The organism is Asaia bogorensis (assembly GCF_900465345.1).
GTDB lineage: Bacteria > Pseudomonadota > Alphaproteobacteria > Acetobacterales > Acetobacteraceae > Asaia > Asaia bogorensis_A.
In genome coordinates, this window is sequence record NZ_UEGO01000004.1 from 1 (window position 1) to 57671 (window position 57671).

Annotated in this window: 52 protein-coding genes and 1 tRNA gene (1 of these 53 running past the window's edge); 19 read left to right on the plus strand and 34 right to left on the minus strand. The window is 60.0% G+C overall.

Features of this window, described 5'->3' with window-relative positions; translation table 11 throughout:
* The 5 genes from ED655_RS15430 to miaA all read right to left on the minus strand — a co-directional run.
* Positions 1–394 (minus strand): hypothetical protein (locus tag ED655_RS15430; RefSeq protein ID WP_162993347.1); only part of this gene is annotated, 394 nt, incomplete at its 3' end.
* A gap of 535 nt (positions 395–929) precedes the next feature.
* Complete coding sequence (gene ilvC / locus ED655_RS02045) at positions 930–1949, minus strand: ketol-acid reductoisomerase (RefSeq protein ID WP_122048778.1); 1020 nt, start codon at positions 1947–1949, stop codon at positions 930–932.
* Positions 1949–2476, minus strand: a complete 528-nt coding sequence (gene ilvN / locus ED655_RS02050; protein WP_023979706.1) for an acetolactate synthase small subunit — start codon at positions 2474–2476, stop codon at positions 1949–1951. The genes ilvC and ilvN overlap by 1 nt, the downstream gene beginning before the upstream one ends.
* Positions 2476–4272: a biosynthetic-type acetolactate synthase large subunit gene (gene ilvB / locus ED655_RS02055; RefSeq protein WP_122048779.1), complete on the minus strand. Its 1797-nt coding sequence runs from the start codon at positions 4270–4272 to the stop codon at positions 2476–2478. Before ilvB ends, ilvN begins: the two co-directional genes overlap by 1 nt.
* A 32-nt stretch (positions 4273–4304) precedes the next feature.
* Entirely contained in the window at positions 4305–5303 is a 999-nt protein-coding gene (gene miaA, locus ED655_RS02060; protein ID WP_122048780.1) for a tRNA (adenosine(37)-N6)-dimethylallyltransferase MiaA, read from the minus strand.
* A gap of 41 nt (positions 5304–5344) precedes the next feature.
* Between miaA and serB the strand changes: the two genes are divergently transcribed.
* Positions 5345–6235 carry a phosphoserine phosphatase SerB gene (gene serB / locus ED655_RS02065; RefSeq protein ID WP_122048781.1) on the plus strand — a complete coding sequence of 297 codons (891 nt, stop codon included), beginning with the start codon at positions 5345–5347 and terminating at the stop codon, positions 6233–6235.
* Between the two features lie 61 nt (positions 6236–6296).
* Here serB and ED655_RS02070 read toward each other — a convergent pair whose 3' ends face one another.
* Both ED655_RS02070 and ED655_RS02075 read right to left on the minus strand, forming a co-directional pair.
* Complete coding sequence (locus tag ED655_RS02070; RefSeq protein WP_023979703.1) at positions 6297–6485, minus strand: helix-turn-helix transcriptional regulator; 189 nt, start codon at positions 6483–6485, stop codon at positions 6297–6299.
* Positions 6482–6862 carry a hypothetical protein gene (locus ED655_RS02075; RefSeq protein ID WP_122048951.1) on the minus strand — a complete coding sequence of 127 codons (381 nt, stop codon included), beginning with the start codon at positions 6860–6862 and terminating at the stop codon, positions 6482–6484. Before ED655_RS02075 ends, ED655_RS02070 begins: the two co-directional genes overlap by 4 nt.
* 198 nt (positions 6863–7060) lie before the next feature.
* Here ED655_RS02075 and ED655_RS02080 point away from each other — a divergent pair, with 198 nt between their 5' ends.
* Entirely contained in the window at positions 7061–7681 is a 621-nt protein-coding gene (locus ED655_RS02080; RefSeq protein WP_122048782.1) for a hypothetical protein, read from the plus strand.
* A gap of 82 nt (positions 7682–7763) precedes the next feature.
* On the opposite strand, the gene ED655_RS02085 is transcribed toward ED655_RS02080, so the two are convergent.
* Positions 7764–8915, minus strand: a complete 1152-nt coding sequence (locus ED655_RS02085; RefSeq protein WP_122048783.1) for an alpha/beta fold hydrolase — start codon at positions 8913–8915, stop codon at positions 7764–7766.
* 689 nt (positions 8916–9604) lie between these two features.
* Between ED655_RS02085 and ED655_RS02090 the strand changes: the two genes are divergently transcribed.
* The 3 genes from ED655_RS02090 (at position 9605) to ED655_RS02100 (ending at position 12491) form a co-directional block, all read left to right on the plus strand.
* Complete coding sequence (locus ED655_RS02090; protein ID WP_122048784.1) at positions 9605–11101, plus strand: CoA-acylating methylmalonate-semialdehyde dehydrogenase; 1497 nt, start codon at positions 9605–9607, stop codon at positions 11099–11101.
* Between the two features lie 177 nt (positions 11102–11278).
* Entirely contained in the window at positions 11279–11542 is a 264-nt protein-coding gene (locus ED655_RS02095; RefSeq protein WP_023979699.1) for a DUF3297 family protein, read from the plus strand.
* 4 nt (positions 11543–11546) lie between these two features.
* Positions 11547–12491, plus strand: coding sequence for a nucleoside hydrolase (locus tag ED655_RS02100; protein ID WP_122048785.1), 945 nt, complete (start codon positions 11547–11549; stop codon positions 12489–12491).
* Between the two features lie 118 nt (positions 12492–12609).
* Here ED655_RS02100 and ED655_RS02105 read toward each other — a convergent pair whose 3' ends face one another.
* Together ED655_RS02105 and ED655_RS02110 are read right to left on the minus strand one after the other, a co-directional pair.
* Positions 12610–14883: a TonB-dependent siderophore receptor gene (locus ED655_RS02105; RefSeq protein ID WP_240993450.1), complete on the minus strand. Its 2274-nt coding sequence runs from the start codon at positions 14881–14883 to the stop codon at positions 12610–12612.
* Positions 14884–15031: 148 nt separating this feature from the next.
* Positions 15032–15694 carry an SGNH/GDSL hydrolase family protein gene (locus ED655_RS02110; protein WP_122048786.1) on the minus strand — a complete coding sequence of 221 codons (663 nt, stop codon included), beginning with the start codon at positions 15692–15694 and terminating at the stop codon, positions 15032–15034.
* A 464-nt stretch (positions 15695–16158) separates the two neighbouring features.
* On the opposite strand from ED655_RS02110, the gene ED655_RS02115 reads away from it, so the two are divergent.
* Positions 16159–17427 carry an outer membrane beta-barrel protein gene (locus tag ED655_RS02115; RefSeq protein ID WP_122048787.1) on the plus strand — a complete coding sequence of 423 codons (1269 nt, stop codon included), beginning with the start codon at positions 16159–16161 and terminating at the stop codon, positions 17425–17427.
* Between the two features lie 81 nt (positions 17428–17508).
* On the opposite strand, the gene ED655_RS02120 is transcribed toward ED655_RS02115, so the two are convergent.
* Positions 17509–18555 carry a threonine aldolase family protein gene (locus ED655_RS02120; protein WP_122048788.1) on the minus strand — a complete coding sequence of 349 codons (1047 nt, stop codon included), beginning with the start codon at positions 18553–18555 and terminating at the stop codon, positions 17509–17511.
* A gap of 77 nt (positions 18556–18632) precedes the next feature.
* On the opposite strand from ED655_RS02120, the gene folD reads away from it, so the two are divergent.
* Together folD and ED655_RS02130 are read left to right on the plus strand one after the other, a co-directional pair.
* Complete coding sequence (folD, locus tag ED655_RS02125) at positions 18633–19556, plus strand: bifunctional methylenetetrahydrofolate dehydrogenase/methenyltetrahydrofolate cyclohydrolase FolD (protein WP_122038546.1); 924 nt, start codon at positions 18633–18635, stop codon at positions 19554–19556.
* Complete coding sequence (locus tag ED655_RS02130; RefSeq protein ID WP_122048789.1) at positions 19553–20299, plus strand: methylenetetrahydrofolate reductase; 747 nt, start codon at positions 19553–19555, stop codon at positions 20297–20299. Before folD ends, ED655_RS02130 begins: the two co-directional genes overlap by 4 nt.
* Here ED655_RS02130 and ED655_RS02135 read toward each other — a convergent pair.
* Both ED655_RS02135 and ED655_RS02140 read right to left on the minus strand, forming a co-directional pair.
* Positions 20268–21419 carry a zinc-binding metallopeptidase family protein gene (locus ED655_RS02135; RefSeq protein ID WP_122048790.1) on the minus strand — a complete coding sequence of 384 codons (1152 nt, stop codon included), beginning with the start codon at positions 21417–21419 and terminating at the stop codon, positions 20268–20270. The two genes, ED655_RS02130 and ED655_RS02135, sit on opposite strands and share 32 nt — an antisense overlap.
* Positions 21420–21495: 76 nt before the next feature.
* Positions 21496–22338 carry a transglutaminase family protein gene (locus ED655_RS02140; protein WP_122048791.1) on the minus strand — a complete coding sequence of 281 codons (843 nt, stop codon included), beginning with the start codon at positions 22336–22338 and terminating at the stop codon, positions 21496–21498.
* Between the two features lie 317 nt (positions 22339–22655).
* Between ED655_RS02140 and ED655_RS02145 the strand changes: the two genes are divergently transcribed.
* Together ED655_RS02145 and ED655_RS02150 are read left to right on the plus strand one after the other, a co-directional pair.
* Positions 22656–24122: a circularly permuted type 2 ATP-grasp protein gene (locus ED655_RS02145; protein ID WP_122048792.1), complete on the plus strand. Its 1467-nt coding sequence runs from the start codon at positions 22656–22658 to the stop codon at positions 24120–24122.
* Positions 24119–25159 carry an alpha-E domain-containing protein gene (locus tag ED655_RS02150; protein WP_162993348.1) on the plus strand — a complete coding sequence of 347 codons (1041 nt, stop codon included), beginning with the start codon at positions 24119–24121 and terminating at the stop codon, positions 25157–25159. Before ED655_RS02145 ends, ED655_RS02150 begins: the two co-directional genes overlap by 4 nt.
* Before the next feature lie 165 nt (positions 25160–25324).
* On the opposite strand, the gene recA is transcribed toward ED655_RS02150, so the two are convergent.
* The gene (recA, locus tag ED655_RS02155; protein ID WP_122038551.1) at positions 25325–26365 is read right to left on the minus strand and encodes a recombinase RecA; all 1041 of its coding nucleotides are present in this window, start codon (positions 26363–26365) and stop codon (positions 25325–25327) included.
* A gap of 241 nt (positions 26366–26606) precedes the next feature.
* On the minus strand, positions 26607–28040 hold the full coding sequence (locus tag ED655_RS02160; protein ID WP_122048793.1) for a gamma-glutamyltransferase: 1434 nt from the start codon (positions 28038–28040) through the stop codon (positions 26607–26609).
* A gap of 221 nt (positions 28041–28261) precedes the next feature.
* Between ED655_RS02160 and ED655_RS02165 the strand changes: the two genes are divergently transcribed.
* A complete protein-coding gene (locus ED655_RS02165; RefSeq protein ID WP_122048954.1) occupies positions 28262–29053 on the plus strand; it encodes a DsbA family protein in 792 nt (263 codons plus the stop codon).
* Between the two features lie 62 nt (positions 29054–29115).
* Here ED655_RS02165 and ED655_RS02170 read toward each other — a convergent pair whose 3' ends face one another.
* Together ED655_RS02170 and ED655_RS02175 are read right to left on the minus strand one after the other, a co-directional pair.
* On the minus strand, positions 29116–30018 hold the full coding sequence (locus ED655_RS02170; protein ID WP_122048955.1) for a PPK2 family polyphosphate kinase: 903 nt from the start codon (positions 30016–30018) through the stop codon (positions 29116–29118).
* The gene (locus tag ED655_RS02175) at positions 30011–30763 is read right to left on the minus strand and encodes an SDR family NAD(P)-dependent oxidoreductase (RefSeq protein WP_205835964.1); all 753 of its coding nucleotides are present in this window, start codon (positions 30761–30763) and stop codon (positions 30011–30013) included. The genes ED655_RS02170 and ED655_RS02175 overlap by 8 nt, the downstream gene beginning before the upstream one ends.
* Positions 30764–30906: 143 nt before the next feature.
* Here ED655_RS02175 and ED655_RS02180 point away from each other — a divergent pair, with 143 nt between their 5' ends.
* Positions 30907–31503, plus strand: coding sequence for a YqgE/AlgH family protein (locus tag ED655_RS02180; RefSeq protein WP_023979686.1), 597 nt, complete (start codon positions 30907–30909; stop codon positions 31501–31503).
* 7 nt (positions 31504–31510) lie between these two features.
* Here ED655_RS02180 and ED655_RS02185 read toward each other — a convergent pair whose 3' ends face one another.
* The 12 genes from ED655_RS02185 to ED655_RS02235 all read right to left on the minus strand — a co-directional run bounded on the left by ED655_RS02185 (position 31511) and on the right by ED655_RS02235 (position 41300).
* Positions 31511–32506, minus strand: a complete 996-nt coding sequence (locus ED655_RS02185) for an ABC transporter substrate-binding protein (protein ID WP_122048795.1) — start codon at positions 32504–32506, stop codon at positions 31511–31513.
* Positions 32503–33279 carry an ABC transporter ATP-binding protein gene (locus ED655_RS02190; RefSeq protein WP_122048796.1) on the minus strand — a complete coding sequence of 259 codons (777 nt, stop codon included), beginning with the start codon at positions 33277–33279 and terminating at the stop codon, positions 32503–32505. Before ED655_RS02190 ends, ED655_RS02185 begins: the two co-directional genes overlap by 4 nt.
* Complete coding sequence (locus tag ED655_RS02195; RefSeq protein ID WP_122048797.1) at positions 33280–34242, minus strand: FecCD family ABC transporter permease; 963 nt, start codon at positions 34240–34242, stop codon at positions 33280–33282.
* Between the two features lie 248 nt (positions 34243–34490).
* Positions 34491–34567: transfer RNA gene (locus ED655_RS02200), tRNA-Pro, on the minus strand.
* 56 nt (positions 34568–34623) lie between these two features.
* A complete protein-coding gene (locus tag ED655_RS02205) occupies positions 34624–35205 on the minus strand; it encodes an LOG family protein (RefSeq protein WP_122048798.1) in 582 nt (193 codons plus the stop codon).
* Between the two features lie 27 nt (positions 35206–35232).
* Positions 35233–36432 carry an MFS transporter gene (locus tag ED655_RS02210; RefSeq protein ID WP_205835965.1) on the minus strand — a complete coding sequence of 400 codons (1200 nt, stop codon included), beginning with the start codon at positions 36430–36432 and terminating at the stop codon, positions 35233–35235.
* A gap of 245 nt (positions 36433–36677) precedes the next feature.
* Entirely contained in the window at positions 36678–37796 is a 1119-nt protein-coding gene (dinB, locus tag ED655_RS02215; protein WP_122048800.1) for a DNA polymerase IV, read from the minus strand.
* 87 nt (positions 37797–37883) lie between these two features.
* Entirely contained in the window at positions 37884–38930 is a 1047-nt protein-coding gene (gene hemH, locus ED655_RS02220; protein ID WP_122048801.1) for a ferrochelatase, read from the minus strand.
* 42 nt (positions 38931–38972) lie between these two features.
* Positions 38973–39095 (minus strand): hypothetical protein, encoded by a 123-nt coding sequence (locus tag ED655_RS15955; protein ID WP_255493486.1) that lies wholly within the window; start codon positions 39093–39095, stop codon positions 38973–38975.
* Between the two features lie 127 nt (positions 39096–39222).
* Positions 39223–40248 carry an aspartate-semialdehyde dehydrogenase gene (locus tag ED655_RS02225; RefSeq protein ID WP_062163899.1) on the minus strand — a complete coding sequence of 342 codons (1026 nt, stop codon included), beginning with the start codon at positions 40246–40248 and terminating at the stop codon, positions 39223–39225.
* 56 nt (positions 40249–40304) lie between these two features.
* Complete coding sequence (locus ED655_RS02230; protein ID WP_122048802.1) at positions 40305–40943, minus strand: 2OG-Fe(II) oxygenase family protein; 639 nt, start codon at positions 40941–40943, stop codon at positions 40305–40307.
* A 45-nt stretch (positions 40944–40988) separates the two neighbouring features.
* Positions 40989–41300: a hypothetical protein gene (locus ED655_RS02235; protein ID WP_122038562.1), complete on the minus strand. Its 312-nt coding sequence runs from the start codon at positions 41298–41300 to the stop codon at positions 40989–40991.
* A 272-nt stretch (positions 41301–41572) separates the two neighbouring features.
* Here ED655_RS02235 and ED655_RS02240 point away from each other — a divergent pair, with 272 nt between their 5' ends.
* A complete protein-coding gene (locus ED655_RS02240) occupies positions 41573–44461 on the plus strand; it encodes a 2-oxoglutarate dehydrogenase E1 component (RefSeq protein WP_122048803.1) in 2889 nt (962 codons plus the stop codon).
* 216 nt (positions 44462–44677) lie between these two features.
* Here the strand turns inward: ED655_RS02240 and ED655_RS02245 are convergent, their stop codons facing one another.
* From ED655_RS02245 to odhB, 3 genes are all read right to left on the minus strand, one after another.
* A complete protein-coding gene (locus ED655_RS02245) occupies positions 44678–45229 on the minus strand; it encodes a hypothetical protein (protein WP_122048804.1) in 552 nt (183 codons plus the stop codon).
* 166 nt (positions 45230–45395) lie between these two features.
* Positions 45396–46793, minus strand: a complete 1398-nt coding sequence (gene lpdA / locus ED655_RS02250) for a dihydrolipoyl dehydrogenase (RefSeq protein ID WP_122048956.1) — start codon at positions 46791–46793, stop codon at positions 45396–45398.
* 64 nt (positions 46794–46857) lie between these two features.
* Entirely contained in the window at positions 46858–48210 is a 1353-nt protein-coding gene (gene odhB / locus ED655_RS02255) for a 2-oxoglutarate dehydrogenase complex dihydrolipoyllysine-residue succinyltransferase (RefSeq protein ID WP_122048957.1), read from the minus strand.
* Positions 48211–48702: 492 nt separating this feature from the next.
* On the opposite strand from odhB, the gene xylB reads away from it, so the two are divergent.
* Complete coding sequence (gene xylB, locus ED655_RS02260; protein ID WP_122048958.1) at positions 48703–50193, plus strand: xylulokinase; 1491 nt, start codon at positions 48703–48705, stop codon at positions 50191–50193.
* Between the two features lie 50 nt (positions 50194–50243).
* Here xylB and ED655_RS02265 read toward each other — a convergent pair whose 3' ends face one another.
* A complete protein-coding gene (locus ED655_RS02265) occupies positions 50244–51062 on the minus strand; it encodes an alpha/beta hydrolase (RefSeq protein ID WP_162993349.1) in 819 nt (272 codons plus the stop codon).
* Positions 51063–51203: 141 nt separating this feature from the next.
* Between ED655_RS02265 and ED655_RS02270 the strand changes: the two genes are divergently transcribed.
* The 4 genes from ED655_RS02270 to ED655_RS02285 all read left to right on the plus strand — a co-directional run bounded on the left by ED655_RS02270 (position 51204) and on the right by ED655_RS02285 (position 55312).
* A complete protein-coding gene (locus ED655_RS02270) occupies positions 51204–51683 on the plus strand; it encodes a cupin domain-containing protein (protein ID WP_240993466.1) in 480 nt (159 codons plus the stop codon).
* A gap of 94 nt (positions 51684–51777) precedes the next feature.
* A complete protein-coding gene (locus ED655_RS02275; protein WP_122048806.1) occupies positions 51778–52782 on the plus strand; it encodes a LacI family DNA-binding transcriptional regulator in 1005 nt (334 codons plus the stop codon).
* Positions 52783–52907: 125 nt separating this feature from the next.
* Positions 52908–53765, plus strand: a complete 858-nt coding sequence (aroE, locus tag ED655_RS02280; RefSeq protein ID WP_122048807.1) for a shikimate dehydrogenase — start codon at positions 52908–52910, stop codon at positions 53763–53765.
* Between the two features lie 98 nt (positions 53766–53863).
* Positions 53864–55312 carry a sugar porter family MFS transporter gene (locus ED655_RS02285; RefSeq protein ID WP_122048808.1) on the plus strand — a complete coding sequence of 483 codons (1449 nt, stop codon included), beginning with the start codon at positions 53864–53866 and terminating at the stop codon, positions 55310–55312.
* Between the two features lie 34 nt (positions 55313–55346).
* On the opposite strand, the gene ED655_RS02290 is transcribed toward ED655_RS02285, so the two are convergent.
* Positions 55347–56636 carry a multidrug effflux MFS transporter gene (locus ED655_RS02290; protein WP_122048809.1) on the minus strand — a complete coding sequence of 430 codons (1290 nt, stop codon included), beginning with the start codon at positions 56634–56636 and terminating at the stop codon, positions 55347–55349.
* 465 nt (positions 56637–57101) lie between these two features.
* Between ED655_RS02290 and ED655_RS02295 the strand changes: the two genes are divergently transcribed.
* Positions 57102–57671, plus strand: partial view of a hypothetical protein gene (locus ED655_RS02295; RefSeq protein WP_162993350.1) — the 5' portion only. The gene runs 3 nt beyond the window's last position; 570 of the gene's 573 nt are visible here — the first part of the coding sequence; the start codon lies at positions 57102–57104; the stop codon falls past the right edge of the window.

Consider the following 57671-nt stretch of genomic DNA (forward strand, 5'->3'; position numbering starts at 1 on the left):
CTGAAAGAGCCTGCGCTCCTGTTACCATCGCGCCAGAAGCGAAGGTCGCCCAGTTATAGTCAAACCCGCTATTGAACCATGTATCATCTCTGGATGTCGCCCCTGAGTAATAATTGGTTATAGTAGAGTTCAGAGTATTACCATGAGTTGATGCACCAGCAGCAACATCAACAAGACCGTTTTCTATTTTGGAGTCTTTCAATACTCCACCACTCAGCACATAGATAGTGTTGTTCAATCCTGTGAGCTCAGAAGCCGTGGCACCGCTGGTGATATAAACAACAGCCCCCGCACCCAGCGATACGTCTTCTCGTACAACCGTACCATTACTTTGATAAACCGTCATGCCGTCATCATTGACTGCAGACCATACGCCAACAAGAACGTAAGCCATACTAACCCCGCGAATACTTGTGCAGTTGTTATATTGTTTTCACACTCACGGCACATATGCTCATGAAAAAACCAGTTTTATTTGGCCTTTGATTGGTTAGTAAAAACATACAAAATATTAGTCAATAATACACGCTTCTGGAATCTGGCTATACGATGCTGTTTCGTATCTTTCCTTAAGAAAAAAGATATGAATATCAATGGGTAGCGATTTTTTAGAATATAACTCTTATTTTTTATGTCTATGCTTTGCTTTTACGAAACTTACCTGTTTTTTCCTGAACTTATTCAAATATAGTTGCATCTACATTTGAATTGATTCGTCCGCCCCCTGATGTGGACATCTCTCTGCGATGCGCCTGTCATGTCGGCAATAGCGTGAGGCGTCAGGGCTGTTCCAGTCCGTCATTCATCCTGAATGCGAGCCGCAGCAAAAACCTGGGATCTGCTGGAAATAAAAAAAGCCCCGCATCGAGCGGGGCTTTTTCAGACCGGGATGAGACCCCGGTATGGATTGATGCGGATTGCTCCGGATCTTAGTTCTTGGCCTTGTCGACCAGCTTGCCCTTGGCGATCCAGGGCATCATGCCGCGCAGCTTCTCGCCGGTCTTTTCGATCTGGTGAGCATCGTTGCGAGCGCGGATGGCCTTGAAGCCGACGCCGCCGGACTGGTTTTCCAGAATGAAGTTGCGCACGAAGGTGCCGTCCTGGATATCGGTCAGAACGCGCTTCATCTCGGCCTTGGTTTCAGCCGTCACGATGCGCGGGCCGGTGACATATTCACCATACTCGGCCGTGTTCGAGATCGAGTAGTTCATGTTGGCAATGCCGCCTTCGTAGATCAGATCCACGATCAGCTTCATTTCGTGCAGGCACTCGAAATAGGCCATTTCGGGAGCGTAGCCGCCCTCGACCAGTGTTTCGAAACCGGCGCGGATCAGCTCGACCAGACCACCGCAAAGCACGGCCTGCTCACCGAACAGATCGGTTTCGACCTCCTCCTTGAAGCTGGTCTCGATGATTCCAGCGCGGCCGCCACCATTGGCCGAAGCGTAGGACAGGGCGATCTCGAGCGCCTGGCCTGTTGCGTTCTGGGCAACAGCCACGAGCGACGGTACGCCGCCACCCTTCTGGTACTCGGAGCGAACCGTGTGGCCGGGGCCCTTCGGTGCCACGAGGAACACGTCCAGATCGGGGCGAGCTTCGATGATGCGGAAATGGATCGACAGACCATGCGCGAACACGAGCGCTGCGCCGTGCTTCAGGTTCTTTTCGAGCGACTCCTTGTAAAGTGCGCCCTGGCCTTCGTCAGGCGTCAGAACCATCACGACATCGGCCCAGGCCGCAGCGTCGGCAGGGGTCATGACCTTGAAGCCAGCGCCTTCGGCCTTGGCAACAGCCGACGACTCAGGACGCAGGCCGATGACCATATCGGTCACGCCGCTGTCCTTCAGGTTGTTGGCATGGGCATGGCCCTGGCTGCCGTAACCGATGATGGCAACCTTCTTGCCCTTGATCAGGCCCAGATCACAGTCACGATCATAATAGACGCGCATCAGAAAGACTCCTCGATGGATTGAAAGACTTCGGTACCACGGCCTATAGCGGCGATTCCGGTCCGGGACACTTCCGCAAGACCAAGCGGTTGCATCAATTCGACGAAAGCATCGATTTTCTCGGCACTTCCCGTCAGTTCAAAAACGAAAGACCCTGCCGTCGTATCGACAGCGTGGGCGCGAAACGCCTGGGCAATACGCATGCCCTCGGTGCGCATCTCGCCCTTGCTGACCACCTTGATCAGGGCCAGCTCGCGCGCCACATGCGGCCCGCTCTCGGTCAGGTCACGCACACCGTGCACCGGGATCAGGCGCGCAAGCTGCGCCTTGATCTGGGCAATCACCATTTCGGTGCCCGAGGTCACGATGGTGATACGCGAGAGATTGCGCGTGGCATCAATGGCAGAAACGGTCAGGCTCTCAATGTTGTAGCCACGTCCTGAAAACAGACCGACGACGCGGGCCAGGGCGCCGCTCTCGTTTTCGATCAGAACCGCAATGACGGCTCTCTGGATATCCTGTGCCATCAGACCAGCATCATGCCTTCTTGAGTAATCCGGGCCGCATTGGCTTCCTGATCGGGGCCAAGCAGCATCTCGTTATGCGGGGCGCCCGACGGAATCATCGGGAAGCAGTTTTCGTCCTGCGCCACACAGATATCCGCCACCACCGGGCCGTCATGGCGCAGCATCTCGTCAATCACACCATCCAGCTCGCCCACGCAGGTGGCGCGCAGCCCCTTGCCGTGGAAGGCTTCGGCCAGACGGATGAAGTCGGGCAGCGCCTCGCTATAGGATTGTGAGTAGCGCGAGCCATGCAGCAATTCCTGCCACTGGCGCACCATGCCCATATAGCGGTTGTTCAGGATGAACAGCTTCACCGGCAGGCGATACTGCGCCATGGTGCCGAGCTCCTGAATATTCATGAGCGTCGAGGCCTCACCGGCAATATCGATCACCAGCGCATCGGGATGCGCTACCTGCGCACCTACAGCGGCAGGCAGGCCATAACCCATTGTGCCGAGGCCACCAGAAGTCAGCCAGCGATTGGGCTTGTCGAACTGGAAGTGCTGCGCCGCCCACATCTGGTGCTGGCCAACTTCCGTGCTCACAAATGTATCGCGCCCAAGCGCCTGCGTGGCTTCATAAAGACGGCGAATGGCATATTGCGGGCGGATGATGGCGCTCGGGGCCTGATCCTGAACGAAACCGAAGGAGTCCAGCGCGCGCCAGCCCTCGATCTGCGCCCACCAGGGGCTCAGATCCTGACCATCGCCATCCCAGGCCGCCAGCAGCGCCTCGATGGTGCGACCGACATCGCCAACCAGCGGCACATCCACGCGAATGATCTTGTTGATCTGCGAGGGGTCGATATCGGCGTGAACCTTGAACGAATTGGGCGAGAACGCATCGACGCGCCCCGTCACACGGTCATCGAAGCGCGAGCCGAGCGCGATCAGCAGGTCGCAGCCATGTGTGGCCAGATTGGCCTCGTAGCTGCCGTGCATACCCAGCATGCCCAGAAACTGACGGTCGGTCGTCGGGAAGGCGCCAAGCCCCATCAATGTGGACGTGACCGGGAAATTGGTGCGACGGGCAAGCTCGCGCAGCCCTTCCGACGCCTTGGGACCCGCATTGATCACACCGCCACCTGTATAGAGAAGCGGGCGCTTGGCGCGCTTCATGGCAGCGATGGTCTGGCGGATTGCCTCGCCGTCAGCATCGATATTCGGACGATAGGGGCGATGCAGACGCCCTTCGCCCGGGGCCGGCAGAGGCGCATTGCCGACCGAGATATCCTTGGGCAGGTCAATCAGCACCGGGCCGGGGCGGCCACCAGCCGCCACCTCGAACGCCTCGCGCACGATCGGTGCCAGATCCTGACCACGACGCACCAGATAATTGTGCTTGGTGGCCGGACGCGTGATGCCAGTCGTATCGGCTTCCTGAAACGCGTCATTGCCGATCAGCGCTGTGGGCACCTGGCCGCACAGGCAGATCAGCGGGATGGAATCCATCAGCGCATCGACCAGGCCCGTCACAGCATTGGTGGCACCGGGGCCGCTGGTGACCAGCACAACGCCGACCTTGCCGGTCGAGCGCGCATAGGCTTCAGCCGCATGAACGGCAGCCTGCTCATGGCGCACCAGAACATGGCGGATATGATCCTGCTTGAACAGCGCATCATAGATGGGCAGCACCGCGCCGCCGGGATAGCCGAAAATGACCTCGACGCCCTGCTCCACAAGCACGCGCAGGAGCACCTCGGCACCATTGAGCGGCGCTGTCGAAGTTTTTCCGGTCTGCTGTGTTGACGCGTTCATGTGAGCGCACCCCTTTCATTGAGCGGGCGGGTTTATGACGGGATTGAGGATTCGTCAATGGTCGATTGTATGAAAGTTGCTATTTTTTCGAATTCTCTTTCCGAAAATTGCGTACTCTCGTCATATCTTTGCAAGGAAATCATGCAATCCTGCTCTGCGCCCAGCGCATGGTGATTGAACCACGTGGCCTGACGTCGCGTGTACTGCCCCGTGGCGATCACTGCACGGGATATCGCTTCCTTCAGCCCCAGGGTTCCGGCAAGAGCGGCGCTCAGCTCCGGCACGCCATGCGCCCGCATGGCGGGCAAAGCGGGCGAAAGCCCCCGTGCCACAAGGCGTTGCACTTCCTCCATCGCCCCCCGTTCCATCATGCGTGAGAACCGTTCCGCAATGGCCGCACGCAGCGCCTCACGGGGCGGATGAAGCCTTACGGAGACAAAGCGAAACGGGGCGGGCGGCAGGCCGGGCTGGTTGCGCCAGTACGAAAGCCCATGCCCTGTGCCACGCAACACCTCCAGCGCACGGGCCACACGCTGCCCATCACCAGGCCTCAGAGTCTGGGCTGTATCAGGATCATCCTGCATCAGCAGGGCATGAGCGGCCTCGCTCCCCTCTTCCTCTACAAGGGTGCGCGCCCAGTTGCGCGCCGCATCGCCGGGTTCGGGCACCTCGACCAGACCATCGAGCAAGGCCCGCAGATACATGCCTGTGCCGCCACAAAGGATTGGCAGCCGGCCCTGCGCCCGTGCAGCCTGCATTTCCGCCAGGGCGGCCTCGCGCCACCACGCCACACTGCCCGGTCGTGCCGCATCCAGCACGCCGTAGAGACGATGCGGCGCGCGCGCTTCATCCTGTGCATCGGGGCGGGCGGTCAGCACATGCAGATCCGTATAGACCTGCATGGAATCGGCATTGATGACGCTGCCTCCGAAGCGCTCCGCCAGCCCAAGCGCCAGCGCCGACTTGCCGGAACAGGTCGGTCCCGCCACAATAAGGGCCACCGGGGCCAGGGCAATCGACGCGTCAGCCATTCTGTCTTGCTGTCCCAAGCGTTTCTACCAGATGGGCCAAGATGACCTTACCTTACGTTCTCGTTCTCGTTGCCGACCCTGCACAGGGCACCCTGTCCAAAGATGCCATCGACATTGCGCGGAACATGGTCAAGGGCAAGAACCCCATCGTGCTTTCGCCGGGCGAAGCCGTCGAAATCCCCTGCCCCACCCCGGCACCGGGCGCACCGACCATTGCGACCATCCGCGCAACACTGGCCCGTCATAAGGTGGATGCCCTGCTGGTCAAGACACGCGGCCGCCGCAAGGCTGTGCTCGTGGCTGATATGGACAGCACCATTCTGGAGGGTGAAACCCTCGATGAAGTGGCCATCACACTCGGCATCGGTGATGAGGTGGTCAAACTGACCGAAGCCTCGATGAACGGCCGGTTGGACTTTGAAGAATCTTTGCGCGCGCGCGTGGCCCTGCTCGAAGGCAAATCCGCCGCCTGCCTCGAAGAGGTCTGGCAAAATTCAAGGCTCAATACGGGTGCCCGCACACTGGTGCAGACCATGCACGCCCATAACGCCCGCACGGCACTCGTCTCGGGTGGCTTCACCTATTTCACCAGCCGCGTGGCAGAGGCCTGTGGCTTTGACGAGCATTACGGCAATGAATTCGACATCGTGGATGGCGTCTTCACCGGCAAGCTCGCTGCCCCCGTGCTGGGACCGAACAGCAAGGAAGAGCATCTGACCCACCTCCTCGAAGAGCGCGGCGTGAAGGCTTCGGCAGCCCTGACGACAGGAGATGGTACCAACGACCTGCCCATGCTCGCCGTCGCCGGTCTGGGCATCGCCTATAAGGGCAAGCCAAAAGTTCGCCAGATGATCGACATGCAGGTCAATCACTCGACCCTGCGTGCCCATCTGTTCGCTCAGGGTTATCCGGCGAGTGTTTTCGTGGAGTAAGGGTTCACGGGGCGCTGCCCCGTCCCCCGGAAAGGGGCTCGCCCCTTTCATCCCCTTCTGCCTATGGGGTGAAGATGGCTTCGATGCTCAGATCGAAAATTTTCGCAATGGCGAACGCCAGAGGCAGGCTCGGGTCGTAACGCTCGTTCTCGATCGCATTGATGGTCTGCCGCGAGACGCCAAGCGCCTCGGCCAGCGCATTCTGGCTAAGGCCCTGAGCCAGACGCAGATCGCGCATGCGGTTTTTCACCGGTATCTCCGGCACGCGACGATCATGCCTGCGAGCCACAGAAGCGCCATAAGCGGCCAGATGGCGAAGGCGCGAATATGGGGCGCGCCAGCGTTCTCAGCGAAGCCCCATCCTATGGTGATAAGGGCCGTGCCGAGAAAAGCCGTCGCTATGGCGTCGAACTGAACGCGACGCTGAAGTTCATCCATGCGCTGCAGTGCTCGCATGATAACCCATGCCACGGCCACGGCTCCAAGCATGGGCGCCATGCTCAGAGCGAAAAGAAGCGTCCCTGTAGGGTGAAGCTGATGCTCCAACACACCTGATGTGAAGAGCAGAAAGAGATACAGCAACAATGCCGCGCCGAGCTCGATCCCGTACTGTCTGGGCCTGAACATGCGTTTCTCCATGTAAAGTACACTTTCCATATTCCTCGTTTTAGAGTGGAAAGCAAGCTTTACATCACGACGAGCGATTAAGGTGCGTGCCCGGAAACGACCTATGAAGCGTAGAAAGAACGACTCAGTTATCCTTAATCTTGGTGACTGCAGAAATGCGGCGTTGAAACCGAAGCAAGCACTCGTGAAGAGAATTGCTTGCAACCGCTGTTTCTTGTTTTTAAGACCACACAGATACAAATTTGTAGTAATATAAAATCAGATATCTCGCCTATTTTGACGTATTTTTTTGCCTTTTATCGAGAGAACAAACATATCTCCAAAATGCACGAAAATAATACCCCTCTTGCTTCGAGAATCCTCCTGATTATTTCAGGACTTTTTCTTGCGACAGCAGCGATCGCCCATGCGATCACACTCTATCTCGGTCCATCCGCCTATGGATTCATCGGTGCTGGCCCGGATATGGCGCTTAAGGCATCGCAAGGCGATTGGTACCCGGCAGCAATCCTCGGTACGATCGGTCTCGTTCTGCTTATTGGTGCTTATTCCGCGTTCGCAGGAGCACGCTGGCTTTGGCGACCGCCTTTGCCAGCACTACGCCTTGCCCTCTTCACGGTCACGGCGTTGCTTTTGGGTCGCGGTGCCATCGGCGTTTTTCTGCTGGGCTTGCTGTGGCTCAATGGCGTCCAGATGGAAACTCTCTATATCGCCGGGCTGGGCGGAAGCCTTGCCTTCTGGATAGGGAGTTCCATCCTGTGCCTTCTGGTTGGATCAATACAGCTGGCCGCAACGTCGCTCTCACGCGACCTCTACTGAGCGCAGTACCGTATTGCAGTGGGGGTTTTCAGAGCGCAACGCCCCCTCGACAGGTTCAGGGCAGAGCCCTGAACCCTGTGACTCACTGACAATCGGATGAAATCGCATCGCCTTGCAGGCTGCGATCGGCAAAAGCCTGTGCTTCACTCTCGGCCGCGTTCAGGAGCGGTGAATGTTCCACACGATAGTGATGCACGCTCACAACCGTTCCGGCAGAGCATAGCGCCTGCTTCAGCTTCTCCTGCTGGGCGGTGGGTACCTGCGTATCACTGGTGGCAATCCCGAGCATAACGGGTGAAGACAGCTTGAGCGAAGGATAACGCGCCCATTGCAGTGCCGGAGCCAGCGCGTTTTCGGCATCTGGCTGGAAAGTGTTGTCAGGCGTCAGGCCCGCATGTTCGACCGCCCCGAAGAAATCGCCGCGGCAGAGTTCGCTGGCCTTGCGGTACAGCGGCAGGGCACGGGGCTTGAAGGCGCTGGATGGGTCGAAAGAGGGATCGGCCTCCCCAAGCGAGGCCCCAAGCAGCAAGCCATAAACGACGCCCGGGGCAAAGCGACGGGCCCCGTGAGCCTGGGTCAGGATATGACCTGAATCGCCATCGAAATACGGTGCGCCGAGCGCGATCGTACCCTTGATTTGCAGGCTCGGCGCATAGGATTTCGCCAATGCCGAGGCTGCAAGCACAGCCTGCGCACCCTGATCATGCCCCAGCAAGACGACATGGCCGCTCAGCGCAGAGAAGCGGCGACGCGCTGCACGAACCGAGTCCAGCACAGCCATGCCTTCTGATTTGGCATTCAGGTAAAGCGCTGCCCCTGGCTCGCCCAGACCCGGATAATCGGTAGCGACAACGGCATAGCCCCGACGCAGCCAGCTGCCGTAAAAGCTTGCCTGCGGCCCGCCAATCCCCATGATGGAAGGCGCACAGGTAAGGCCGATCCCGCTTGTGCCGTGAGCCCAGGCCACGACAGGCCAGCCACCTGCGGGCGGTGTGCCGCGCGGGACCATGACCTCAGCCGAAACCGCCACCAGATGCGTCGGGTTATGCGCATCGGTGCTGCGATAGGCCATGCGATAAGCCGTGCCGGGAATAGGCGCATTTTTCTGTTCGAGCTTGATGGCCTGCCCGGCAGCGACGGGGGCATAGCGCGATTCGGCATCCTCATCGGCATCCATCGCGCAGGCGGTCAGGGTCAGGGCGGAAACAGCCATCATGGCAAGGACAGAACGCATCAGACCTCTTCGATCTAGGGGTAACGAGGGATGGAAAGTCTCAGGAGTGTCGCGCGGGGGCAAGCCCCGACAGCCCAGCAAGCCAAAAACACCCCGCATGCGATGGGGACCATTCGGGGCCGGGTCAGGGAACCGCATACGGCAAACGCAGCGCTCACAGGCCGGTTCGACACCCCGGGACGTTCCCATGGTGGGGAATCAGGGCGGCTTCATGGTCGCTCCTGCTGGTTCGATGCAACCAGAGGCAGAAGATGCCCGATGGGCGGGCGGAGATTTGACAGGACTGACCCAGGCGCGGTCCGGCAGCAGTTGTTCTGAAAGTGAGCCGCCAAGCTGATCCGAGCCCACGTCGCTTCCTGACCATTGAGGCGCAGTATCACCCCACAGACCACCGAGACGGGCGAAACAGCAGTAGGCCTATCTATCGGGGCGGCAGAGGGTTCCTTATCGCCGCAATACCCCTGTCATGCCTCTCACTGCCACTCACCGGAACGTGACCTTGATCATCAGAAAATAGAATTATTTTTCTTTTCGAACGACAAAAAGAGAATATTAATTTCGATACAGGTCAGGAGAGCGGCCTCACGCGGGAGTTGAAATTCGCGTGGCTGGGCCGATGCTATAAGGCGGATGAGGGGTGCGGGTCCATAAGGGCGCGTCACAAGGCCGCAAGGAAGAGGAAGACGTTCATGAGCAGTCTGATTCAGCATTACATCAACGGGTCCCGTACCGAGGGTCACGGCGCCCAGCGCGGGGAGGTTTTCAACCCAGCCACAGGCAAGGTGACGGCGCAGCTCGCTCTGGGTGACACGCGCGACGTCGATGATGCCGTTGCTGCCGCCAAAGCCGCCTTTCCTGCATGGTCACAAACTACCCCTCTGGCCCGTGCCCGCGTGCTGTTCCGCTTTCGCGATCTGATCGAAAAGCATGCGCGCGATCTGGCGGCGGTCATCACCTCGGAGCATGGCAAGGTCCTGTCGGACGCGCTGGGCGAAGTGACGCGCGGCATGGAAGTGGTGGAATTCGCCACCGGCGCCCCTGAACTGCTCAAGGGTGAATTCACCGAGCAGGTAGGACGCGGCATTGATGCCTGGTCGATGCGCCAGCCACTCGGGGTCGTGGCAGGAATCACGCCCTTCAACTTTCCGGTCATGGTGCCGCTCTGGATGGCACCGATGGCGCTCGCCTGCGGTAACTGCTTCATTCTCAAGCCTTCCGAGCGCGACCCTTCCGCCTCGCTCGTTCTGGCCGATCTGCTGAAAGAGGCAGGTCTGCCTGATGGCGTGTTCCAGGTGGTGCATGGCGACAAGACCGTCGTGGATGCCCTGCTCAAGCACCCGGACGTGCAGGCGATCAGCTTTGTGGGCTCCACCCCCATCGCCCGCTACATCCACGAGACCGGCGTGGCCCATGGCAAGCGCGTTCAGGCTCTGGGCGGTGCCAAGAACCATGCCGTCATCATGCCCGATTGCGACCTCGACAAGACCGTCGATGCCCTGATGGGCGCGGCCTATGGCTCGGCAGGTGAACGCTGCATGGCCATTTCCGTGGCCGTGGCTGTTGGCCCTGTGGCCGATGCGCTGGTCGACAAGCTGATCCCCAAGGTCAAGGCGCTGAAAATCGGCAATGGCACGGATGACGCGACCGAAATGGGCCCGCTGGTCACCAGAATCCATCGCGACAAGGTGGCTTCCTACGTCACGCTCGGGGCTGAGGAAGGTGCCAAGCTGCTGGTCGATGGCCGCGACTTCAAATCGACGCAGAACCCGGATGGCTTCTTCCTTGGCGGGTCGCTGTTCGATCATGTGACACCGGAGATGCGCCTCTATCGCGAGGAGATCTTTGGCCCCGTTCTGGCCGTCGTGCGCGTGCCCGATTTCGAGACCGCGCTGAAGCTGGTCAACGATCATGAATTCGGCAATGGCACCGCCATCTTCACCCGTGATGGCGACAGTGCCCGTGCTTTCACCCATCGCGTGCAGGCTGGCATGGTCGGCGTGAACGTACCTATCCCGGTACCCATGGCGTTCCATTCCTTCGGCGGCTGGAAGGCATCGCTGTTTGGCGATCACCACATGCATGGCGCCGAGGGTGTGCGCTTCTTCACCAAGTACAAGGCTGTCACCTCGCGCTGGCCGACAGGCATCCGTCAGGGTGCAGATTTCGTCATGCCCACGCTTGGCTGAGCCGAACGCCTGAGAACAGCCTGAGGCAGTAAATCCTCAGGCCCTAAAACAGCCGCAAACGGGCGCGAGGGTGCACACCCCCGTGCCCGTTTTGCGTTCCGGCGCTTTGCGCGAGCCGGAACTCGGGCTATGTCCCATGACAAGAACTGGAACACGCGCCAAACCGGAGGAATTCCCATGAGCGACACCATGCCAGACCGTCTGAGCGCCACACCGGGCAGCCCGTTCTATGACGAGGCCCTGCTCGAAAAGGGAATCGGCATCCGCTTCAATGGCGAAGAACGTACCAATGTGCAGGAATACTGCATCAGCGAAGGCTGGGTGCGTCTGGCTGTCGGCAAGACGCTCGACCGCAAGGGCAACCCGATGACCATCAAGGTTTCCGGCACGGTGGAAGCCTGGATCAAGGGCCCCGAAGCCGAGGAAGCCGGCAAGGAGTAAACCCATGACGCCCACACGGATCATTATCGATACCGACCCCGGACAGGACGATGCCGTTGCCATACTGCTGGCGCTGGCCTCGCCCGAGGACATTACGGTCGAGGCGATCCTGACAGTGGGCGGCAATAGCGGCATTGCCAACACCACACGCAATGCCGCCGCCATTCTCGAACTGGCCGGCCGCGCCGATATTCCGCTGCATAGCGGATGCGACCTGCCCATGAAGCGCCCTCCCGTCCGGGCCGATCATGTACATGGCGAGAGCGGGCTGGATGGCGCAGACCTGCCTGCACCGACAAAACAGGCTGACTCACCCCACGCGGTGGATTTCCTGATCGAAACGCTGCGTCGCGAGCCGGAAGGCAGCCTGACCATCGTGACACTGGGCCCGATGACCAATCTGGCGACAGCGTTGCAGAAGGCTCCCGATATCGCGCCGCGCATCAACCGCGTCGTGTCCATGCTGGGCGCCTGTTTTGAAGGGGGGAACATCACCCCCAATGCCGAATTCAATGCCTATGTCGACCCGGAAGCCGCTGCCATTGTGCTGGGCTCTGGTGTGCCGGTGGTCATGCTGCCGCTCGATATCACCCATCAGGTGCTGACGACCCCTTCCCGACTTGGGCGCATCCGCGCCATCGGCAATGAGGCCGGGCGCTGTGTGGGCGGTATGCTCGGCTTTTCAGAGCGCTTCGATCTCGAAAAATATGGCTGGCCCGGCGCGCCGTTGCATGACCCCTGCACGATCATGTGGCTGCTGCGCCCCGATCTGTTTCAGGGCCGCCTCGTCAATGTCGAGGTCGAGACACAAAGCGCGCTCTCATCCGGTCAGACTGTTGTCGATTACTGGAGCGTGACGGGACGCCCTGCCAATGCGCTGTATATGCGGGATGTGGATTCAGACGGATTTTATCAGGTGCTGACGGAGCGCCTGTCGCGTCTCCCCTGAACAGACAGCCACTCTTTCCATCAGAAAACCCCGGAGCGCTTCTGCGCTCCGGGGTTTTTCATGCGGATAACCAAGCCGTTTAGCGGCCCGGTATTGCGCTTTTCATACCCGGCGTCCCTTACCAGGCGAAACCGATCGTGCCCTGCGCATTGCGGCGCTCGCCGTAATAGCAGAATTCCTGCCCGTAAGACGCATAGGCCAGGCAGTTGGTCACGTAGTTCTTGTCGAAAAGATTGCGCACGCTGGCACCAACAGTCCAACCCTTGAGCGATTTCGAGACGTTCGCCAGATCGTAACGCAGCGAGGCATCGAACAGCGCATATTGCGGCACTTTCACGCTGCCATAGCTGGCTTCACCGCCATAGGCCGAGGCGGAATAACGCATGCCTGCACCAAGACCGAGTGATTTGAAGCGGCCCTTGGGAATGGTGTAAAATCCAAAGAGCGACGCATTGCCCCGGCCAGACTGAATAAGCGGCTTGCCGGTGGAGTCATCATGCACACGCTGCACGCTGACAGCCGCATCGACCGTCCAGTTATGCCAGTTATCGATATGGGCCTCGAATTCGAACCCATCGGAATGGACCAGACCATTCTGCACGCTGTAAACCGTATTGGGCACCGAAACGAGCACATTGGTCTGCTCGATGTGAAACCCGGCGGCGGTCAGCAGGATGGGGGTACCAGGGAGCTGATATTTCAGACCGCCCTCAAGCTGCTTGCCAATGCTTGGGCTGGCCTGACCCTGCGTCTTGCCACCGTCATTGGAAACCACGCCAGTCTGGGGCTGGAACGAGGTGGCGTAGCTGATATAGGGCGCAAGGCCGAACTTGAAATGATAAAGGCCGCCTGCACGCCACGTAATCTGGCTTGGGCCCTGCTTGGAATTCGACGCCGAGTAATACTCGATCTGGCGTGAGCGAAACCAGTCATTACGGATGCTCCCCGTCAGCACCAGACCGCCCCAATGAATTTCATCCTGACCGTAAACGCCGATCTGGTGTGAGTTCACCTTGTAGCGCGCATAGGTTTCGAGCGGGTCGATGCCCATATCGTAATTCGGGGCGAAGACATTCAGATCCGGGGCCGCACTCTGCCCCGCCGTTTCATTGGCCCATTGTTGCTGATAGTCGAAACCCGCCATGATCATGTGCGTGAGCGGCCCCGTGCGCAGCTTGCCATGCACATTGCTGTCAAACGCCAGATTGCGCGTGTGCTCGGTGGTGCCGAACCCATAGCGCGGCAGCATCCCGTCGGCGTCCCAGTATCCGGCGTTATAGACGCTGCGATATTGCGTCTTGATGTCGTCATAGCGGCCGCGCGTCGAGAAATTCCAGTCGCTGTTGAATCGGTGATTATAGATGTACGTAATGCCGCCATGCTTGCGGTTGAATTTCTCGAAGCGTGCATCGCCATCATAGAAATTGCGGGGCAGATAGCCGCCAAAAGGCGCGGGCTTGAGCGAGCCCTGAAGCGGCACACCGCCATAGGTGCCGGCCTCGGGATCGTACTGGTAATTGCCAAGCAGGGTGAAGGTGTCCGGGCCGTTACCGCCAAAGGTGACCGAAGGGCTGATCGAGAAGCGGCGGCTGCCAGTGCGTGACAGCTGGGTGTGCTGACCATTGACCGTGCCGTACAGGCGGTAACGGATGGATCCATCCTTGGTGGCAAAGCCACCCATATCGGCGTCGACACGATACAGATCGAACATGCCGCCCGTGGCGTTGACCGAACCGTAAGAGGCGCGATCGGTTGGCAGTTTGCTGGACAGGGCGACGAGACCACCGGGGCTGGACTGGCCGTAAAGCGCCGAAGCCGGGCCTTTCAGGATTTCCAGGCGCTCAAGACGCGACGTGTCGATCTGCGCAATCGCATAGCCGGTTGGGCTGTCCTGCAAGCGCAGCCCGTCGAGAAATTCGGGAATGGTGAAACCACGCAGCTGAAACAGGTCATAACGCGTACCGACACCACCACGCAGATCGGGCGTGATGCCTGCGGCATAACGTACGGCCTGGTTAAGCGTCAGCACGCCACGAATGTCCATTTCATTACGGGTGACCACCGTTACGGATTGGGCCGTCTCGATGAGCGGTGTGCTCGATTTGGTCGCTGATGAAGCGATGGTTGCGCCTTTCTGACCACGCACCACAAGCTCCTCAGCCTTCGGGTGAGAGGCAGCCGGGGCCGCATGGGCAGACGACATAGCCTGTGACCCCGCGGGGCCTGAAACTGCCGCGTTCTGAACTACCCCGGACGAGGCACTACGCGCCCTGACCGTTCCAGCCCCGCTTTTGCTGGAGGATTGCTGTGTTTGTGCATGGGCGCTGCCCGACATCAGCGCCATGAGGGAAACACACATTGCCAGACCCGAGCGGGTAAATTCAGCGCGCATAAAATGTCCTGCCGTGAGAAAACGGCAGAGAGATAGCGATATTGCGAGTCATTCGCAAAGAAAGTTTGGGGAAAGTTAATTTTCCCTGCCCACTATGTGGCTTAAATATCACCCTCGCGTGATCGAGCCCATGTCTGCCGGTGGCAGCCTATTCGACTTGCAGGATGTCTTTCACCTTGCCAGCCAGGACTTCGCCGAGCGTGCGGTTATTGTCAGGCGTAAAGTGAACGCCATCGCTGCCATCGGTGGTGATATGCTGGGCGGCGTCGAGAAACGCGGCGCCCCTTGCTCCCGCAAGCGCTTCATACTGGGTGGCGAGCGCCGCGATTTTGGGTACAGCCCCGTCGAACTGCGCCCTGAGCCAGGGGCCGGGTATGTCACCCGGCAAGGGCGGTGCGACTACAAGCAGTGCGGGCGCCTTGTAGCCGGTGCCGACGCCCCCCGTGCTGGCAGCCACCTGTCCGACCAGCCTGGCCATACCCTGCGCAATGTCATGGGCAGTTCGCCTGTAGGCGTTCTTGGCGTCATTTGTACCAAGCATGATGATGACAAGATCGAGCGGCATATGGCTGGCCAAGGCAGCGGGCAGATAGGCCGATCCGTCCAGACGTGGATCGTTGGCGTCGAGTGCCGTCGTGGTCCGGGCGCTCAGCCCCTCCTCGATCACATGAAATCCGTCGCCCAGAGCCTTCGCCATGACACCGGTCCAGCGCTCATCACGCTCATATCGCGTGGTTGGCGTTCCTTCCGGCACAGGCTTCCAGCCCCAGGTCAGTGAATCGCCAAAGCAGAGTATATGTCTGATGGTCATGTCATGCCTCCAATCCGCTCGTTCAGGCATCGTCCACCATGCGCGTCGCTTCCGGGTTTTGCAAAAAGGGCCTCAACCCATCACCTGGAAAGGGGATCAGCGATCGGGACCGAACCGGCGCACGGGCATAAAAGCCACATGAACTCCCTGGCGTCGTTTCGATAACAATTTGATAAAAATCAGCCCTACGGTAACGGCTAGCGTCGGAGCTCATGACACGATCTGACGAGCGCTCGATCCATCTACAATCCTGCCGTGACACGCTGTTACTGATTATGGGGGGCCACGACCTCAAATCCGGTCTCCATGAAATAATAAACCGTTATGAGGGGCCATTATCGAACTGTCATCTGAAAAGCACAGTGTCGAACTAATTATGTTGCCTTCTTGATACAATTATCAAAGCAAAATAAATTCTTTTAGCTGACTGAATTGCCCTCAGGGGCTTCTGATAGGGATGGGTTATGGACCTGATTCGCCATATAACGAGCCGTTTCTGTAAAACCATTTCTGCAGGCGCCCTGATTTCAGGCGCACTAACCGCCCTCTCCGGCACAGCCCTTGCCGATATTCCTCTGTTCAAGACGGCCACCAACCCGTGGCTGCAGGGGGTCAATCTGTCCGGTCTGATCGAGGGTGGCATCATGGCAAACCCTGCCCGACCGGATAACGGCATCAATTTCGGTAACTTTCTTGGTGACCATGCCAATCAGGCCCAGCTGAACCAGATCAGCCTCACCCTATCCAAGGCAATCGATCCGACGAAATCCGAATATCAGATCGGCTTCATGCTCGAAGCGCTCTATGGATCGGATGCGCGCTACTATCACCTGCTTGGCCTGTCGAACAAAATGACAAGCGACCGCTACCAGCTCCTTCCGGCGCAGGCCCATGTGGATGTGCACGCCCCGATCTTGTCGAAGGGTGGCATCGACATGCAGGCCGGCATCCTGCCAGCCCCCATGGGTGTCGAAGTGCTGGATCCGACACTGCGTCCTTTTTATTCTCTGGCCTATACGTCTCAGTATTCCGTACCCTTCGAGCATCTCGGCGCCATGTTCCACTGGCATGTCACCCCGATGTTTGATTTCAATTTCGGGGTCGATACCGGCAATCAGACGACGTGGGGCCGCAACGACAACAACAATGCAGCCGCCGGCTATTTCGGCTTCAACCTCATTGGCCTGGCTCATGGAAAACTGAACATCAACGAATTGTCGCGTGTCGGCCCGGAAAATGCCGTTGCGGCACTTGGTCCCCGTGCCAATACGGCGCAGCGCTGGTGGAACGACATTGCCGCATTCTACACGGTCAATGACAAGCTCAGCCTCACAGGAGAGTTCAACTTCCTGCACGATGACGGTCTGCGTGCCGAAACCTGGAGCGTCGTCACCTTCGCTGCCTACAAGATCACACCGAGCCTGACCTTCAACTACCGCGGTGAACTCTATCGCGATAACAGCGGTCTGTTCGTCGTCAACTTCCTGACCAATCAGGCCTATATGAACGCCTTTCTAGGCGGCTACGCGCCCGCCGAGACGGCCCCTGCCACCACTTATGGTGCCCTGACACTCGGCGTGACCTACCGTCCTGACCTCGGGCACGGCATACGCGTCTTTGCCCTGCGCCCCGAGATCCGCTTTGATCGCTCGCTCAACGGCACGTCACCGTTCAACGATGGTCGCAACACCGGCATGTTCACTTTTGGTGGCGATGCGATGATCGGTTTCTGACACCGCATAACGAAACGCGCAAAGAAAAGGGCGTCCGGCATGGCCGAGCGCCCCTTTTTTATGCTCGGTTATAAAACCGGATCAGAGCGCTTCGAGCAGGTGATCCACATCCCGCGCTTCGGTCGCCCAGCAGGTCACGAGGCGTATCAATACCCCGTCGATACCCGGCGGCGTTGTCCAGCGATAGAACACGAAACCCCGAGCCTCCAGCGCTGCCACACTCCGTTCGGGCAGCACGACAAACACCTCATTGCTCTGCACCTCGAAAGGCAGGGACGCCGCAGGATGGCGGCGCAAGCCATGAGCGAGGCGCTGGGCCATGGTATTGGCGTGCAGGGCATGGCGCAGCCACAGGTCATTTTCCACCAGCGCCGCAAGCTGTGCGCTCAGATAACGCTGCTTCGACCAGAGATGCCCGCCACGCTTGATACGCCGGGCAAAATTTTTCGCCAGATCTTCCCTGAAGATCAGCACGGCCTCTGACGCCATGCCTCCATTCTTCGTGCCGCCGAAGCTCACCATGTCGAACCCGGCCTTCCAGGTCATTTCGGCAGGTGTGCAATTGAGTGCGGCAATGGCATTGCCCAGACGAGCGCCGTCCAGATGCGTGGCAAGATCAGACTCTCTGGCGCGTGACGTCAGGGCTGCAAGGTGATCGAGAGAATAGACCGTGCCCCATTCCGTGCTCTGTGTCAGCGAAAGCGTCTGGATCGGGCTTGTATGGACCCCGCCCCCGGCATTGGTCACCAGGGCCCGGTCAAGGGCGGCTGGATCCATGCGCCCGTCAGGCGAAGGCAGAGGCATCAGCCTTGCCCCATGCATGAAGAACTCTGGCGCCCCGCCCTCATCATTGGCGATATGAGCGCTCTGGTCGCAGATCACGGCACCAAAAGGCGCGGTGGACGCGGAAAGCGCAAGGCTGTTGGCGGCCGTACCCGTGGCCACGGGAAAGACCCAGACCGGATGATCGAAAGCCTCGCGCATGAGTGCGGTCAGTCTTTCAGTCTCGGAATCCTCGCCATAAGACGGCGCTGCCCCCTCATTGACACGTATGAGAGCATTCATCACCTCGGGGCAGACTGGCGCGATGTTGTCACTTGCGAAGTTCTTGCGTATTTCCTCGGTCACGTCCGTTCCTCACTCGTCTCTGAGGCCATCGTCCGGGTGCTGCCCGTGCCGATCGCCCTGCTACAGGAATTGCAGCCATGAAACACGATCCGGCGCTTTCAGAAAAGCTCATCGACGGCAAGGCCATCGCGCGCCGCCTGACGGATCGCGTCAAGGCCGAGGCCGAGACCCTGCGCGAGCGCACCGGCAAGATTCCGGGTCTGGCTGTCGTGCTGGTTGGCGATGACCCGGCGAGCGAGGTCTATGTCCGTAACAAGGCTATCCAGACCCATCGCGCCGGTATGCGCTCATTCATGCACATGCTGCCCGAGACCACGTCGCAGGACGAGTTGCTGGAACTGATTGCCCGCCTCAACGCCGATCCCCAGATCCATGGTATTCTCGTCCAGCTTCCCCTGCCGAAGCAGATCGACCCGATTCTGGTGACCAATGCCATTGCCCCGCACAAGGATGTGGATGGTCTGGGCGAGGTCAATGCCGGCAGGTTGAGCCTGGGTATTGATGGGCTGGTGCCCTGCACGCCTCTGGGTTGTCTCATCCTGCTCAAGGAAACGCTGCCCGCGCTGCGCGGGCTTCATGCCGTTATCATCGGGGCGTCCAATCTGGTGGGTAAACCCATGGCGCAGCTGCTTCTCAAGGAAGGCTGCACAGTATCGGTCGGTCATATCGACACAAAAGATGCGAGGGCACTGGCCCGCGAGGGGGATATTCTTGTAGTCGCAACAGGCAAGAACGGGCTGGTGCGCGGCGACTGGATCAAGCCCGGCGCGACAGTCATCGACGTTGGCATTACGCGCATCGCCCTGCCGGACGGCAAGACGCGTCTGGTGGGTGATGTCGCCTTTGATGAGGCCGCGCCGATCGCTGGCCATATCACACCGGTGCCCGGTGGCGTTGGCCCCATGACCATTGCCTGCCTGCTGCACAACACCCTGCAGGCAGCGCGCCAGATTCTGGAAAATGGACAGGACGGCACGGGTCGGAGCGAACAGACTCCATGAGCCGTATCGCCATCGAGCTGATCCCGCGCGACACGCAAAGCCTGACAGAGGATCTGGCCACGGTAAGGCAGATCGCGCCGGACGTAACGACCATCAACCTTCCCGACCTTCTGCGCCTGCCCCTGCGCTCATGGGAGGGTGCCGCGCTGGCGCAGGGTCAGGGCTATGCAGCCATCCCGCACATCCGCGCCATTGATATCGACCCCGATGCACCCCTGCCCTGTGCGGAGCAGGAAGGACTGCGCGAGATTCTTGTCATCGCGGGCGATCCGCCCCCGGATTCGACGCATCGCATCTGGCCCAATAGCAGCGCGGACATCATCGCACGATATCGGCGTGAGGCCCCTCACCTAACGGTCTATGCGGCCTTCGATCCATATCGCCGCGCCCCCTGGCAGGAACTGGAGACCATCCAGCAGAAGCGTGATGCCGGTGCTGCTGGATTCTTCACCCAGCCCCTGTTCGACCAGAGGCTGTTCGATCTGTGTGCCTCGTGGCTGGAGAATGATCAGGTATTCTGGGGGCTCTCACCCGTGATCGGTCCCAAGTCTCGTGCCTATTGGGAACGCGTCAACCACGTTGTTTTTCCCTCGGATTTCGAACCGAAGCTTGACGCCAATATTGCGTTCGCACGGACGATCCTTGAGGCGGTGCGTGCACGCGGCGAGAGCGCCTACCTCATGCCCTTGCGCGTGCCGCTGGCAGATTACCTCACTCCGCTGCGTGACCTTCTGACATCGTGACGGCGGCACGCTCGGACTGACCCTGTCGCTGCGCGTCGCGGCTCTGCTGCGTTTCGCGAATGACATCATGGATGAAAGCCAGTTTCTGCCTTATCGCCCCCGTCAGGACGAAAGGATAGAAATCCTGAAGGCCCATGGAGCGGTTAAGGCTGTTCACGGCCATGCTCAGGGGGAGCCATGCATTCATGATCTCGTCAAAGTCGAGACTACGGTAAGGATTGCCGCTGAGCGCCGGAGTTGAGTATTGCGCGGCGTCCGGTGTCTGCGGGGCAATGGCAATACCATAAAGCCACGCCGTTTCCAGCGTCGAGACAATGTGCAGATAATGCGCCCAGGTCTCGGCGAAATCCTCCCAGGGGTGAGAGGCGGCATAGACACTGACATGCGTCTCGCGCCAGTCTTCCGAAGGCGGCTTGGCATAATGCGCCTTGAGGGCTTCCTGATAATCCTGCCGGTCATCGCCGAATACGGCGCGGCAGCGTTCCAGCCTTCCTCCATCGCGTATCAGCACGTTCCAGAAATAATGCCCGATTTCGTGCCTGAAATGTCCGAGCAGGGTCCGGTAATACTCTCCCATCTCCACGCGCATACGCTCGCGCTGGTCGTCATCGGCTTCACGCACGGCAAGGGTGATCAAGCCGTTGTCATGACCGGTCATGACAGGAGCCGAACCGTCGGGCGCATCGTCCAGAAAGTCGAAAGCCAGCCCGTTTTCCGGGTCCTGTCGCCGGTTGACCATTGGCAGGTCGAGCCGGATCAGCGCGTGGAAAAGACGATGCTTGGCGACCTCTATCTTGCGCCAGCGCTCCAGATTATGCGGGTCCGACAGATCGGGGATCGTGCGATTGAACTGGCAGGCATAGCAATACGGACCTTCAGCCGCTTCCTGCGGGCCGAGCAGCCAGTTGCAGGCGTCATACTGATGATTGGCGCAATAGACATGCACCTGATGTTCCAACCCCGGCTCCATGGGATACCATTTTCCGGGTGCATCGGCCGGATTGAGCGCTGTCAGATCAGCCAGCTTGTGCAGATAGCCCACTTCGTGATGGCATGACTCGCATCTCGTATTTTCAAAAAAGAGCGGCTGAGCGCAGCATTCGCACGAAAAAAGCTTCACGATCTGATCATCCCGATGAGGTTATGACCCGGAACTGCGCGTGACGGCTTTGGTTCCCGCCTCGTCCGCCATGATACTACGCCCGATGCAGAAAATGCGCCTGCATCATCACATCGAATTCCGCCTGACACTGATCCAGCAATCCCGAGATCGGGGCAGCGGCATCAGGCGTATCCGAAGCGGCCAACGGGATATGGTTCTGCGCTGCGATCAGACCCGATGTCGTGTCAAACCCCACCCAGCCATGCTCCGGCACCAGAATTTCGGCCCAGGCATGCAGGTCACAGGTCAGGCGGTCCGGATCAGCCTGAAGGGCAGAAGGCTCGATGAGATAGCCTGAGACGAAACGCGCTGCGTAACCCATATGACGGGCCAGGGCGATCAGCAGCCACGCGCTGTCACGACATGACCCGGCCTCGCGTTTCAGGGTTTCCTGAGGCGTCCAGACTCCCGGCTCCATGCGGCGCATGTAGTGCAGCCTGGTCGCGATGCGACGCGCCAACCTGGACAGGCGTTCGAGAGGGCTCCCGATCGGCAATCCGTCTTCGGCAGACAGAAACGGGACCAGCACCGCATCCTCCGTCACGGGGCGGCGATAGGCCTGCTCGAGCGCTGTTTCGCCGTCAGACGATCTCACCCCCATGCCCAGCGGATCATAGGGGGCGAGATCGACAATCATGCTCACATCAACCACGAACTGCGACATGCGATCGGAGAAACGCACTTCGGAGACCATGTTGCCATGTCTGTCGTGATGCCAGTCCAGTCCGGCATGATCCGGCCCTATGGAAAGCGCATAGGTCATGATCGCATTGCGCGTGCGCGATGGCGGCCGCAAACGGATCGTCTGCGGGCCAAGTGACACCATCCGGTCGTAACGATAGGACGTGCGATGATTGAGCAGCACTGGCTGGCTCATCCTGCGCGCCCCGCTGGGCCTGGTTTCATGACACTCCCTTGCCTGCGCCTTCCCTGCATGTCCCCTGCCTGCCCCGATGCTGTGCCTCCAGGGACCATCGTGCACCTTCCATGATGCCTGCCGCCCGCCGCCGGTTCAGGCAGCGCCTTGCAACCATTGGGCCGATATTCTGTTTGACAGCAATAAACCGGCGAACCCGCCCGGAACAGCCTTTCTTTTAGTGCTTGGCAAGTCACGAATTTTGGTAGTTTAATAAACAACCGTAACGTTTCGGTTCAGGATACACCAGACCCTCCCCAACAAGAAGGTGAGAAAATATGGCGCTCGACGCCTTGCCCATCCATGAAGCCGGTATTTTTTCGACCTACGACACGCCCGCCTTTTACTGCGAGCTGATGAACCGGGGCAGTGAACTGCCCGAAGCCCTGCAGAAGGTGCAGGAACGTCTGGCCCATCTCACCCTTACCGACCTGCGCGAGCGAACGACTGACGCAGAAAACCTGCTCTGGCGTCTGGGTATTACCTTCACGGTCTATACAGAACGTGAGGCGATTGATCGTATCCTGCCCTTCGACATGATCCCCCGCCTGCTCACGGCCGAGGAATGGGCATTTGTCGAGAAGGGCGTGCAGCAGCGCGTCAAGGCCATCAATCTCTTCCTGTGGGACATCTATCACGAGCGCCGTATTCTGGATGATGGCATTGTCCCGGCCGATCTCGTGCTCAAGAACGCCAATTACTGCAAGGCGATGATCGGGGTGGACGTGCCGGGCGGTGTGTATGTCCACATCAACGGCACTGACCTCATACGCGACCGCTCAGGGCGCTTCCTCGTGCTTGAGGACAATGCGCGCACCCCTTCCGGGGTCTCCTACGTCATCGAAAACCGCCACATGATGCTGCGCCTGCTGCCTGATCTGGCCTCGGGCATCAAGCTCCGCTCTGTCGAGGATTATGGCGTCAGGCTACATCGCGCCCTATGCGACGTGGCCCCCGAGGGCGTGACAGACCCGCAAGTGGTTCTGCTTTCGCCGGGCATGTATAATTCCGCCTATTTCGAGCATGTGTTTCTGGCCCGTGAGATGGGTGTGCCACTCGTCGAGGGGCGGGATCTGGTGGTTGAAGATCATCATGTCTTCATGCGCACCGTTGCCGGGCTGCGCCCTGTCCACTCGATCTACCGCCGTATCGACGACGCGTTTCTCGATCCCCTGGCTTTCAATCCCGAGAGCCTGCTGGGTGTGCCGGGCCTCGTCGAGGCCTATTGTCGTGGCAACGTGACCCTTGCCAATGCGTTGGGCACCGGGGTGGCCGATGACAAGGCCATCTATGCCTATATGCCCCGCATCATTCGCTACTATCTCGACGAGGACCCTATCCTCGACAGTGTGGAAACCCATATCTGCGCCGAGCCCGAAGGCCTTGCCCACACGCTCGATAATCTCGCCAATCTCGTAGTGAAGCCCGTCGGCGATTCCGGAGGCTATGGTCTCATCATCGGACCCCATGCGACCGAAAGCGAGCTTGAGGCCTTTCGCGAGAAGCTGATCGAAAATCCGGCCAATTACATCAGCCAGCCCGTCATTGACCTTTCCGTTGTGCCGACCCTCTGCCCCGCCGGTGTGGAAGGGCGTCACGTCGATCTGCGCCCCTTCGCGGTGACAGGAAAATCCACCTGGGTTCTGCCCGGCGGGCTGTCCCGCGTCGCGCTGCGAAAGGGGTCTCTGGTGGTGAATTCATCGCAGGGTGGTGGCTCGAAGGATACCTGGGTGATGTCAGCATGAGCCGCTTCAACCCCTATGTCGCAGGCATACAGCCCGACCTGAACACCCTGCTCTCGCGCTATGCCGAGAACATGATGTGGCTTGCGCGCTATATGGAGCGCATCGAAAACCTCGCCCGCGTGCTTGAGGTGACCGAAGCTTTCGTGCGGGGTGCCGATGGCCGCCCGGTATGGGACTCAATCGTCAATATCAATAGCGATGAGGAACGGTTTCGCGCCCTCTATCCTGCCGCGAGGGAGGAGGATTATCTGTGCTTTTACATCACGGATTGCTCCAACCCGAGCTCGATCCGGGCCATGGCCCATACCGTGCGCGAAAATGCCCGTTCTGCACGCCCCCTTATCTCGACCGAGATGTGGATGCAGCTCAACGTCTTCACACGCTGGATGCTGGACCTCACGCCCGGCGACATACGACGCACCGGGCTTTCGGCCCTGTGCAACCGCATCAAGCAGGAATGCCAGTCCCATGCCGGCGTGACGGAAGGGACGCTCTATCGCGATCAGGCCTGGCTGTTCTATCTGCTGGGTCGGCATCTTGAGCGCAGTGACCAGATCACACGACTGATCGACACGCGCTATCATACGCTCCTGCCCGATGCTGCCGAGGTGGGGTCGGAAATCGACATGACACAATGGGCGTCCGTGCTGCGCTCGGCTGCAGCCTATCACGCCTTTCGTCGTCTCAAACCGGTGACGACCACGCCTGCCAATGTGGTTGGTTTCCTGCTCAAGAACGAGGGGTTTCCACGCTCGCTCGCGCTTAACTTGCGTCATGCCGATTCTGTTCTGGGCGCCCTCGCCACACACTACAACCTGCGCAAGCAAAGCTCGGCGGTGCAGGAACGCCTTGGCGAATTACGTGCCATGCTGGATGACCAGACAGCCGAGGAAATCATCATTCGTGGGCTGCATGAGTGTATGCACTGGATTCAGGAACAGATCGAAACCTGCCAGAACGAACTGGCCGCCGCCTATTGGGCGCCACCCAAGGTGCTTGATGCCGGAAGCTTCAGCCAGTCTCAAGGTCAGGCGTAGAAACCGGCAGCGAGATCTTGCCGTGCGGGCGTTGAGTCCCACCGGTACGATATTTGGCTGTCTGCACTGAATGACCCATAAAAAGACCCGCTGCATCTCTGATAATGCAGCGGGCCTTTTCAATTCAGTCTCGCGCTACCCTGCCTGCAACAGGGATGACGGGACTCAGGCTTCGGCTTCGTCTTCCTGCTCTTCCGGCGAGGTCATCATGGCCTCAGCCACAACACCAGCCTGCTCGCGGATACGACGCTCGATATCGGCCGCCATCTCGGGATGATCGCGTAGGAACTGCTTGGCATTCTCACGCCCCTGACCCACGCGGGTGCTGTCATACGAGAACCAGGCACCCGATTTCTCAACGATATTGGCCTTGACGCCCAGATCGATCAGTTCGCCGACCTTGCTGATGCCCTCGCCATACATGATGTCGAATTCGACCTGACGGAAAGGCGGGGCCATCTTGTTCTTGACCACCTTCACGCGTGTCTGGTTGCCCACCACCTCGTCGCGATCCTTGATCGAACCGATACGGCGGATATCCAGACGCACCGACGCATAGAACTTGAGCGCGTTACCACCGGTCGTGGTCTCGGGATTGCCGAACATCACGCCGATCTTCATGCGGATCTGGTTGAGGAAGATCACCATCGTGTTCGAGCGCGAAACCGTGCCAGTCAGCTTGCGCAGGGCCTGGCTCATCAGACGGGCATGAAGACCGACATGGCTGTCGCCCATATCGCCCTCAAGTTCCGCACGCGGCACCAGTGCCGCCACGGAGTCGACCACCAGCACATCGACGGCACCGGAACGCACCAGCGTATCGGCAATTTCCAGAGCCTGTTCACCAGCGTCAGGCTGGCTGAGCAGAAGATTGTCGACATCCACACCAAGCTTGCGGGCATAACCAGGATCGAGCGCATGTTCAGCATCGATGAAGGCGCAGGTTCCGCCCTTCTTCTGGGCTTCGGCAATGGCATGAAGCGCCAGTGTCGTCTTGCCGGAGCTTTCCGGGCCGTAGATCTCGATGATACGGCCGCGCGGCAGACCGCCGATACCGAGGCCGATATCCAGACCCAGCGAGCCGGTGGAGATCACATCGGCCTGCTCCTTGGGGCGCTGCCCCATGCGCATGATCGACCCCTTACCGAAAGCCCGTTCGATCTGGCTCAGCGCACCTTCGAGTGCTTTCGTCCTGTCCACGCTCATATCCTGTCCTCCGCTCACACCAGTGTTGCCGAACTCATGAAAATCGGCAATCGGGGCGGAGCGATTCGTGTTGATCGTTCACATTTGTTCTTGAGAACATATCATGATCACGCCCCTTTTGCACAAGGGGACGGGCATAAAAAATACCCCCTGTTTCCAGGGGGTATAAGTGTCGTTTCTGCAAACAATTCATGCTCCCACATCCGGCCTCGATGACCCAGACGCGAGAGATCACGCGGGATCAGTTGTTCACACTGCCCACGGAAAGACCGCCACCACGCGGATCGGTGTCACCCTGGCAATTGCCGCCCTTGCAGACCGAGGCATTGACGCGCCCCTGCCCTTCATGCGGCACCGTCGTGCCACAGACGATCGCCCGTGCAGCCTGAGCCAACGCATCGGCTGCATCGTTCTGGCCGGAGGCGGCGGCGGCACCAGTCAGGGTGCCACGACGCTGCACAATGGCAGCAGCCAGGAGCGGTGCCGGATAGCGCCCCGGTGCCGCGGCCAGCAGCACGCCCGTTCCTTCAGCCATACGACCTGTGCCGAACAGATTGTTGTCAGTCAGGGCGCAGGCCACAGCACCACCCTTGTTGTCTGTCACGACAAAGGAGGTCGAGGCCGGAAGCGACGGCAGGGAGCCACCGCGGCTGGAGCCCCCATTGACCAGGGTCTGTGCAGCGCTGAGGAGGGCGTCATTGCTCAGGCCATGACGGTCTTCGCTGCGCCACGTTGCCACCACGCTCTGCGCGGAGGCGCCGGAGTGGAACGCTGCCGCAGCGCCAAGCCCACCATCGGCAGGCGGCGGCAGGAACGAGGCCACATAGCCATCCTGCTCGACCTGAAGCGGCGCGATCTGCGCTGGCATGGCGTTACGCAACGCTGTGGTCGAAAGGCCGCCCCCTGCCTTGTTGGCCCCTTCGACAAAGATCCCGCCAAGCGCCCCGTTGTACAGATCGCCCACACCAACATTGGTCATGCGCTCCAGAAAGCTTGCCAGCTGGGGCTGCACCAGCGCATCGCCATTTTGCAGCGGCGCACCATCGGGACGGCTGAAAACGCTGCGTGCGGCGTCATCGGCGAAGAGGGGGTTATGTACCGCAGCAATATCACTGGCCAGCACGCGGCTGACTGTGGTGCCGCTGCGGGCAAGACGAACGGACGGACCAAGAATATCAGCAAATTCGACGGTGCCGTAGCGAAGCTGCATGGTGAACAACCCACGCGGCGTCATCGGTATCGCCGCCTGACGCGTGGCTGCACCCGAAGCGCTGGCTGAACCGGGAAGGAACACGAAAGCCTGGGGGGCCTCGTTGGCGCGTGTGGCCAGGCAGGCGCCACCACCGCCCAGAGAGGCACGCGATGGCAGGGTGACCGATAGTGCCATTCCCACTGCAGCCGCAGCATCGGCTGCATTGCCGCCATGCACCAGCACATCGCGCCCGATCAGGGCCGCACGCGGCTCATCGGCCACTACCGTGCCGATATAGCCCGTCACGATGGGCGTGGTCTTGCCAAACAGGCTGTGACCGATATGCGCGACATCGCTGCACCCGGCGAGCAGCATGGCTGCCGTAAGGGCACAAGCCGGGCGCAACCCTGCCTTGAGCGCAAAGCGCCCTGCGGGGCGACAGGGGGCATTCGACTGACGATGCGCCACGTGCGGTGTCTCCATGACCCGGCAAGCCTTTTCTCTACTGTTCCGGACAGGGATGGTATCTTCGGAGGCCGAAGAAGCAACTGTCTGGAAATTGGGTTCGTTAACGCATCTAACCGTGATCCGGACGATGGGCAACCGCGCGCCCGGCTCCGGTTTTGCGAAATCGCTTTTGCTGGCCTATGCAGGAGCGCGTTTTCTTCACGCCCATGTCTTTCACGACCAGCAGGATCGTCCTCATGACCCGCCCGACCCGTGCCCGGCTTGCCGGCACTTTTCTCGCCCTTGGTCTGACCGTGTCGACCGCCGTTCCGGCCCTTGCTGCCCCCAGTACTGCGTCTGCCGCTGCGGAATCGTCTTTCAGCCCGGCCCAGCGCGCCGAGATCGTGACGATCCTGCGCGACGCCCTGAAGAATGACCCGAGCATTCTGAGCGATGCCATCGTGGCCCTGCGTCAGGGTGCCCAGCAGAAAGCAGCAGATGACGCCCTAACCCACGTCCGTTCCGATCGCGAGCGTCTGCAAAAGGGGCCCGACTACACAGTGCGCGGCAACCCGCAGGGCGATCTCACCATCGTGGAGTTTCTCGACCCGCGCTGCGGCTATTGCCGCAGCATGGTGCCCGTTGTCGATGCTCTTCTGAAATCAGACAGCAAGCTGCGTCTGGTCGAAAAGCTGGTGCCGGTGCTGAGTGAGAAAAGCGTGCTGGACACGCAGGCCATTTTCGCCGCCGCGCTGCAGGGCGGCTACGAAAAGATGAAACGCGCCCTGATGCAGGACACGACGCCCCCTACCCTGGATCGTATCCGTCAGCTTGCTACGGCCAATGGGCTGAATGCGGACAAGCTTGTGACTGACATGCACGCCTCGAGCGTTGCCGCGCAAATCAACGAGAATCTGGCCGAAGCAAGGCTGATCGGCCTCGATGGTACGCCGACCTTCGTTTTCGGTACGAATGCAATCATTCCCGGTGCCATCTCGGCTGAGGAAATGCGCGAGCAGATCAAAACCGCACGCAAGGACGCGCGCTGACAACACTTACCCTTCCATCCTGCAAGGGCCCCAAAGGAGGCGACCTTGCAGGATGGGTTAGATCAGCCAGGTATCTTGCTCGCCTTGATCTTGGCTTCGAGCCGACCGAGATTTTCGAGAATCTCCGGCGAGGGCGGTGGTGGCTCCGGGCTCAGGCTCTCAAGCCTTGCAATCAGAGCTTCCATCACCACCAGACGCGAATACCATTTCTTGTTTGACGGCACGACAAGCCAGGGCGCGTGCTCGGTCGCCGTCGCCCGGATCGCTTCCTCATAGGCTGTCTGGTAAGCGGGCCAGAACTGACGTTCCGCCAGATCGCTCTCATCGAACTTCCAGCGCTTGTCCGGCCGATGAAGACGACGCAGCAGACGCTCCTGCTGACATTCGGGCGACATGTGCAGCATGACCTTGAGAATATGGATGCCCTGCCGGCCCAAATAGGCCTCGAAATCGCGGATATCCTGCAGGCGGTGGTCCCAGAACTCCCGCTTTGTCGGATCGCCCTTCATGCCTCTCGCATCGAGCGTGTCAGCATGAACACGGGCAACGAGCACATCCTCGTAATGGCTGCGGTTAAACACCCCCACCTGACCACGGCTCGGTATGGCCATGTGGACGCGCCATAAATAATCGTGAGAAAGTTCGATATCGCTCGGCTTCTTGAATGACACGACCTTGGTACCCTGCGGGTTCATCCCGGTCATGACATTGAGAATGAGGCTGTCCTTGCCCGCACCATCCATGCCCTGAAGAACAAGGAGCATGGAATGGCGATGCTCTGCCGCAAGCCTTTCCTGTAACGCTCCGAGATGAGCACGCCGCTTGTCCAGCCACGCCTCGACATGGCCCTTGTGCAAACCGCCATGATCCTGCGGGTGGACGGATTTCAGCTCAAAATCGCGCCCGTCGCTGACGAGATACTTGCCAGGAAGCTTGCGGGCCAGGCCCAGAGTCAGTTCAGTCACTGCTTCGATCCACTGCGAGGCCACCGGCAGCCTGACAGACAGGCATCATCTCGATGGCGTTGATGTTGACATGGGGCGGCAGGCTGAGCAGCCATGAAACGGTTGCCGCGATATCCTCAGGCGTCAGCGGGTCAGTCCCTTTATAGACATCCGCTGCCTTCTGATTGTCGCGCAGCCGCACATTGCTGAACTCGCTGCCGCCGCACAGTCCCGGTTCGATCGTGCTTGCACGGATTTTCGTTCCCAGCAGGTCAGTGCGCAGATTACGCATGAACTGGCCGACAAACGCCTTGGTGGCTCCGTAAACATTGCCCCCGACATAGGGGTAAGTCCCTGCGATACTGCCAAGTGTGATGATGTAACCGTGATTGCGTTCGACCATTTGTGGAAGAAACGCGCGAGTGACATCCACGACACCCGTCACATTCGTGTCAATCATGGTTTTCCAATCCTTGAGATCGGAGTCTTGCGCTTTGCCCACACCGAGGGCCAGACCGGCATTATTGATCACCACATCGACCTGACGCCATGAGGGCGGCAGGCTGGTGGGCAGGGCCTGAACCTTTTCGGCATCGGTCACGTCAAGCACCTGCGGAAGAAACGCCTCGCCCAGCTCTTTCTTCATGGCCTCAAGCCGTTCCGCCCGTCGGCCGGTCCCGATCACACGATGGCCTTCCTTGACCAGACGCTTCGCAATAGCCTGACCAAACCCGGCTGTTGCGCCGGTTACCAGAATAATCGCCATCGTTTTCTCCATTTCAGGTTCAGGACACACAGGGGCCCACGCTATAGCAGACGGGGCAGCCGCTCCATGGTTGCCACACTCTGTATCGTTGCCACGGCGCGCCGCCCTTGCAAAACCCCCTGCAATGGCCGACATTTTCCCTCATGGCTTCAGATTTTCAAACGCCCGACGAGACCACATCCGAAACCCTGGCAGGCCGTCTGCTCATTTCGAGCCCCATGCTTGGAGAGTCGGAATTTGCGCGCAGCGTGGTCTATGTCTGCGCCCATTCGCGCCGGGATGGCGCCATGGGGCTGATCATCAACAAGCGCGCATCGCATCCCACGCTCGAAACCCTGTTCGAGCAGCTCGACATTACCCCCTCACCGCCCAAGCGCCGGATCAATCTGTGCATGGGCGGCCCCATGGAACCGACCCGTGGCTTCGTGCTTCACTCGGCCGACTGGCGGCGTGAAGATAGTCTCGTGATCAACAACGAGAACTGCCTGACTGCCAGCCTCGATATTCTGCATCAGATCGCCGCTGGCGAAGGCCCACGCCATGCCCTGCTGGCGCTGGGCCATGCCTCATGGGAGCCGGGTCAGCTGGAAGATGAAATCATCCAGCAGAATGCATGGCTGAGCGCCCCCGCCATGGATGATCTTATTTTCGGCAGTGATCAGATGGTGAAATGGCGCAAGGCCCTTGCCACCATCAATATCGATCCCCTCTCCCTCTCCAATCTCGTCGGCCACGCCTGAGGGCCGCCTAGCCCGGGCATGCACCGGGTTCGAGGGGACGCGCATCAAGGATACGTTCCGCCGCCTCGTTGCTGAGGGGGTGGTGATAGAACTGGCGGTAGAAATCCTGGATCTGTGCGAGCATCGCAGCGCGATCAATCGTCCCTTTCCCGATCAGCTGACGCGCCCACAGGCGTTGCAACAGCAATTCGGGGCTGTAGCGATCCCAGTTGAACACCCCTGACGGGTTGCGAAACACATGGTGCTGCGCCACGGCAGCAAGCTGTGCCCAAAGCGGCGATGACGCGATTTCCGTCTCGCTGCCTGCATCTGCCCCCAGAATGATGATGTCGGGCTGCCAGCCCAGGATCTGCTCCAGCGAAACCGGGCGCTTGTTGCCATGCATACCGATCGCGGCATTGCGGCCACCGGCATCACGTATCCACTCATCCACGATACTCGTATCACCATCCACGGTCAGGGGATCGAGCGAGGCGATATGCAGCACACGTGGCGCTGGCACTGATTTCTTCACTGCCTGCGACCTGTCGAGCGCAGCAAAAGCCGTGCGAAAGCGGGCGGCCTGAGCCTTTGCCTCATCCGTCCCCAAAAGGACCGCCGTCTGATCGATTGTCGCCAGCATCCCCGCGAAATCGGTAAAGCCGACAGGCGCCGCTTTCAGCCCGACAGATTGCAAGGTACCTGCCACACCGGAATCACGGGTGACAAAAACCAGATCGGGGTGAAGGGCGAGAACAGCCTCGGCATTGAGCACCATGCTACCAAAAACATGGGCCTGATGCAGGGATGGGGCGACGCAATACATCCAGGCAAAGCGCGACGGCGAGACGACCGTACCGACAATCCTGTCTGCTGCGCCCAGCATGATCAGCGTGGCATTATGGGCGTACCATCCATCCACAATCCGCGCGGGAGGCGGCGTTGCTGGCAGGGCTGATGCCTCCTGAAGCGTGGCCACCGCCAGAAACCCGCTCAGTACAGCGCCCCAGCCGAAGCCTCTCATTCCGCCCTATCCCTTTGTGCAAAGAAGCGCTCAGCGCCATGATCGTAATGTTGAAGGGCAACGTCATAAAACGCGCTCAGACGCCCCGCCTCAAGAACATCACACGGTCGTCCCTGTGTCACCACGCGCCCGGCCTCAAGCAGGACGACATGGCTCGCGTGACGGTAGATCATCTCAGGCTGATGCGCTGTCATGATGACCAGACGGCCCTGCTGCGTCAGGGCGGAAAGCAGCCCCATCAATCGATGCTGATAGCCGTAATCGAGCCCGGCCAATGGTTCATCCAGCACGATAACCGGCGTCTCCTGCGCCAGTGCCCTTGCCAGAAGAACGCGCTGATACTCGCCCCCCGATAGTGCGGTGCAGGGCCGCCGCGCCAGATCCTGCAAACCGAGCTGCGCAATGGCGCGCTCGATGCTGTCGCGGTCCGCCCTCGACAGGCGCGTTATCAGCCCGCCATGCGGCAGCCTGCCCATCTGCACCACCTGCATCACGTCATAGGGCGGCAGGTGCTCCCTGTTTTGCGGCACGTAGCTCAGCAATCGGGCCCGATCCATGCGCGAAAGATCGGTCAGGAGCACATCATTGACCCGAACCCGTCCCCGGTCAGGCACGGTAAGACCGAGCATCAGCCGCAGCAGCGTCGTTTTGCCAGCGCCATTCGCCCCCATCAGGCTGACCAGTTGCCCGCCCGAGAAATTCAGCGTCACGTCATCGAGTATGAGGCGTCCTCGCCGGGTAAAGCCGAGAGCCTGTGTCGCAAGGGATGCCACTTATAACTGCCCTTCGCGACGTAAATGCCTCAGCACCACGATGAAGCCTAACGCCCCGAAAAGCTCGGTCATCATGCCAAGGGGAATCTCGGACGCTGTCAGGCTTCGCGCTGCGGTATCGGCCAGCATCAGCCCCGCCGCCCCCATCAGCGCCGCTAAAGGCAACATGAGGCGATGTCCCGGCCCGATAATGAGCCTGGCCATATGGGGCACAATCAGCCCGACCCAGCCGATAATCCCGGCCATTGATACCGTCAGAGCACCAAGCGACGTGGCGAGGGCCAGCACGACGATCCTCATGGCCCCGACCGGCAGGCCAAGGCTCCGGGCTTCGTCATCGCTCAGAACCAGCGCGTCCAGCGCCCGCGAACCCAGCCATAGCATTGCCATGCCCAGCACACATAAGGGCGCCACCCAGGCAAGCTGCGCCCATTGTGTCCGGGAAAGGCTCCCGAGCAGCCAGTAGATGATGGCTGGCAACTGATCGAATGGATCAGCCACATATTTGAGTAACGAGAGAAAAGAGGTGAACAGGGCAGCGCTGATCAACCCGCCCAGCAGCAGCGGTAAGATACCCTCGCGCCCCACCAGCCGCGCGACGCCAAAGCCGCAGGCCACGGCGCAACACCCTCCGGCAAAGGCCGCAAACCCCACTACCGCACTACTGCCATGCAGCAGGATGGCCAGCGCCGCCCCGAAAGCCGCGCCACTCAGTACCCCCAGCAGATCGGGCGAGACGAGCGGATTACGGAAAACCGCCTGAAACGCGCTTCCTGACACTGAAAGCGCCGCCCCAACCACCATGGCCCCGATCAGCCTTGGCAGGCGCGCATAGAGCAGCACGGCCCGTGTTTCGGCAGCACCATGCCCGGCCATCATGGCCCCGATTGCATGGAATGAAAGCGGATAGCGCCCAATAAGAATTCCGGCGGCAAGCGCGCCGATCAGGATGAGAGTGAGCATCAGAAAGCACAAACGATTGCGCAATGCCCCTTCCCCCTTTTGCCATAATGGACCTGATTACCCCGATACCGGGTCAGGGCTTGTCTGGCGAGAGGTTCATGGCTTGTGCAGACAATCGTGCAGCATAGCCAACGAAGAAACGCGAGGTCTCCGATGTGATCCAGATAATATCGGAAATAATCGGTGGGCGGATGGTCTGCCTTTTCAGCAATACCAGACCGCCAGAATGACCAGAATTGTGGAAATTCTGGTCGGAGTGAGAGGATTCGAACCTCCGGCCCCTGCGTCCCGAACACAGTGCTCTACCAGGCTGAGCTACACTCCGAACCGATGGATGGGGCTATACTGCCAGTTGGGCGGCTCTGCAAGGGGGGCAGACGATCAAAGTCGACCCGTCTCGATTTTTTCCTCGCTCTTTCTGGTTTTACCCAGAATTTCCAGAGCGTGCGCCACGTCGGGCACAACCTGATAGAGCCTGCGCGCCGAGGCATCTGCCAGGCCCTGCTCGATTGCTGCCTCCAGAGCAGCAATCACGTGCACAGCCCAGTTCGCGACGTTGACGATCAGGATAGGCTTGTCATGCAGTGAGAGCTGACGCCACGTCATGATTTCCATGAGTTCGTCAAAAGTGCCGAGCCCGCCGGGCAGCACCAGAAACGCATCGGCCTGCGCGAACATCAGCCGCTTGCGCTCATGCATCGACTCGGTAACGATCAGATCCGTCACCTGCTCGTTCATGACCTCGCGGCCGTGAAGAAATTCGGGGATGATCCCGGTTACCTCGCCACCAGCCTGCAACGCGGCTGCGGCCACCACGCCCATAAGCCCCACTGCCCCGCCACCATAGACCAGATGGATGCCACGCTCTGCCAGACCGGCTCCCATTGCGCGGGCGGCTTCACCGAAAGCCGGGACAGAACCATGGCGCGAGCCGCAAAAGACAGCGGCGGCAGCGATTGTCATTTCTGGATTTTCCTTTGACCTGTGACGTCAGGGCCTTGCAGCACGCTGCAATCTCAGCACCTGCACGATGCCGAGGAATGTAATGCAAGCTGTGAAGATGAACAGAGCCATATAACCCGCAGAATGGATGACGAGCCCCAAGAGCGGACCGGATACGCCAATGGCGAGATCGAGAAATACCGAAAAGGCCCCAAGCGCGGCCCCGCGATTCTCCGCCCCGGCGCGATCAACAGCCAGAACGCCCAGTGCCGGAAACACCAGAGAGAAACCCGCTCCGGTTACCGCAGCGCCCAAAGTGGCCGCTTCCGCAGAGGGGAGAAAGGCCAGTATCAGCAATCCTAGTGTTTCAACAGCGAGCGAGATAAGCGCGACATTTGTCCCGCCGATACGTCCGATCTGGCGCGCGAAAACGAAGCGTACGATGACGAAGACCATACCGAATACAGCCAGGGCCTGCGCTGCATCCGGCCAGTGCTCAGCCGCAAAATAGAGCGCAAGACATGAAGAGATCGCCCCAAATCCGACGGATCCCGCAGCCAGCGCACAGCCATGAGGCAGCACGAGACGGAACACCTTGGCGAAAGACATGGCGGGCGCGTCATGGCGTATGGGGGCAACCGCGGGATAGGTGCTGGCCAGCGCCGTACCGATGGCGGGGAGCAGGGTCGAGAGCACACCCAGACTCACCAGCCCGCCCCAGCCGCCACCGAGATGCGAAAGCTGCTCGCCAATCGTGGCACCCAGGGCGATACCGCCATAGGAAGTTATTCCATTCCACGAGATGACCTGAGCCGTATTGGCTGCTCCTGCGCGGCGTATGTTCCAGACGATTGCAGCTGTCGAGGCCCAGCTTTCTGCCCAGCCAAGGGCCAGACGACTGGCGAAAAGGCAGATCAGGGAAAGCGGGATGACCGATTTGCCAAGTCCTGCCATCAGAAGCAGCAGGCCGGAAAAGACGCCAAGCGCCAGACCCAGCACCGCAACCGGCTTTGGCCCCTGGGTGTCGATACGTTTCCCGGCGGATGCGCGTGACGCAAAGGTGGCAAAGTACTGCAGCGACACGGCAAACCCGGCGATGACCGTATTGCAGTGCAGAACATTATGCACGAAGAGCGGGATGACTGCCATCGGCAGGCCAATGACGACATAGATAATGAGGTTCAGTGAGACGACCGGCAGGATGATGCCAAGTGGCGATCGTGTCGCCTTTGCCTGCCCGGCACCCATCACAATTTCCCCAATCCGGTTTTCTGGTCGCTAGAGGCTCAGCTTTGCCAGCCCCTGCGCCTGCTGTCACCCCGCCCGGTCAAGTTTGCGTCAGGTTTAAGCGTTTAGCCTGCGCCAAGTGCGCAGATCAGTACGGAAACGACGGCACCCAGCCAGAGCGATGAGGTGGAAAAAACTGAAATCATGACGGCAGATCCTTCCACAAGAGAGCATTGGACTCAGTGAACGCTGCATCATGCAAAAAGTCAGCAGGGTGATTCACCAAAAAGTGTCAATTGTGCGGTTTTTTCTCCTTCCATGCCCTCGGCCTCATCCTGACCAAGCCCGGTCAGCGTGACGCCCATCAACCTGATGGCACGCTGAAGGGGAAAAAACCCTTCCAGCAATGTCACAGCCTGCTCGCGCACCGCATCCCGGCTTGCGAACGGAGAAGGGTTGGACCGGGTGCGTGTCGTGATCTGGAAATCGGCATATTTGAGCTTCAGAACCACAGTGCGTCCACGCAGTGACTGCGCCTCGCAATGCCGCCAGAGCTTGTCGCACAGCCCGTCGAGCACCGTGCAGGCGCTGGCAAAATCCGTCAGATCGGCCTCAAAGGTCGTCTCGGTACCAATCGACTTGCGCACCCGGTCCGGCACGACAGGGCGATCGTCAATGCCCCAGGCGATGGACGCATAGAACGCGGCAGCCTTGCCGAAATGACGTGTCAGAACGTCACGCGGAATATCACGCAAATCGGCACCGGTAAAAATGCCCAGCCGGTTCATCTTGGCCCGCGTCGCGGGGCCAATGCCGTGAAACTGCTCGACACGCAGCGAGGCCGCAAAATTCGGCCCCATGGCGGGCGTGATAACGAATTGTCCATTGGGTTTGCGATGATCCGACGCCAGCTTCGCCAGAAACCGGTTGTAGGAGATCCCGGCCGAAGCCGTCAGTCCGGTTTCCTCGGCAATTTCTGCCCGGATACGCCGCGCAATATCGGTGGCCGACCCATGCTCGCGATAGCTTTGCGTCACATCCAGATAAGCCTCATCAAGTGAGAGAGGCTGTATAAGCGGCGTATAGCGCGCGAATATTTCATGGATCTGACGTGAAACAGCACGGTAGGTGTCAAAGCGGGGCGGGACAAAGACCAGTTCCGGACATTGTCGCAACGCCGTACGCGATGGCATGGCCGAACGGACACCAAACCGACGTGCCTCGTAGCTGGCCGCCGCAACAACGCCTCGTCCCTCACCCCGCCCTACGGCAACAGGACGACCACGCAACTCCGGTGCATCGCGTTGTTCAACCGAAGCGTAGAAGGCATCCATATCGATATGGATGATGCGACGCACAGCCCCGTGACCTGTTGGCTCAGACATGTTGCCCTTATGCCATCAGGTTCGAGAACAAAACAAGATCATCAAGCGTCAGGCTGACAGAACCGGCAATAGTTCAGCCACAACGCATCAGGCGGAAGTCAGGCCGGATTTCTGCCATGCGGGCGGGCAGGCTTCGCGAATCAGTGCTTCGAGCAGATCGATCGCCATATCGCTGTCATTCAGACATGGAATGAGGGTCAGTTCCTCACCTCCCGCCTCAATGAACTCGTCACGCAGCTCGTGGCCGATCTCATCCAGCGTCTCGATGCAATCGCTGATGAAGCCGGGCATGATGACAGCGATACGGGTTATCCCCTGCTCTGGCAGCGCCGTCACGAAAGGTGCCGTATAGGGCTGCACCCATTCCATCGGCCCAAAACGCGACTGGTAAGTGATCGGCATCTGTTCTTCGCTCACATTCAGAGCGTCACGCAGGGCGCGGATCGTTCTGACGCAGTCATCGGGGTAGTAATCCCCCTTATCCACGCAAAGCTTTGGCAAGCCGTGAAAGGAGGCGACAATACGCTGCGGTTTCCAGCTCAGCCCCGCCAGATGGTCACGCACGCTCTTTTCGAGCCCAGCGATATAGACAGGATGATCAGGAAAAGCCGGAATGGTCTGAATGGCGGGCTGACGGCGCAGCGTCATGAGCGTGCGAAACAGCTGATCATTGGCTGTCGCAGTCGTGGTGGCGCTGTATTGCGGATAGAGCGAGAGATAGAGGATGCGGTCACATCCCTGATCCATCAGCTCCTCGACAGCCTCACCAATTGAAGGTTTGCCATAGCGCATACCCCAGGCTACCGGCACATCGGCGCCAAGGCGCTCAGCCAGCTTCTCCGCCTGGGCACGGGTGTAAACGCGCAGCGGACTGGCGTCTTCTTCACGGTTCCAGATACGGGCGTAGGCTTCGCCGCTCTTGGAAGGGCGTGTCGTGAGAACGACGCCTTGAAGAATGGGCTGCCAGATGGCTGGCGGTGCCTCGATCACACGACGGTCAGAGAGAAACTCGCCAAGATAGCGACGGACCGAGAAGAAATCGGTGCCTTCAGGCGTGCCAAGATTGGCAATGAGGACACCCGTCTTGCCTTCCGGCGGTGTCGCAGTCGCGGGGATCTTGTTATTGAAGGCCATGTCTCTCTATCGGCTTACTGACTCAGGAGAGACAAAAACCGCTCAACGCGCTGACGGTTTCCGTTTGACGCGCACCGGAATGGCTTTGGGTACAGGCGCCATGCGCAGGAGACCAAGCGCAGCGAGGGCAAACAGACCAGCGGCCAGAGTGTCGATAACAGCCATTGTCATCTCCGTTCGGACCCTTGCAGCACAACCCTGCATCCGCCCTTGAAGGGAGTTTGGCACTGCGCCGGGTCTGCGCAATGCCAAAATTACAATAATGACAAATATGTAATATAAGAACCCGCAATCAGGCCTTCTGCTTGATCAGATCGAGCGCAATCAGGGCTTCAGCGATCTGTACTGCGTTCAGCGCAGCACCTTTGCGCAGATTATCCGAGACACACCACAGCGCCAGACCATTCTCCACCGAGTCGTCAATACGCAGGCGCGAAACATAGGTCGCGTCCTCGCCCACGCACTCGATCGGGGTGACGTAGCCGCCGTCGTCACGCTCATCGCGCAGAATCACACCATCGGCCTCGCGCAGGGCCTCGCGGGCACGCGCCAGATCGACGGGTTCCTCGCACTCGATATTGATCGCCTCGGAGTGACCGATGAAGACGGGCACACGCACACAGGTTGCCGCAACCTTGATGTCGGGATCGAGAATCTTGCGTGTCTCGACCGCCATCTTCCACTCTTCCTTGGTGGAGCCATCGGGCATGAAGCTGTCGATATGCGGAATGACGTTGAACGCAATCTGCTTGGTGAACTGGGCGATAGTCGGCGGATCGCCTACAAAGCTGCCCTTGCACTGGGCAAACAGCTCATCCATGCCATCCTTGCCAGCGCCGGAAACTGCCTGATAGGTCGACACCACAATACGCTTGATGGTGAACAGATCATGCAGCGGCTTGAGCGCAACCACCATCTGCGCTGTCGAGCAGTTGGGGTTGGCGATGATGTTGCGCTTCATCTTCTTCAGCGCATTCGCGTTTACTTCAGGCACCACCAGCGGCACGTCCGGCTCCATACGGAAATGCGAGGTATTGTCGATCACGATGCACCCGGCCGCTGCCGCACGCGGCGCGTGCACAGCAGAAACCGACGCGCCGGGTGAGAACAGGGCGATATCCCAGCCGGTGAAGTCAAACGTCTCGAGGTTCTGGATCTTGAGAATTTTCTTGTCGCCAAACGAGACGTCCTGCCCCGTGGAGCGGGCCGAAGCCAGCGCTGCCACTTCGGACACAGGAAAATCTCTCTCGGCAAGAATGCGCAGGAGTTCACGACCTACAGCACCAGTCGCGCCAACGACCGCAACGCGGTATCCCATAATCACATTACCTCAGTCAGAATTCGATCGTCATCACGCCGGGCGTCATGACCGTTTCATCGGGCGAATGACAGGCGCTTGAACAGCGCTGACAGCCGATGACGGCGCAGTTCATAGCGCGCCTTGTTATTTGTGGCCATGTAATTCAGCTGAATAGTGTAGCGCGGGCCGACATACTGCCTGTGACCATGCCAGGTTTTCGGCCCATTCGGGAAAATGAGCAACGTACCGTGGGCGGGCTTCACCTCAACCTCGTAATCCTCAAGATTATCGGGGCCGTTCAGCAGGCGCAGGCAGCCTTCCTGTGCAGACCAGGCGGCGCTTTCGGGATTCAGGTAAAGCAGGATCGTAACGAGCTTGGCTTCTGAATCACGATGGATACGCCCGTCCTTTTCACGGGTGCGGCCACGCAGGGTGAGCATGCTCGGTGCATCTTCGATGGCGAGGCCGAATTTCTGCGCCACGATCTTCTTGAGCCGCGGACCCTGCAGTTCCTTCGTCAGTGCCCTGACTGTCGGGTGCAGCCGCAGACCCTCCGGGGGGAAGGACCCGCCGGACTTCATCTCGGGCATCAGGTTGATGAGTGTCTGGAGGTCCTCTTCGCGTACGAAGTTCGGGACAACCACATGTCTGAACGGTGCCTCGCTGATCGGGGTCCGTTCAAGGGCTTCATACTGAAGAGCGATCTGTGACATGGAGGGCGAGCCTATTCCTGCTCCCTCCGGCGCACAAGAGGCTTGCTAGCCCTTCATGCGGTGATGCAGGTGGCGCACCGCACTGTTGCGTACATACTGTGTATATCCCGCCCCGATACGGTCGGTATCGGAGAAGCACGAACGCATGGACACAGCCCCTTCAGCGGGCTTTTCGTCGGGGGTGTAGGCCGTTCTGACCAGATGGGGTGCCCGCGTGCAGCGCAAGGGGGCCCGGCTGTCGAAATCGAGATGACGCCCTTGCTGCTCGACCGGGCGTTCGGGAGTCGCCCAGGCACAGGACACGCCCTGTGACAGTAGCGAAATCGTGAATACCGCGAGTGCGGGCATGCAGCGCATGACAGACCCCTCCAAACTGCAATATCGGAATATCATGTGATGGGTTAGACCACACGACGCTCTGGTGCGGAGTCTATAGACGGCAAGCAGGATTGAAAGTTTCGACTCTTTCTGATGCCGTCTGCAGAACGTGCGATTGTGAACTGAAATCGTTCGGAAAAGTTTTATGCTTGTTGCTGATCGGCAAGAGTTTCATGGTTGTTTCCGCCATGAGGGTGCCATTTTAAGTCGATATCCAGTTCCGGACGAGTCAGCCGGGGAGGGCTGCAAGCATGGGTGAGATCGGTTCGTTACCAACGGCGCTGAATGGCGCCAACACCGTCTATCTGGCGGATCTGCATGCGAAGTGGGCTGCCGATCCCCGCAGTGTGGACCCCTCCTTCGCCGATCTGTTCAGGGCACTCGATGCCGAACAGGAAGCAGCCCAGCAAGCCGCCAAGCTGAATCCCGCTGACCGGGCCGCCTGGGGTGAGCAGGCCTCGCTGCTCGACGCACGCAGTCCGGCGGGACCGGCAGCCCGGGCAACCGGCGAATTTTCGGCCACCGATCTGCTCTCAAGCGTGGATGACAGCGTTCGCGCCATTCAGCTTGTCCGGGCCTATCGTGTCCGTGGCCATCTTGAGGCGCGTCTCGACCCGCTGGGTCTGCAGGTTCCGAAATCCTACACCGAGCTGGACCCCGCGACATACGGGTTTGGTCCCAATGACCGCGACCGCCCGATCTATCTGGGGCAGATGGTCAGCTCGCTTCTGCCCGAACGCGCCAGCGCCACCATCAACGAGCTTCTCGCCGCGCTGCGCCAAACCTATTGCGGCCCGATCGGTGTCGAATACATGCATATCCAGGACGCCGCCCAGCGTCTTTGGCTTCAGCACCGCCTTGAGGGCGATGACTGGCGACGCATGTTCTCGGCAGCCGAGAAAAAGACCATCCTCAATCAGCTGACCGAGGCCGAAGGCTTCGAAAGCTTCTGCCAGAAGCGCTTCACCGGCACGAAGCGCTTTGGCCTTGAAGGCAGCGAGGTCACCATTCCGGTGCTTCATGCCATCATTGAGCAATCCGCGCAGCAGGGCACACGCAGCGTCTCTGTCGGCATGGCGCATCGTGGCCGTCTGAACGTGATGGCCAATGTCGTGCAAAAGCCCTTCGCCGCCATATTCTCCGAATTCGCCGGGGCCTCGTTCAAGCCGACCGATGTGCAGGGCTCAGGCGATGTGAAATATCATCTGGGTACTGCCGCCACGCTGCATGTCTCGAATGAGAAGGTGCGTGTCACCCTTCTGCCCAACCCATCGCATCTTGAGGCGGTCGATCCGGTCGTGGTGGGACGCGTACGCGCCATCCAGGATTCAGAAGGCTGTGTCGGGCTCGAAAACCGCTATCGCCATCTCGGCCTGCTGATCCACGGCGATGCTGCCTTTGCCGGTCAGGGCATCGTTTACGAGACGATGGCCATGTCCCAGCTCATCGGCTATCGCACCGGCGGCACGGTTCATGTGGTCACGAACAACCAGATCGGTTTCACGACCATTTCGGCCCATGCCCATTCGGGCTTTTACTGCACCGATATCGCCAAGGCCGTGCATGCACCAATCCTGCATGTGAATGGTGACGAGCCCGAAGCCGCCGCCTATTGCGCGCGCCTTGCAGCCGATTACCGTCGCGAATTCGCGGCAGATGTGGTGATCGATCTGGTCTGCTATCGCCGTCATGGACATAATGAGGCCGACGAACCGGCCTTCACCCAGCCCACCATGTACAAGGCCATTGCCGCTCGCCCGACTACGCGTGCGCTCTATGCCAAAAAGCTGGCACGCCAGAAGGTGATCGATGCCGAGACGGCCGATGACCAGTTCCAGTATTTCCAGGATCATCTGCAGGAGCAGTTCGAAGCTGCGAAATCCTACGAACCCAGCCGCGAAGACTGGCTGGAGTGCAATCAGGATCCCTCGCGTCTGTCTGACGAACCACTGCGTGAGCAGCCGGTGACTGGCATCAGCATTTCGGGTCTGCAACGCGTGGGCGCAGCCCTCACACGCATCCCGGAAGATTTTGCCCTGCACCCGCGCCTGCGCCGCGTCATCCAGGCACGTGGCCAGGCCATCGAGACGGGTGCTGGAATCGACTGGGCGCTGGGTGAAGCCCTCGCCTTCGGTTCGCTGCTGCTTCAGCATCATCCTGTGCGCCTGTCAGGCGAGGATTGCCAGCGCGGGACATTCAGCCAGCGCCACGCCGTTCTGGTCGACCAGATCAATCAGAGCGACTATGTGCCGCTAAACAACATTGCCGATGGTCAGGCCCGCATCGAGGTCTATAACTCGCTGCTGTCCGAGTTCGGTGTGCTTGGCTTCGAATATGGCTACACGCTGGCCGCGCCCAATTCACTGGTGCTGTGGGAGGCGCAGTTTGGCGATTTCGCCAACGGGGCGCAGGTCATCATCGACCAGTTCATTGCATCGGGCGAGACGAAGTGGCTGCGTACGTCGGGCCTCGTGATGCTGCTGCCCCATGGTTATGAGGGCCAGGGGCCGGAGCACTCCTCTGCCCGTCTCGAACGCTATCTGCAGCTTTGCGCCGAGAACAATCTGCGCGTGTGCAATATCACCACCCCGGCGAATTACTTCCACGCCCTGCGTCGCCAGATTGCGCGTGAATGTCGCAAGCCGCTGATCATCATGACGCCCAAATCGCTGCTGCGTCACAAGGAAGCCGTGTCTGAACTGGCCGATTTCGGACCCGAAACACGCTTCCGCACCGTCCTGCCCGAGACCGATACCCTGCTGCCCGATCAGGATATCACCCGCGTGGTGCTGTGCTCGGGCAAGGTCTATTATGATCTGCGTGCTGCCCGCCGTGACAGCAACCGTGACAATGTGGCGATCCTGCGCCTTGAGCAGCTCTATCCCTTCCCCCGTGATGTGCTGTCGCAGCAACTTGCCCGCTACCCCAATGCGCAGATCATCTGGTGTCAGGAAGAATCGCAGAATGGCGGTGCCTGGGCCTTTGTCGATCGTCGTATCGAGAACTCGGCCGAACGGTGTAATCACGCTCATCCGCGCCCGATCTATGTCGGCCGCAAGGCGTCTGCCTCGCCGGCCACCGGTCTTGCAAGCGAACATATGGCCGAACAGGCTGCCCTCGTACAGGAAGCTCTGGGCTAAAGCCGCTTGATCGACAGGTCCCGGCTGAAAACTGTTAGCCGGGACCTGTCGAGGCGATCTTTGGATCGCTGTGCTATTTATAAAAAACTTGGCCTGTTGTCCCGGCAGGAGGCTGCACACGATCCGGCAGGACGTGAACGCCGGTTATTCCCGCGGCCGTCAAACACTGTCTCCGCAGCTTCCCGATCCAGGATACCTTTCGAAAGATGGACCGCCCTATTCTGTCGGGTGATGGGCGAAATAATAGGTGTCGCTCAGAAAAAGATGCCGCTTCTGCGGTGAGGCTCGAAGATTCTGCGCTTCACGATCCAACCCATGCTGAACGTGTTCAGGGGTTAGCTCGCCCTTGGCCACTTCGTTGAGGATGTCATGAAATATGGCTTCATCCATACCGAGCGAAAAATTGACCCAATAATAGTCAACATATCCCCAGCGCCGGTCTGATGACAGCTCGGCCTCCAGCAAAACCTTCCCCCAGGAATAGCCCCCGATCCGATCCAGAACATGCTGGAGATCGCGGTAACCTTCCCGCTGACGTTGTGTGCAGAAATCAATCAGCCCATGAGAGCCTGGAGGATTCTTTGCAGGATCTTCATATTTCGCGGCCTCCTGCGTGCACCGATAAAGCGCCTTCCTTGCATCGAACGGCGCGAGCTTCAGCGTATTGACCGAAGGTTTTTCATGCAGCAACGCCTGCGCATCGCGCATGGCGAGGGGGAAAGAAAGCGCGTCCCGATAGGCCTCGATACGCCAGATCAGTATCAGCACGCTGCAAACCAGAGCCCCTGACAAAAGCCAGATGGATGAACGTCTCGTCCTCACAATACAGGCAGGCACATTTTCAGGTTCATCTCAGATAACCAGTTACGCCTCACCACGGACCCACGATCCCTGCGCGTCCAAGGATCGTGCTTGGGTCGCCCTTCGGTAGAAATCAGAGATGCAGGGCCCGGTCGAAAGCCCCCATAGCCGCTTCCTTGAAGGCTTCGGACAGGGTGGGGTGAGCGTGGCAGGCCAGAGCGACGTCCTCGGCACTGGCCTTGAAGGTCATGGCCAACGTGGCCTCGGCAATCAGCTCGCCCGCACAGGCCCCCAGAATATGTACACCGAGAATACGGTCTGTCTTGGCGTCTGTCAGAACCTTCACGCCGCCATCTGTCGCTGCAATGGCACGGGCACGGGCGCTGGCCATGAACGGGAAGCTGCCCGTCTTGTAGGCTATGCCCTCCTGTTTGAGCTGTTCCTCGGTCTTGCCCACCATCGCAAATTCCGGCTGGGTATAGATAACCGAAGGGATTGCATCATAGGGAACATGCCCGGCGCGCCCTGCCAGTTGCTCGGCAAGCGCCAGACCTTCTTCCTCGGCCTTGTGCGCCAGCATTGGCCCGGCAATGACATCGCCAATGGCATAGATGCTGGGGCAGGACGTACGGAAATGCCCGTCAACAGGAATACGACCGGCCTCGTCAGGATCGATCCCGACAGCGCCCAGATCGAGACCCTGCGTGTAGGGTTTGCGACCGATCGCCACCAGAACCACATCGGCTTCCAGCGTCTCGGTTTCTTCCTTCCCAACCTTTTGCAGCGTCAGGGCGAGGCTTTCACCCTCTGTTGCCACTTTGGTTACGCGGGTGGAAAGGCGGAATTTCAGGCCCAGCTTTTCGAGCGAACGCTGGAACTGACGCCCCAGACCACGGTCGAAACCCGGTGCGATATGGTCGCCATATTCGATGACAGTCACTTCACTGCCAAGGCGCTTCCAGACGCTTCCCAGCTCCAGCCCGATCACACCCGCACCGATGACGGCCAGACGCTTCGGCACATTGTCCAGGCTGAGTGCGCCGGTCGAGGAAACGACGCGCTTCTCGTCAAAGGTCACACCGGGCAGGGCTGCGGGGGCGCTCCCTGTCGCAATCACGATGGATTGCGCCGTCACTGCCTCGCCGTTGATCGTGAGGCTATGCGGCCCTGTCAGGACAGCCTCGCCCACACGAAAGGTCACGTTGTTCTTGCGAAAGAGATATCCGATGCCCTTGACCGTATCCCCTACCACGCGCTCCTTGCGGGCCATCATCTGGCCGAGATTGAGCGTTGGCTTGACGTTATCTATGCCGAGCGACGCAAATTCGGTCTCGGCCTCGTGCAGGCGCTCCGAGCTGTGCAGCAGTGCCTTGGAGGGAATACACCCGACATTGAGGCATGTGCCGCCCGGCGTGTCGCGACGGTCGACGCAAAGCACCTTCAGACCGCGCTGCGCGGCCTTGAGCGCACAGACATAACCGCCAGGGCCTGCGCCGATAACGGCCAGATCGAAATCACGGGTTTCGGACATGGCAGCTGCTTTCTCTTCGGACATCGGGATTATCGGGGCTCGGGCTTTTCAGACGCGACAGGCTTCAGACATCAAGCAGCAGGCGACGGGGGTCCTCGACATATTGCTTGACGCGCACAAGGAAGCTGACCGCCTCGCGCCCATCGACCATGCGATGATCATAGGACAGGGCCACATACATCATCGGACGGATGACCACCTGACCATCCACGGCGACCGGGCGGTCCTGAATGGCGTGCATCCCCAGAATACCCGATTGCGGCGGATTGAGGATCGGGGTGGAGAGCAACGAGCCGAACACGCCGCCATTGGTGATGGAGAATGTGCCGCGTGACAGCTCGTCGAGCTTGAGCGTGCCAGCGCGTGCGCGCGCACCATAATCGTTGATATGGCGCTCCAGCTCAGCAAAGCTCATCTGATCGGCATCATGAAGCACCGGCACGACCAGCCCGCGCTCGCTACCCACAGCGATGCCCAGATTGACGAAGCGACGATAGATGATCTCGTCACCCTCGATCGTGGCGTTGATCGCCGGGAATTCCTGAAGCGCACGGATACAGGCGCGCGCAAAGATCGACATGAAGCCCAGCTTCACGCCATGCTTCTTCTCGAAAATCTCGCGATATTCGGCGCGCAGGGCCTTGGCCGCGCTCATATCCACCTCGTTGAAGGTGGTGAGAATGGCTGCCGTATTCTGCGCATCCTTGAGGCGGCGAGCAATGGTCTGGCGCAGGCGCGTCATGGGGACGCGCTGCTCACGGCTGTCCTGCTCGGTCTTGCCCAGCAGGGTCGCAAGGGCGCTGGCCACCGCCGGTGAGGGGGCCGCCGGGTTATAGGCCGGTTCGGGCGTAGCCGTCTGTGCGGGGGCTGCACCGGGTGCAGTTGCGGGCTTCTGCTCCATATGGGTCAGCACGTCACCCTTGGTCACACGACCATCCAGACCGGTGCCATGTGTCACGGATGACGGGTCGATATGTTCCTCCGCCATGAGGCGAGACGCTGCGGGCATAGGCTCATGCCGGGTGGCACCTGCCGCGCCTTGCGCCGCCACAGCAGGCTGGGCCTGCACGGGCTGGGCCGAACCAGACTGTACCGGGGCAGACTGTACCGGCGCCGACTGGCCCGAAGCCGAGGCAGGCGACGGAGCCGGCTTGTCGGCGGGTTTGGCATCGGCCTTGCCATTGGGGTCCAGCGTACCGAGCACGCTGCCAACAGCCACTTCGGCCCCCGAGGCCATAAGGTCATGGCCGAGCACCCCGGCCTGCGGCGCGGGAACCTCGACACTGATCTTGTCGGTTTCGAGCTCGACAACAGGCTCATCGGCGGCCACGGCCTGGCCGGGTTGTTTCAGCCAGCGGGTTATCGTCGCTGATGTGACACTCTCACCCAGAACCGGCACCCTTATCTCGACCGACATCATCTCTCCCTTAGCCCGCTCGGACTTCTGTCGTGCGTCTGTTCGACCCGCCATGCCATGACGGCCTGAGACTGGCGACCATAAACAGGAACAACCGCCATGCCTACTCCGGCACAGCTGTCACATCGTGCTGAAATGGGGATGAGTGGCCGGAAATGTCAGGTTCCACCGCCCAGGGGACCCATTCCGCCCCCTGATTTCACCCGATTGTGACGCGACAATCCTGCAAGGCGCGGTCTTTCATCCTGCCTCGACGGCTTTGCCTGAACCCGGAACGCGCATGCCCTTGCGGTCAGGGTGTGTGCGCCCAAAAAAAATAACCACGAAACCTGTGCGCCATCTTGTCGTGTTTCCATTTCTGCCCCGACAGGATGGCGCGTGTCAGAGGCGGCGCTCATCTGCCTTTCGTCGACGCTGCCCCTGATTTTCAAGCATCCCGCTCCCAGAAACCCACGACGCTTTCAAGTCCCAGACCCCGAGGTTCGCTGCATCATGGCATCTGACACGCCCTCCAACGCCACTGCCGGTACTTATCTTGGCATTGATCTTGGCACGTCCGGAATCAAGGCCGTTCTGGTCGATACGAACCAGAAGGTACTGGCTGCCCATACCGAAAAACTCAATGTCAGCCGGCCGCATCCGGGCTGGAGCGAGCAGGACCCCGAGGACTGGTATGAAGCCACCCTGCGCGCGCTTGATGCGCTTCATGCCAGCCATCCGCATGAACTGGCCGAACTCCGTGGCATAGGCCTGTCGGGGCAACAGCATGGTGCCGTGCTCATGGGTGCGCAGGGCGAGGTCTTGCGCCCCTGCCTTCTGTGGAACGATACCCGGGCCGAGTCGGAGTGCTCGTTGTTCGAACATCGCTTTCCGCTCTGCCGCCAGATTACCGGCAATATCGCCATGCCGGGATTTACCGCCCCCAAGGTCATGTGGGTGGCCCGTCACGAGCCGGAGATCTTTGCGAAGGTAACGCATGTCGTCCTCCCCAAGGCGTGGCTCAGGTTTCGTCTCACGGGCGCGCTGATCGACGATATGTCCGATGCTTCCGGCTCTCTCTGGCTCGATACCGGGCGGCGTCTGTGGTCCGACGCAGCCCTTGAGGCCTCCGGGCTGCGTCTTGCCGCCATGCCCGCGCTTTGTGAGGGCACGGCGCCTGCCGGTCGCCTCGATGCGTCACTTGCCGCACGCTGGCGCATGAAAGAAGCACCGGTCTTCGCGGGGGGCGCAGGGGATAATGCTGCGGGCGCTGTCGGGCTTGGGGCCATTCACACGGGTGATGCCTTTCTTTCCCTGGGCACATCGGGGGTGATCTGGGTCACGACCGACAGTTTCCATCCGGGCGGCAACCACGCCATTCACTCCTTCTGCCATGCTGTCCCCGATCAGTGGCATCAGATGGGTGTCACACTCTCGGCAGCGGCTTCGCTTGCCTGGTGGTCGCGTGTCACCGGCCTTGACGAAAAGACCCTCCTTGCCGAATTGCCCGACGCTCCGCTTGCCCCCTCGCCCGTGTTGTTTGCCCCTTATCTGTCGGGCGAACGCACGCCGCATAATGATGGCACGGTACGCGGCGGATTTGTCGGGCTTACGCAGGACACGACACGCGCCCAGATGACACAGGCCGTGCTTGAAGGCGTCGCCTTCTCGTTTCGCGACGCACTGGAGGGACTCGCCGAGTCCGGCACCGTGATCACTGAAGCGGATGTGATTGGCGGAGGGTCTCGCAGCCCGCTCTGGACCGCCATTCTCGCCAGCGTTCTGGGGGTCAGGCTGCATCGTCTGGCCAATGGCGAGCAGGGCGGCGCGTTCGGCGCAGCACGGCTCGCCCGCATTGCCGTTACGGGCGAGGAGGTCGCCAGTGTCTGCCTGCCGCCAGAGCGCGTGGCCACCATCACGCCGGATGAAACACTGAGTGGCCCCTATCGTGCAGCCTATGCGCGGTACAGAGCGCTTTATCCGGCGCTCAAATCCATTCCCTGATCATCCCACGCCGGAATGGGCAAGCGCCGGCGACGGCTTGAATACGTTTCTCAGGGCTCGGCCGGACAGACCCGGCCGATAAATCGCTGCAACACGGCAAGCCCACCGCTCTCGATCAGGGTGGAATGGCTGCCCTGTTGCGTCGTCCAGATCTGTTTCGGCTCGGGGGCGGCCTCGAATACTGCGAGGCTCTGGGCCGGTGGCACCGTATGGTCCTGCAATGTGCGCATCACCAGCAACGGCATTTTCAATGCGGGAATACGGCCAAGCGTATCGAAGCGGCTGCGCAGGAGAAGCCGGACCGGCATGTAGGGATAACGTGAGGCGGCCACATCCACGATGCTCGTGTAGGGCGCATCCAGAACAAGCCCGGCTGCCGGGAAAGCCAGAGCCGTGCGCAGGGCCACATTCGTGCCCAGGGACTCCCCATACAGGATGATCTGTCTCGGCTCGATGCCCTGCTCGCGCAGGAACGCCATTCCGGCAGCGGCATCCATCATCAGACCCGCTTCTCCCGGCTTGCCGGGATTACCGCCGTAACCGCGATACTCAACAGCCAGAAGCCCGGTGTTTCCTTGCGCCATAAGGGCCAGACGGCGCGCCCGGCTGGCAATCGTCCCGGCATTGCCGTGCAGATACATGATGACCGGCCCCTGCCCGACCGGCGGCCGGTAATAGGCTGAAAGCGCCAGCCCATCCTGCGTGTGCAGGGTGACGCGACGCGCGCCGTCGATCAGATCGTCGGGGCTGGCGAGGGGTGTGGTGTCGGCTGGGAAAACCAGACTGTCCTGACGCAGGTACAGAAACGCCCCCATGACGAGATAGGCAAGAATGATGAGACCGACAAAAAGGGAGAGATATCTGATCAATTCAAGGGTCTCGGAACCAATGCGACGATACAAGCGTAAGCAGGGAGATGTGACCTGCCCATCCCCATATTGTCGAGAGCCGGATCGATGAAATATTTATGGCCCTTACCCGTTTTTCTGGCTTTCCTCTCTACTGCCGTGATGGTGCAGGCTGCCGACAAGGCTCCCCCCAAGCCACTGCGCGCCTATCAGCATCTCTGGACAGACGACAAGGGCGTGAGCCACATCGCCCGTTGCCCGGTGTCGAATTTCTTTCTGAAAAGCATGTCGCCGCCTGCCGGACCTCAATGGCAAGACCCTATGGAGCCCCAGACGGCAACCGTGATGATGACCGTGCAGCCGCAGCACTGGAATGGCGCATGGCACCCCGACCCCAAGCCGCAATGGATTATCCCGCTCAAGGGGCGCTGGTGGGTGCGCGCCATGGACGGCACGCGCGTCGAAATGGGCCCGGGCGATATTCTTTTCGGTGAGGACCAGAATGTGCGCCCCATGGAAAGCGGCCCGTACAAGGGCAAGAAGGGCCATGACGCCGGCAATGTGGGTGATGATGAAGTAACGCTTCTTGTCATTCAATCCGCCAACCCGCCCGAGCGCAACAAGCCTTGCCGCTACCACTGAGGGCCCTGCCCTTTCGTCACATCCGGCCTTATGCCCTGCACGCTGCGATCGGGCGGGATCGCGCAAGGGCCATGAACTGTGTCATGATCACGCCATGACCAGACGTGTGATCACCTCTATCGATGTTGCCCGTCATGCCGGGGTTTCTCAATCGGCTGTTTCCCGCGCCTTTTCCACGACGGCCAGCATCTCGCCGGCCATGCGTGAACGCGTTTTCAAGGCGGCGGAAGAGCTCAACTATAAGCCTAACCGCATACCGGCCATCATGCTGACCGGCCGTTCGGGCATGATCGGCGTCATCGTCGGCGGGCTTGGCAATCCCCTTTACGGTTATGCTCTAGAGAAGCTCTCCGCAGGCATCAGGGAGGCTGGTTTTCAGGTCCTGCTGGTTCAGGTCATTGATGACGTGACGCTCGATGCTGCCCTCGACCAGCTTGCAAGCTATCGCGTGGACGCCCTTATCACGGCGCTGGCAATCGGCACTGAAGAGACGGTTCAGGCCATTTCGGCCCTGAATATTCCGGTCATCTGCTTCAACTCGGCGCTTACGGGGCCCGGAATCTCGTCGGTGCAATCCAGCAACATGAAATCCGGCCATCACGCGGCCACGCTTATGCATAGTCTCAAGGTGAGACATCCCGTCTGGCTGGCTGGCCCTGTCCAGAATGCTGCATCTCGCGCGCGCGAAGCCGGGTTCATGCAGGGATGCGCCGAACACGCGCTTGAGGTCACCCGGATTCAGGGTGCCGATGACTATCAATCGGGGTTTGACGCCATGTCGGCCGCCCTTGCACAGGGCCATCGCCCAGACGGGCTGTTTGCCAGTAATGACCTCATGGGATGCGGCGGACTCGATGCGATAAGACAACATACCGATCTGCGTTGCCCGGAGGATATCGTGGTAATTGGCTACGACAATATCCCGCAGGCCGCGTGGCAAGCCTATCAACTCAGCAGCTTCGACCAGCGCCCCGATGCGCTGGTTACCGCGGCTCTGGACATTCTCGCCCGGTCCTTCTCCACCCCGGATGAGCGTCTGTCCGAACGTCACGAGATCGAAGCGGAACTCGTGCTCAGGCGCAGCACCGGGCGGGTGTAATTCATCCTGTAACACTTGAATTCTGCAACCATCTTTCCTTCTGGCGTTAGTTTGCATAGCTATGCATTTTGGGCCGGGATGAGGAGGCTCTGTGCTCCCATCCGGCCACTCCAGGAGATTGCCGCATGACAGACCGTTCCTTCCGTTCGATCCTGACCGGATCCTTTTCCACCCCCTGCGCCAAGAACCCCACCGTTGCGATGATGGAAGCGGGTTACGCCAAGGCCGGTATCGACGCCCGATACATCAATTGCGATGTCAAACCGGAAAATCTGGCTGCCGCTATTGCTGGTGCAAAAGCGATGGAGTGGGCGGGATTCAACTGCTCTATCCCTCACAAGATTGCCGTGATCGACCATCTCGATAATCTGGCTGAGTCAGCCAAAATCATCGGCGCGGTCAATTGCGTGCAGATCCGTGACGGCAAACTGACCGGCAACAACACGGATGGAAAAGGCTTTCTGGCTTCCCTGCGCAAGGTGACAGAGCCCAGAGGCAAGACCATCGTCATTCTGGGTGCGGGAGGGGCCGCGCGGGCCATTGCAGTGGAACTGGCCCTCGCCGGTGCCGCCAGAATCACCATAGCCAATCGCAGCCCCGACAAGGCTCAGGCCATTGCCCGGCTTCTCACCGAGAACAGCAAGGTCGAGGCCCATGCCACGACATGGGAGGGCGAGTTCGTCGTGCCGGAGGGCACGGATGTGCTGATCAACGCGACCTCCATCGGTCTGGGTGACGCCGAGGCAATACCCGCCGTAAAGGTTTCGAGCCTTGGTCATGCTTCCATCGTGGCCGATGTCATTCCCAACCCGCCCATGACAAAGCTGCTGCGCGAAGCAAAGGCACAGGGCTGCCAGACGCTCGACGGCCTCGGCATGCTGGTCAATCAGGGCATCATCGGGGCGGAACTCGTGCTTGGTGCAAAGCTCTCGCCAGACATCATGGAAAAGACGCTCGCCACCCTGTTCGGGGCGCAGGACTGACCCCAAACGTCGATGAAGCCGAGAGAGCGCCGTGCCGACAAGGCGCCTCTCAGGCTCACGACACCACACGCAACGCGCACCCGTCGAGGAGCAGGATGATGACTGACTCACATGACGCGCAGCCGCCATCGCACCCCGAGACTGTCGAAGTGGCCCTGCGGCGCCTTGAAAAAGCGCCCGACCAGCGTGACCACGCGCATCGTATGGTGGCCCTTGCAGCAGCCATTGCTGCCATTGGCGGACTGCTTTTCGGCTACGATACCGGCATCATCGCCTCAGCACTGATCTATATCACCCATAGTTTCAGCCTCGACAGCACGGGACAACAGGGCATCGCCGCGGCACTCAATCTGGGTGCCGTGTTCGGGGCAGTCATGAGCGGCCCGCTCTCAGACAGGATCGGCCGTCGCCCTTCGGTGGTAAGTGCCGCATTGGTCTTCATCCTTGCCTCACTGGGCTGTGCGCTCTCACCGGATGAAACATGGCTGATTGTCGCGCGCTTCGCGCTGGGCTGGGCCATAGGCGCCACAACACAGATCGTCCCCGTCTATGTGGCTGAACTGGCCCCGGCCGAGCGTCGTGGCGGGCTGGTTTCACTCTTCCAGCTTGTCTTCTCGCTTGGGCTGCTCGTCGCATTCTTCACAGGGTATTTTCTCGCCGGACCTGCCGATTGCTGGCGCCTGATGTTCGGGCTTGGTGTCATCCCGGCGATCTTGCTGGCTCTGGGCATGATGTTTCTGCCCGAAAGCCCGCGCTGGCTGCTCGAACAGGGGCGCGAGGCGCAGGCTGTGGCCGTGCTGTATCGCCTGCGCGGTCATCACGAACCCATCCGTCAGGAGCTTGACGCCTTGCGTGATGCGCAAGCGAAATCCGCCGACATACCCGGCTGGTCGGCCCTGCGTGCACGCTGGCTCCGCCCGGCGCTGATTGCTGCTATCGGGCTTGCTGCGCTGTCACAGCTTTCGGGCCCGAATGTGATTGTCTATTATGCGCCGATCATTCTTTCCGAGGCCGGGCTGGGCCATGCGGCCTCGCTTCTCACCTCGGTCGGCGTGGGGGTCACATCGACAATAACCACCCTCATGGGGATCATGCTGATCGACCGTGTCGGCAGACGACGCATGCTGCTGGTCATGCTTCCTTTTGCTGCCCTCGCCCTGTTCGGGCTTGGGGCCTTGTTTCTTGACCACGCGCCCCTTGGCGGAACACGGCTCGTCCTCGTCATTATTGCGCTGCTGGCCTATATCTTTTTCAATTTCGGCTCGCTCTCCGTCGCGGTCTGGCTGATCGCCTCCGAGGTTTTTCCGCTGATCATACGCAGCAAGGCCATGGGGCTCGCCAGCGCCACAGTCTGGCTGTCTGACACGCTGGTCTCGCTGTTCACCCTGTCACTGGTCCATGATCTGGGGCGCAGCGGCACATTCTGGCTTTTCGGCGCTATCAACGCCCTCGCTTTCCTGTTCGTCCTGCGCTTTGTGCCCGAGACGAAAGGCACCACGCTCGAAGCTATCGAGACCCGTTTGCGTGAGGGGCATTTCCGCCCCTGATACGCTTCCTGACCCGAAGCGAGGGGCCTGTAGCTCAGACGGATTTCTGGCGTTTTTCGGCAGCGCGGCGCCAGAAATTACACAGCACCATGCCCGCAATGCCAGCCAGCATACCGAATGCTGTGGAGCTGAGACGCGTTGGCGGCAACATCGCCATCAGAATGCCGCTTGAGCCCCCAATGGCAAACGCCATCGTACCCAGCAGCGCCGAGGCCGCTCCTGCCTGATGCCCATGATGGGTGAGCGCCAGTACGTTGGCGTTGGGACCAATGAAGCCAAGCGTGAAGGTTGTCGTGATGATCAGCGCGCAAAGCGGCCAAGGGTCACTCTGCCCCACGATATGACTGGCACTGACCGCCAGCAGGATCAGCCCTGACACAAGGCAGGCCACAAGCCCTGCCTGCATGACCGTCGTGAATTCATAGCGATGCGACAGACGCCCGTTGATCTGCGTTGCCAGAATGAACCCGCCAGCATTGATGCCAAAGAAAATGGCAAAGGCGCGGGGCGTGAAACCAAGCAGATGCTCGAACAGGAGCGGTGCGTTGGAGAGATAGGCAAACATCACGAAGGTGCTGAAGCTGGACAGGGCGGCCGAGGACATGAACACAGGCTCACGCACCAGACTGACATAACGGCGCAGGATCTCGACCGGCGGCAGGGCATAACGCCGCTCGGGCGGGAGTGTCTCGGGCATGACGGTCAGCCACAGCCCGGCCAGCAAGGCAGCGGCGACGGCACCCGCCCAGAAGATCAGGCGCCAACTGCCGAAGGCAAGGAAGATACTGCCCAGTGTGGGCGCAAGAATAGGCCCGACGCCAAAGACAAGGGTAAGCTGCGACATCAGGCGCACAGCCTCATGCCCGGTTGCCACATCGCGCACGATGGCACGCGGGATGACGCTCGTGATGGCGCCGCCCAGAGCGGCAACCAGCCGCAGAAGGCAGAACGACCAGTAGGAGCTGGTTGTCGCCAGCGCGATGGTCGCGGCCACATAGATGGCCAGACCCACCACCATAGGCTTGTGTCGGCCAAAGCGATCGGAAAGCGGACCCAGGCAGAACTGCCCGATGGCAAGCCCGATGAACCACGCTGCCAGCGTGAGCTGCGCAGAGCCTGGCCCCTGCCCCAGATCCTGCTCCAGCTGGGGAAAGGCTGGCAGATACATATCGGTCGAGATCGGACCGATCGTACTGACAAGCCCGAGCAGGATGATCTGCCCGGTAGAAAAACGTATGGCGGGTTGGGTCGATGAGGTCAGCACGGGAAAACCGGGTCCAATCAGTCTTGGCCATCGAGACACGAAAACGAACCAAAGGCGCATGGTGCGCCCTGGCCGTCACCCGGAAGGAGGGCTGAGCCCGGTTTCTCAGGGGGAGTCGTGTCTGTCAGACATAGAAACCTCTTCTCCTCCTCCCCTGCCAGAAAGGCAACCAGCCTTTTTGCCCATACGCCCTGTGCCGCCTGCATATAACAGGTTTGTGTGACTGTCTTGTTCTGCTGCGGAGCTTGACCAGCCCCTGCCCCGAGGATTGAGCGCTCTCACTGACGCGACCCGGATCGGAAAACCCTCACCGACGAGCGCTCCATGTCATGACAGGCGACCTTCGTCCTGTTCCTGCCGCGTGGCTCGCACATACAAAAAGAGTGCATCTTTTATTTATACTCATCTCTTTTCTGAGAAATACTATAATAAATATGCCAATTATCTTCTGATTCGATATATCATGTATAGACAAGCCAAATGATGAAATCGCTGATACGCTCTTTTTTGACGTTCATCATGATCATGACCGGAGCGTCCGGTTACGCGTGGGCCAATGCCCTGCCCCACTGCATCAGTCCTCAAGAAGTGGTGTCAGGCACCCGACTGACCATCAATCGCGCCGAAGGATATTTCGACTGGCAAACAACGCATGAGGCATTCAGGTTTCACCCGGTGTTCCACCTCGATTTCGTCTCCTGCATTCCTGATATCGTCTCATTCAATACCGGTGTGTTCGCAACACGTGACCGCCAGATCTTCGAACTCAGTCCACAGGGTTTGAAGCATCGAGGAACTGGCAGGGCCTTCGATCCCGCATTTGACGATCAGGGTGAAACCAGGCGTTGCAACGAATACTCGACAACAGCCGATATCTGCCTTGAGCGCGGTGTCGATCATGCTGTCATCTTCATCGAGAACCATCGCCCGCCCCGGCAACGCATTGAGCTCATCATCTCCAGAACCAGAGCCATACGCAGCTTCGCGTTTCTCCCCTCCCCCGATACGCCCGGAGGGCTCGTCAGTCTGATGATCGATGGGCGCACCGGCCATGATTTCGTCACGGCTAAAATCTGGCTGCAGTCAGAACAGCCA

Coding starts and splice junctions, on each gene's coding strand:
- ilvC (WP_122048778.1), bottom strand. CDS start 1,949: ATGCGCGTCTATTATGATCGTGACTGTGATCTGGGCCTGATCAAGGGC.
- ilvN (WP_023979706.1), bottom strand. CDS start 2,476: ATGGCACAGGATATCCAGAGAGCCGTCATTGCGGTTCTGATCGAAAAC.
- ilvB (WP_122048779.1), bottom strand. CDS start 4,272: ATGAACGCGTCAACACAGCAGACCGGAAAAACTTCGACAGCGCCGCTC.
- miaA (WP_122048780.1), bottom strand. CDS start 5,303: ATGGCTGACGCGTCGATTGCCCTGGCCCCGGTGGCCCTTATTGTGGCG.
- serB (WP_122048781.1), top strand. CDS start 5,345: ATGACCTTACCTTACGTTCTCGTTCTCGTTGCCGACCCTGCACAGGGC.
- ED655_RS02075 (WP_122048951.1), bottom strand. CDS start 6,862: ATGTTCAGGCCCAGACAGTACGGGATCGAGCTCGGCGCGGCATTGTTG.
- ED655_RS02085 (WP_122048783.1), bottom strand. CDS start 8,915: ATGCGTTCTGTCCTTGCCATGATGGCTGTTTCCGCCCTGACCCTGACC.
- ED655_RS02090 (WP_122048784.1), top strand. CDS start 9,605: ATGAGCAGTCTGATTCAGCATTACATCAACGGGTCCCGTACCGAGGGT.
- ED655_RS02095 (WP_023979699.1), top strand. CDS start 11,279: ATGAGCGACACCATGCCAGACCGTCTGAGCGCCACACCGGGCAGCCCG.
- ED655_RS02100 (WP_122048785.1), top strand. CDS start 11,547: ATGACGCCCACACGGATCATTATCGATACCGACCCCGGACAGGACGAT.
- ED655_RS02105 (WP_240993450.1), bottom strand. CDS start 14,883: ATGCGCGCTGAATTTACCCGCTCGGGTCTGGCAATGTGTGTTTCCCTC.
- ED655_RS02110 (WP_122048786.1), bottom strand. CDS start 15,694: ATGACCATCAGACATATACTCTGCTTTGGCGATTCACTGACCTGGGGC.
- ED655_RS02115 (WP_122048787.1), top strand. CDS start 16,159: ATGGACCTGATTCGCCATATAACGAGCCGTTTCTGTAAAACCATTTCT.
- folD (WP_122038546.1), top strand. CDS start 18,633: ATGAAACACGATCCGGCGCTTTCAGAAAAGCTCATCGACGGCAAGGCC.
- ED655_RS02130 (WP_122048789.1), top strand. CDS start 19,553: ATGAGCCGTATCGCCATCGAGCTGATCCCGCGCGACACGCAAAGCCTG.
- ED655_RS02140 (WP_122048791.1), bottom strand. CDS start 22,338: ATGAGCCAGCCAGTGCTGCTCAATCATCGCACGTCCTATCGTTACGAC.
- ED655_RS02145 (WP_122048792.1), top strand. CDS start 22,656: ATGGCGCTCGACGCCTTGCCCATCCATGAAGCCGGTATTTTTTCGACC.
- ED655_RS02150 (WP_162993348.1), top strand. CDS start 24,119: ATGAGCCGCTTCAACCCCTATGTCGCAGGCATACAGCCCGACCTGAAC.
- recA (WP_122038551.1), bottom strand. CDS start 26,365: ATGAGCGTGGACAGGACGAAAGCACTCGAAGGTGCGCTGAGCCAGATC.
- ED655_RS02160 (WP_122048793.1), bottom strand. CDS start 28,040: ATGGAGACACCGCACGTGGCGCATCGTCAGTCGAATGCCCCCTGTCGC.
- ED655_RS02165 (WP_122048954.1), top strand. CDS start 28,262: ATGACCCGCCCGACCCGTGCCCGGCTTGCCGGCACTTTTCTCGCCCTT.
- ED655_RS02175 (WP_205835964.1), bottom strand. CDS start 30,763: ATGGCGATTATTCTGGTAACCGGCGCAACAGCCGGGTTTGGTCAGGCT.
- ED655_RS02180 (WP_023979686.1), top strand. CDS start 30,907: ATGGCTTCAGATTTTCAAACGCCCGACGAGACCACATCCGAAACCCTG.
- ED655_RS02185 (WP_122048795.1), bottom strand. CDS start 32,506: ATGAGAGGCTTCGGCTGGGGCGCTGTACTGAGCGGGTTTCTGGCGGTG.
- ED655_RS02195 (WP_122048797.1), bottom strand. CDS start 34,242: ATGCTCACTCTCATCCTGATCGGCGCGCTTGCCGCCGGAATTCTTATT.
- ED655_RS02205 (WP_122048798.1), bottom strand. CDS start 35,205: ATGACAATCGCTGCCGCCGCTGTCTTTTGCGGCTCGCGCCATGGTTCT.
- ED655_RS02210 (WP_205835965.1), bottom strand. CDS start 36,432: ATGGGTGCCGGGCAGGCAAAGGCGACACGATCGCCACTTGGCATCATC.
- dinB (WP_122048800.1), bottom strand. CDS start 37,796: ATGTCTGAGCCAACAGGTCACGGGGCTGTGCGTCGCATCATCCATATC.
- hemH (WP_122048801.1), bottom strand. CDS start 38,930: ATGGCCTTCAATAACAAGATCCCCGCGACTGCGACACCGCCGGAAGGC.
- ED655_RS15955 (WP_255493486.1), bottom strand. CDS start 39,095: ATGGCTGTTATCGACACTCTGGCCGCTGGTCTGTTTGCCCTCGCTGCG.
- ED655_RS02225 (WP_062163899.1), bottom strand. CDS start 40,248: ATGGGATACCGCGTTGCGGTCGTTGGCGCGACTGGTGCTGTAGGTCGT.
- ED655_RS02230 (WP_122048802.1), bottom strand. CDS start 40,943: ATGTCACAGATCGCTCTTCAGTATGAAGCCCTTGAACGGACCCCGATC.
- ED655_RS02235 (WP_122038562.1), bottom strand. CDS start 41,300: ATGCGCTGCATGCCCGCACTCGCGGTATTCACGATTTCGCTACTGTCA.
- ED655_RS02240 (WP_122048803.1), top strand. CDS start 41,573: ATGGGTGAGATCGGTTCGTTACCAACGGCGCTGAATGGCGCCAACACC.
- lpdA (WP_122048956.1), bottom strand. CDS start 46,793: ATGTCCGAAACCCGTGATTTCGATCTGGCCGTTATCGGCGCAGGCCCT.
- odhB (WP_122048957.1), bottom strand. CDS start 48,210: ATGTCGGTCGAGATAAGGGTGCCGGTTCTGGGTGAGAGTGTCACATCA.
- xylB (WP_122048958.1), top strand. CDS start 48,703: ATGGCATCTGACACGCCCTCCAACGCCACTGCCGGTACTTATCTTGGC.
- ED655_RS02270 (WP_240993466.1), top strand. CDS start 51,204: ATGGTGCAGGCTGCCGACAAGGCTCCCCCCAAGCCACTGCGCGCCTAT.
- ED655_RS02275 (WP_122048806.1), top strand. CDS start 51,778: ATGACCAGACGTGTGATCACCTCTATCGATGTTGCCCGTCATGCCGGG.
- aroE (WP_122048807.1), top strand. CDS start 52,908: ATGACAGACCGTTCCTTCCGTTCGATCCTGACCGGATCCTTTTCCACC.
- ED655_RS02285 (WP_122048808.1), top strand. CDS start 53,864: ATGACTGACTCACATGACGCGCAGCCGCCATCGCACCCCGAGACTGTC.
- ED655_RS02290 (WP_122048809.1), bottom strand. CDS start 56,636: ATGCGCCTTTGGTTCGTTTTCGTGTCTCGATGGCCAAGACTGATTGGA.